The sequence below is a fragment of the Serratia sp. LTN-2 genome (genome assembly GCF_059740205.1).
In genome coordinates this window covers 1-40,573 of sequence record NZ_JCAXDO010000020.1, presented here as the reverse complement: position 1 = coordinate 40,573, position 40,573 = coordinate 1, and the positions used below count along the sequence as shown (strand labels likewise).

The following is a 40,573-nucleotide window of genomic DNA, read 5'->3' as shown; positions in this document are numbered from 1 at the left end:
GAACGTCGCTGAATAGTGGCTGTTCTGCGTGAATATACAAAGAATGGGAGAGGGATTTTTTTAATTCCAATACTGCTTATTGAGGATAGGTATCCTCTTGACTAGGAGTGTAGGTGGTCATGATGAAAACGGCCGATCTTTATATTAAATTGTTTTTTGGCGCCGGTGCTGGAGGCATCACATTCTTTTTACTGTTTCATTCATTCTTTAATGTGCGTACAGGTTATGCTTTGGGGATGTCACTGGGAATCGCGGTTGTCGCGTTTATCATTGGGATAAACTCCCGTCGACGCTAAGTAAGCACTTTGAAAGAGTCTCGATATAAAAGTAGCTGAATTTCGCATGCGAAACTTGGTGAGACAACCTTTACTGAGGGGTACAGATGATTGAGGCTATCATTGTAGTGTTTCTCTTTATAGTCATATGGTTTGGGACGATTTGCACCCGTTTGGCCTCAATTACTAAGCGCACCACGGGAAAAAGAGGAATGGAGCTGGTTGCTATCGCCTTTCGTCGGAGGTATCGAATTTTCCGCAATTAGTGATAGTGTCGAGAAAATCAGGTTTCGCATGCGAAACTTTTCTAAATGCATTTGGTAGTGGAATTTACAAGGAGGATGTACTAATGGAGAGATTACATTCAGCGGTGTTTTCTGTACTGCTATTGATTATGGCATGTTTGTTTTTTGGTCTGTATTGATACAGCGATGATAGTCTGCGCCCTTCCCTAATAACGATAGTATTTGCCGTCATCAGCCTCACCGGTGGCGTTCTAACCATGATCAGCTATGCGTTGTCTGCAAAGAAGAACTAGTTTCGCATGCGAAACTTCCGAAATGACGAGAAAATAGTGTTGGGGTTGCCGACCTCTTCAATTGCTTACTCGAACAATAGCTAACGCGCTGCGCTTGTTAACTGCGGCACGCCTGCGAAATGATTTCGCCAAGCCTATCCGCAGTATCCCCTCTTCCAAAAGTTTCGCATGCGAAATTTTACTTTTTTAAATATCTTTATTGATATTTGATTTGCTGTGAGCTATATTCTCTGTACTGATAGTGGAAAGCCACTATCGACTCTCTGGCGCAAAGCCATACTCAAAGGAGAATGTCATGCAACACAATGCACTCGTTGGTCGACTGATCACTCAGCCTGTCGTTGTAGTCAAAGACGACACACGGTTCTGCCGTTTCACCGTAGCTGAACTGAGAAAACGCAGTGGTAACCAAACCAAAATCGAATTCACCGCTTTTGATGCCGTAGCCTCGCATATTGCCGATAAGTGCCTGGTCGGCGATACCGTTTCCATCAATTTCACCATCACCAATGCTGTCTATGAGTCGGATGGTGTTAATCATCATGGCTATCGGTTTCAGGCGACGTTGGTTGAATTCGTTGCCGCCGGCAAACAGCGCAGTGAGCAAGAGAGTCAACGTAGTGGACAAGGTCGTTAACTTCCCGGTTTCGCATGCGAAACTGACCTAACTACCAGAGGTCGAGTTTATGTCGATTTATATGGAATTACGCTGCGAACTCCGAGGGGAGTTACCAATTAATGAGTCAAAATGTTGGTCAGAAGTTGACCGCAGCCTGTGGGCAATGGCATTAAACACCCATGAGTCCACAGAACAGACCACAACAGAACTTTTAAGCAAGGCCACCCATGCCGGTTGGCAAAGTATTAATGGTGATTGGATATGCCCTGGCTGCCAAGAAAATCTGGCATTAACAGAGCAGATGCAGGCAGTCGCCGAAAGGCATGACCAATAACAGTCTTAGTTTCGCATGCGAAACTTTTGAAGAGGATTTCTAAGATGACAGCGAAAGTAATCACGATTTGTTCACAAAAAGGTGGCATCGGTAAGACCTTTGCCACAACGGAAATAGCGGCAGAGCTGCAGCGTCGCAGCTATCGGACATGTGCAGTTGATGGGGATTGGATGAGCGCGCTGACGTCGCGCCAATTCCCTGATGGCCTGCCGCTGGAAATCGATGCCAATCCTTCCGGGCGAGTTCTTACGCCGGGAACCGCACACGTCAATCGCATCTATGGTGACGAACCCTTCGAGCCGCTGCGTTTGCATGATGGCCGTGGATTTATGGGGGCGACGGAAGAGCTGAACGATATCAACAACCGCAACTCCGATTGCATCTACGATTTCCGCGCCCGCTTCGCGGAACTGCGCGACCAATTTGACTATATCCTGATTGACTCGTCGCCAGTCTGGTCAAACTTGCTGATGGCCAATCACCTGGTCGCCGACTATCTGTTGATCCCAACGCTGCTGGAAAAAACATCCCGCCTCGGCGCCGAAAAACACCTGCAAACGTTGAAGAAAATCAAAGAACGCTATAACCCAGGCATCAAGCTACTGGGGATCGTGGTTACTCAGGCGACCGTGGCCAACTATAAAAAGGAGGTGCTGGGTGGTCGCTATGCGAGCGTTGATACCGAGAATCTCAAAATGTTGCTGGAGATCCTGGAAGAGAATGGTTTCGGGCCGGAGCATTTGCTGGAGATCATTCCCTATGTTCAAACCAAAGTCCGTGAAGCCATTGAGCTGAACTACACCATGAAAGAATACGCGCCGGACAGCCCATTGGTGGCTCGTTACGACGCGCTGGTTGACACTATCATTGCACGGACAGGGGGCTGATACGATGGCCAAAAATTTCAAAGCCCAAATGCGTGAAAAGCGCGAAAAGGCCGCGTCACCGCAAACGCAGGTTGAAACTCCCGCAGTCGAACGCGAACTTGCGTTACCGCGTAATGACCTGAACCAGAACGACCTGAAGGTCAACCGGGCTGAGCACGAGGACCCTGCAGGTCAGATAATTCGTGTTCCAATCGATGATGTCTACGCTCTTGAGCAAGTTCGCCCCGAAGAAGACTTTGAAGATGAAGTCATCGACGGGATGAAACAAACCTACGGCGATTTTGGCATTTTAATGCCGCCTCGTTGTTTCCCTCGTGATAAGCGTGGGTATCGAATCTGGATGGGTGAGACCCGTTGGCGTTCTGCAAAGGCAAAAGGGGATCTGTTCATCGACATCTATGTCGGTGCACCGCCTGAAAATGAGAAGAAGCGTATCTATGGGCAGCTGATCGAAAACCTTCACCAGTCTGGGCTAAAACCGTTAGCCACAGCAATACAGCTGCAGGCACTTCGCGATGTGCATGGTGAAACTCAGGAGTCGATGTCCCGTATTTTGGGTAAACCCAAAACGTTCATCAGTAAACACATGCGGTTGATTGATGCGCCTGCGCCGGTCATCGCTCTGCTGAAAGAAAAAGTGACCAAGGATGTCGACCTGGTCTATACGCTGTGCCAAATCAACGATATCAGTCCAGAGAGCGTTGATAAACTGGCCAAACTGGTTCGGGATGGGAAGCTGACGCGCCAGGGAGCGATTAAAGAGCTGAACGTCCTGAAGGGCAAGCCGCCAAAGAACCCGCCGCCTCCGGCGCCATCAACCAACTCAGGGACAGAAACTCAGGAAGAGAACCGTAACAAAGATGTATTGACGGAACAGCCGGGAACTTCGACGAATCAAACCGGCAACACTGCCGGCGAACAGCAGAATGCCGGCAACGAACAGACCCATAAGACGCAACCGTTACAGGGCGAGTCTAACGTCAACATCACTCGTGTCATGGTGAAGTTTGAGGGGGGGGAAGGCTATTTGCTGACTGACCGGATACCCGAGGAATATGGCCAGGTTTGGATAGCGCTGCCGTTAGGTGAACTGTGCATCGATGCCGCAGAAATATCTATCCTGGGGATCAAAGAGGTATAGATGAGTAAAGCGCTGTTTGCAGACTTGGCGGAGCAGTTTTTATCCGTCGCAGTCAAAACCTGGGTGATACGTTCCGAATTACCGGCCGCTGCTGCGGCCGATGTTTTGCTTACCACTGCAATCCAGCAGGGCTTCCTGGAAGACCGTGGACGCCCTTTATTGGGTAATACACTCAATGAGTGGGGGAAGAACAAGAAATACCCGCGATGGGCCATACAGAGCGCTATGGCTCTCCTTTGGGCTGATGGGTGGAAACCTGTCACCCATCCTGAATGGGCTGCCTATGCGGCTATACACGTTCAGTCTAAAAAGGGGGGATCGCTCACCCAACTCCTCGATGTGTTGCCGGGAGGGCTGGACATTGATGTGGCGGCAGGTTGGATCTGCGCGGCGACGGAAGACGCTGCCAGATATCATGAGAGGAAAAAGCTGCGATGACGTTTTCTGATATTGAGGCCGCACTGTCCAGAACCGGGCGGCGTGCTTACGCCGGCGTCATTTTAGCTTTCCTGCTTGATGCTCACGATCGTGGTGCTGGTCTGGTCGAGAAACACACTGTGGTGGAGAATGTCGGGATCACCGACACCAATGTTTCGGCGGTGGCGCGCCGCCTGGAGGAACAAGGAATAATCGAGATCCTCTACTGGGATACAAAATCCGAGAGTCCCACATGGTCCAGCTTGCGGAACGGTGCCTGGTCAGCCCCCGGTTATCGTCTGCTGCCAGCTGTACTGCAGTTGTATCGTCGTTGCTGAATGACAAGGTTTCGCGTGCGAAACTCACCTGAGGACACAGATACGTAAAGGAACCCGTATGAAACTGGTAACGAAGAAATCACCCAGAGGTCGACTGTTCGGTGAATTATCGCCGGAACAGGCGACGGCGGTTGGCAACGTTTGTGGCAAAGGACACGTTACTTCGCTGGTTGAAAAACAGTTGGCTGAAGAGGTGCTAAGAAGCATGCGTGATAATGATCTTTGGCTGTCTTGCGGTTGCCGCACGACTGCAGAAGATCGGCCACTTAACACCGTCTGTAACCGCGACGGCTCTTTGTTCCTGGTGAATTTCAGCGGAGAGCACAGCTCGAATTGTCCGCTGTATCGTTCAAAGCGGGGTGATGATGGCACAGGGCAGGGCGGCGGGCGCCGAACAGCCGGCGCCGTGCGCATTGATTTTCGCTCTTTCTTGCCGCGAGACGATAATGGGGCTCGTATCTCTGGGCCGACGAAGACAGACAGTCATGGCAAAGACAAAACAAGTCGGCGCCGTGTACCGGCATTGGCACGCCTGCTGCTGACCTTGATCGAGGCCGCTGGGCTTAATAGCATCGATCCGGTTTACCCTCAGCCAGGACGAACCAAAACACAGGCGCTCAATGCGGTGAAGGTGGTTACCGAGATGGAGCACTTTGCCCAAGGGCGTCCTCTAAGCGAGATTGTATTCTTCGACCCCTGGCTGAAACAAGAACGGCTCGATGCGCGCATGCGTGAACTTGAAAACAAGGGTAAAGCCTGGCCTGCAGGGAGAGCACGAACTTTCTACCAGATCCTGTTCTCTGAGCAGGTGACACAAGATGAGGTCGTTTTCAAAAGTAAGTTCGGTGAAACAATATTCCGGCCCGAAAAGCGAGTGAGCATCAACGGCGAGGTTGATGGTCATCGGGAAAAATACTGGGTGATCCTGATGTACCGGCGTAATGATGCTGGTACGGTCGTTTGCCGCGATGCTTATGCGCATGCGCTCTTTGATTACACCTGCCCGGTTCCGGTCGACAGTAACCTTGAACGTGAAACCATTAGCTCCATCATGACGGGGGGGAAGTGGCTGCAGAGTTCGGGCTATGAGTTATCCCTTAACAAACCGCTGTTTGATATCACTGTGGACCTTGATGGCGAGAAGCGGTTCGTCTTGCCCGACTTCCTTTTGACTGTCAAACACCCTGGGCGGGGGCGAACGTCGGAGCTTGTTATCGAGACGATGGGATATACTGATGATGACTATGTCGAGCGCAAAGCGAATCAGCATAAAGGGATGAGTACATTGGGTTTGTTGCTGAAAGATCCCCCTCATTGGCCAGAGCCTGCCGATAAGCATGATGCATTTGCGCGGTATTTGTATGGGCGAATTCAGCACCTTAAATAGAATTAAAAATAAGGATATTGAATGATGTATAAGTTATCGGCAAAATGCTTAATTTTGCATTGTTACGTCCATACCTGTGTTTAACTATCGGGCTGGTTTTTACTTGGTTAAGCGCTGGGCAGGCAATGGAGTATTTGTATTCCGGAAGACATTTAGCCCGTTTTCTGCTCAGCGTCTCTTTATTTGGAATGGGCGGTGTTTTCGTATTCTATTTTTTTATGCGACACTCTTTACTGATAGTGAAGGTCCATAACTTATTGTTAAGTAATGAAAGTGGTGTTGCGGGAGGTGAGTTGCTGGACCATCTAAAGGCGTTGGCAAAGCGAAATAACGTTGAGCAAGAATTTGAAGCTTATTTGTCGTCGCAGGAATACCCTCAAAAAGTTGAAATCTGCATGAATAAGATAAGGGAGCTTACCTTAAAAAAACGTAACGACCATTCACGTTCTTGATATGCACTAAAATGTTACATGTCTCTTTTTGGAGACATTGCAGATATTAACGAACGCTTTATGATGACGCGAACAACCTTACTCTGAGGCTTTCGTATGAATCATTACCCCGCTGAATATGCAGAAAATATCAATGCCCTGAAAAACGGGCAGAGCGTTATTCGAATCGAATCATGGATGCCCGACGAGGTTATAGGGAAACTCATCCGTCGAAAACTGGAGCAGGCCGAAGGCACTGATCTTACGGTGACGTATACGGTGATCACGGATGAAATGCAGCAGGCGGCCCACAATTTCTGACCACTCTCCTCTGATAAGGCTGTCGCTTCGCTTCGCTCTTTTCTTCGCCTGGCGGCGGCCAACTCCCGAACACCGTCATATCCCTATAGCGGGCCTGCAGCCCGATGACATCTTGCCATACCCCGTCCTGGGCGGGGCGACGGCGTGCCGTCTTCAAGCGGCTTTCGCGGCATATCCTTGCCGCGCGCGGCGGCGGTATTCCACGTCCGCTTGACCCGCGGCGGTGCCTGGCCGCGCTGACATCGGGCCGCAGGGAACGGGTGCCGCACCGGCACCCTCCTGCCGTCCCTTGTCAGACGAGGAACGCTTATATCCCGCTATGTGTTGGGTGACTCCGTACAAGTCATGTCTTCTTTCCCTGCCGGCAGTATCGACTTTATTCTGACCGATCCTCCATACCTGGTTGGTTTTACCGATCGCTCCGGGCGCTCGATCGCCAACGATACGAACCCTAACTGGGTGCTGCCGGCGAGCCGGGAAATGTTTCGGGTGCTCAAATCCAATAGCCTGATGGTGAGCTTCTATGGTTGGAACCGCATCGATGCCTTTGTCGGCGCCTGGAAGGCCGCTGGCTTCCGTATCGTTGGCCACCTGGTGTTTACCAAGCAATATGCCTCGAAATCCGCGTTTGTCGGCTATCAACACGAGAGCGCCTATATCCTGGCGAAAGGTCGGCCGGCATTGCCGGCACAACCTCTCGCTGATGTGCAGAGTTGGCAATATACCGGCAACCGCCACCACCCGACCGAGAAACCCGTTTCCAGCCTGCAACCGCTGATCGAGTCCTTTACTCAGCCTGGTGCCATTGTTCTCGATCCGTTCGCCGGTTCCGGTTCGAGCTGCGTCGCTGCCGCCTTGTCCGGGCGCCGCTATATCGGCATCGAGCTGTTGCCAGACTACCACGCTACGGGCTGTCGCCGCCTGGCTGCGCTGCGCCGCCGGCGCGCGGCATAAGGGGGGGATACCGATGAACTATCAGGGCCATGAGAAATTACGCGCCGACGTCGCGGCGCTGTCAAACGACATGTGGGAGCTGCATTTGCGGCTGAGGGAACTGGTCAGCACGCATTTCTGGAACAGCGATGTTTTAGCCGATCGCCTGGCCGGCCACATTTTGCGTGATGCGCACGATCGCTACCTTGAGGTCTGCAAAGCGGTCAACGAACTGGATCACCATTTCAGGGAATAGCGGAAAGCAACACCGGGCGGGCTATGGAGCCTGCCCGGAGCGCCAGGCGGTTGTCGTCGGCCGCCGCAGCGTATCGAACGCCGCCCGACCGTGATACCGCCGCGCGGCAATTGCCGGCGTCGCCGGCGCCGCAAAGGGCGCAGGCTGGGCCTGCCCACACCTCTCTAAATCCACTTCCTCTGCAGCTGCTGCGTAGTGACGGCCTGTGCCGTCCCCAAACGCTAGTCCGGCTCGGTTGTGTTCAAGCGCCGCGGTGCTCGCCGTCGGCACCCGTTCGCACCCGTTACGGGCATTCAGCCACGCAACGGGCTTGCGCTGCGGCTTTGACGGCGCCCTTGACCACTGCCCTCAAGGCCGGCCTTTCGAATGGGTACGGCACCGGCCGGTGTCGCTAACCCTGAAACTGTGGAGGTAGTCCCATGCAACATGCTCATTCCGTCGATCTGCAGGTGTGTGAAGCCGATCGTCTGTCATTCCTGCCGTACCTGTTCGATGCAGATTTCCTGCAGGCTGAAATGCAGGTTTACGCCACCGCCGATCGCTACTTGTCGGGTTACAACGGCGGGTTCTGGCATTTCATCCGCCTGCCGAATGGCGGCGGGTATATGGCACCTGATATTGATCAAGTGAAGTTGAGCAATGCCGATAACTGGTTCGAAAAAACCATCAGTGGCGATGCCGCCGGCATAATTTTGACGTCGCTGGTCATTAACCGCCGCTGCTGGCTCCATCACGATCGCGGCAATGCCGGCATGGTGCAAATGTATATCCAGCGGGAAGAGCAGTTGAAAGCCTACATCGATACGCACCCGGAACGGGCTGATATCTGGCGCGCCCTGGACTGACTGAAGGCAGCGGGGCTGTTTGCCCCGCTTTGAACAACAACACAGAACCCCGAGGTTGCCCATGAAACTGGATGAAGAAACCCAAAAACGTCTGCGCCGATACCAGGCGATCATCAATGAAGACCGTCTGCAATATGGATTATCCCCGCTGACGTTGCCGCAAGTGGTCGCCGCCGTTTTTGAATATCTGGCAGATCAGCCGTGCATCTTCTTGCGCGGGGTATTTATTCGACAGTAATGCTGGATTTGCCGTGTAGCCTTACATCTGTGGGCTACCTGGCACCGCGGGAAAAACCCTGTCACCTGCGGTGACTGGCAGAAGAGAGCGGCGGCGATGCCGCCGTCTCCAGCTGCCAACGATGACTGCATACTCATGCTGCAGTAGTGAGGTATCTACCGAGGTAAGAAAGAATGATGAAGGGTATCCATTATAAAAAGGAACACTTCTTCCGGTTTTAAAAGGAATAACTGCTTGTTTATAAGAACAGGGTTTGGAAAGTAGTGGTTGGCCACCCTTGTATTGCCATACCACATCACATTACCGGGATATTTGGGCAAGGTTGGGAGAGAGAAAAAACACGAGGGCTTGGGGCAATGGCCGGTCGAATGACCGTCCAGCAGACCTACTCAACCAAGACGCCCGTATGCGGGCGTCAGGTTTCGCCGAACCCGCAAGCGGTTTCGGCCTGTCGGTTAGGGTCTCCCCGCCAACGGCAACACCCGCGCTTGCTGCCGGCGTCGCCGGCGCCGCTTTCACTGCTCGTCGTTTGGACGACGAGCGCTAAGGTCGCCCCAGCGTTCGCGGCCGCGCCCGCTGTGTCGGGTTGATCCGTGTTCAACCTTCCAGGGTGCTTTAGCCGCAGTAAGTCTTCCCGCCGCAACTGATAACAGCACAACGCCTCGCTTAAACACCAAGGGGTGTATGAACTCCGCCAAAAACTTTTTCCTCCCTTCGGTCAAAAAAACTTTTTGTCTCCGCCCCTTGGTGCCGCTCTTCGCCGTGCTGAATCAGTTTATTGCGACGGCGAATACTCACAGCGGCATCAGTTATCACCCCACGGAGGATTTCAACATGGCTCAACAAAACGTCAAAGGCGCGACATCGAAGCCTACAGCAGCATCAGCACTTAAAAACGGCGGTCGTTCTGACCAGCAGGTGTATGAGCTGTTTCTCGCTGTGCAGCGCGCCTGCGGTGGCCGTTCAACCGGCACGAGTGAGCCGCCGTCCGTACCGGCTGATGCCGAGTATCTGGTCATCGATCAGGGGGAGTTTGACTCTCTGGCCGTTTGGCTGGTCGAGGGGGTTCCGGTCGCCGCCAGCGATGAAATGAACCTGACGCACTGGGTGATCAGCGCAGGGCAGTAAAAAGCAGGGTTGCCCCTGCTCCTAACCGCCGGTCTGGACGCCAATCTGACCGGTTTGACAGTAATAACTATTGGAGAGAAATCACATGTCTGACATCGATACTAAAGCACCTGCAAAACCAAAATCAACTGCCAAGAAAAGCCCGGCCAAGGCTGCATCAGCCAAAACCGCAGCGGCGAAGTTTGTTGAAGCTGCGCTGGACAAAGCCGAGCGTAAAAATCTCATGCTCAAAGAGATTACCTTTACGGATCAGAATGCGCGTATCACTCCCCGCACTCAGGACGAGATCGAGGAGATGGCAACCAGTATCGAGGCCACCGGCCTGTTACAGAACCTCGTCGTGCACCGCATGGCGGATGGTCGATACGGTGCGGCTGCCGGTGAGACCCGCCGCCTTGGTATGGATTTGTTGATGGTGCAAGGGCGTTCAGCTGCTGGCGTACCGGTAACGCCGGAGTTTATCGTCCCCGTTTTAGTCGTCGATGAACAGGACGCCTATGCGATTTCTGTTGCGGAGAACGTGCGCCGCACCAATCTGCAACCTGCCGATCAGCTCGAAAATATGCGTAAGCTGGCTGAGAACGGAACCCCGGCCGAACAGATCGCTGCCATCCTCGGCTTCAGCACCCTGCATGTTAAAAAATGCCTTAAGTTGACAACCGTAGCCCCTGCGCTGCTGGAGCTGCTGAAAACGAATCAAATCAATTTTGACCAGCTGGCGGCGCTGGGCGCAACGGATGATCACCAACGTCAGCTTCAGGCATGGGAAAAGAGCAGCTATTACGAAAACCTCCGGAAACCGAAGGCGTTACGCGAAGCTGTGCTGAACGATGAAGTATCGGCGGCAGACAGCCATATCGTTGAATTTGTCGGACTGGAAGCCTATCAGGCTGCAGGGGGGGAAACTCGAGAAGATCTGTTTGCTGAAAGCGTCATCCTGACAAATCCGCTGATGCTGGAGACGTTGGCTATGGCCAAGCTGCAGGCTGCGGCCGATGAAGTGGCGAAAAATGAAGGGTGGGCATGGGCGGTTGGCCGCAGTCGTGAAGTGCGGCGTTATAGCGGGGACGAAAAGACCTTCGAGATCCTTTTTGCTCAGGCGAAATTGAGCGACGAATTGCAGACAGAAATGGATCAACTGCTCACCGAGCAAGAACTGCTGGATGACATGTTTGATACTGCTGGACTCGATGCAGACGAAGAATGGGAACATGCGCCGCGCGTTGAGCAGATTGAGGCGCGCATCAACGAGATCAACGACGCCGCCGAGATCAATAAGTGGTCGCCGGAAGTTCGTGCGACGGCGGGCGTAGTCGCTTACCTGAAAGATGGCCAGATCCAAATACAACGTGGTTTGATGAAAGTAGAAGACATCAAGCAACAAGAAAAAGCCAACCGCGAAGAAATCAAGAAGAACACCCCGCCGTCAGAAAAAGGGCTTTCCCAAGTTTTGGTGACCAGTTTATCCGCCGAACGCACATTAGCCGTGTCAGCGGCACTGGCGCAGAACACCAACGTCGCGATTGCACTCCATACGTTCACGCTGGCGCGGCGGGTGTTCGACGCGGGATATTTCTATGTGTTGCACACCTCTGTAGAAAGCATGCGCAGCGGCTGCTTATCCCAGTCAGAAGAGGCTGGTAGCGCGAGTGGCATCGCCAACCTGAAACTGAACGAGATGCATGAGAGCTGGCTGAACCAATTCCCGGAAAATTGGAGCGAAAGCTTTGAGTGGCTGCTGGCGTGGCCACAGGGTGACGTTCTCGGGTTATTGGCATACTGCGTTTCCCACGGCCTCGATGGCCGAGACAGTTATCTCAAGGATAAGCGGGTTGGCACCAAGCTGGATTCGGTAGAAAAAGCCCTCGATTTCCAGATCGGGGAATGGTGGAAACCGACGTGTGACAACTATTTTTCGCGGATCGGCAAAGACCAAATCGTGGACGCTCTCAATAGCGCCGGTGAAAGCGGGAAGGCCAAAGATGCCGAGGGCATGAAACGTAAAGATGCCGCTGAGTTCGCTGCTGCGGTGCTGAGCGAAACAGGTTGGTTGCCGAGCTGCATGGCACCGCAGCCGCAGGCCGAATCGGAAAACCCGGCTGATGCCACTGCCAGTGCCGCGAACGCCAACGATACTGACGCTGACGACAGCGCTGCCGCCTAACTGACAAGGAGCTGCCGCCCTCGGGCGGCAGAACAGACGGATGAAAAATGCATTCAAACTGGAAAAACTTGAGGCGATGAGCGCCGACGAACTGGAACAGTACCGCGATCGGGGCAGGGAGTATCGGGTGATGCTCAACTGCGCGGTGCTGAGCCAGCTGGCGGTGCCGGAAGGCTGGCATGTTGTGGCAGAAGAGGGCTGCGAGTTCTGCGGGTGCGTGCCGGTGGTGTGCCGGATAAGCCCGGCTGGGGATGAGGCGACGGCGCTCTACTTGTGCAGCGCGGGAGCGGATGTGCCGAACTGGTCAATGACGCTGCCGTTTGACGGCGGTCAGTCGCTTGCGTGGCTGTATCTGGATGAGCGTTACACCCCGGTCACGATAAACCGGGTGCTGCACACCGTGGCCGGCTATTACCGGCTGGGGTTCTGGCGGCCGGAAAAGTTGGCGGTCGCGCTGCGGATGGGAGGGCATTGCCTGTGATCCCAAATCATCTCGCTCTGGTGCCGTGGCACCCGTATCGGCAGGCCGTCTGGCAGGCCATAGCTCAGGTCGAAGCCCGGCGTGAAGCGGGCAGACGGTTGCCCGTCTACCCATATGCCACGGCGTTTTTCCGCCAGTTAACCGGACGGCCCACACTTTCAGCCAAGGATCTTCGCATGATTGATGTAACCTACCGGCCCGGCGATCGCCGCCGTGCCACGCGCAAAGAAGACTATATGGACGCGCTCGACACCCTTATCGCCAGCCGGGGAGAGCACTGTTATTCCCCGTTGCCTGGCGACACTCGCGACACGCTGTTTCCGGAAGTGAACCGTCGCCGCCGTCAGCGGTTCGAGCATCGGTTGACGATGAAACACACCCGGCAGGCGCGCATCGATGACAACATCCGACAGCATAAACGGCGTCGTTACCAGGTGCGGAAAGCTCAGGCGGAGATAGAACTTGCGTTCATCACTCCGGGGGAACTTAATCGCTGGGTACGTCGCGCTAAGCAGCAGGGAATAGCGGATTGTGACTTGTTCGGGTTGGTACAGGCGTGGACGAGCCGATTCCCATGCCTTGCCGAACTGGATTGCTACCTCTGGTCAGCGAGGCCATTCTGGGAAAATTGTCTACAGGTCAGTCTGATCAACGGTGATCTATCTGCTGCTGACAAGGCTGATAATGATGCCCGAATTCCCAATCGCCTGATGTGCCGCAAACTGACTGCCCAGGGGCCGGTATTTTAACGGGCCAAAAAAGAAAGCAAAATAATAACAAGGCGCCTGACGGCGCCTTTTTCTTTTCTACTTATTGGCTTGGCCCCTTTTGGCACGCTATGAAGCGTATCCACTCGGTGCTTTGTGCATTCATTAGAGTCGGGAATTCGCTGCGTGTTTACGCTGCGGGGGAGCATCGGGTCTTTTCCTGGTTGGATTCGGCGTTTCCCTCGATTTGAATACTGTGCCAACAGCTGCAAAAAACAACACGCCAGCTGGCGCTTCCTTCGGTGGCAGGCCGCAAGCGTCCAGCCATCAAGCCCTACTCGACTAATCGCCCGCCGGCGGGCGCCAAGTCTCGCCGAACCCCTTCGGGTTTCGGGCCGGCCGGCTAGGGTCTGAAAGCCAGGGTCAACAACCTGCGCTTGCAGCCGGCTATGCCGGCGCCACTTTCACTGTTCGCCGCTGTGCCGGCGATCGCTAAGGGCGCCCCGGCGTTTCGCCGGGTCGGGTATGTTCCTGCTCATCTCACCGTTGGTTATCTCTCATCGGCCTCACGCGGCCGCTTTTGTAGCACCGTCGCCCGGTTGCCCGCAAGGGAGGATAAATCGCCGCAAGCGGCGCCCTTGCTGTCCCCCGTTCGCCGTCGCTACTTCCGCTTTTTCGCCGCGCAAGGTTCCGACGAGAGATAGATAACCCACCCAGCAAGGAGAACAGCATGAACACACAGAACGTCAACATCAACGTCAACACCGCCACGAAGGAACACTCTGGGAGATATGAAACGGCGGGATTGTGCGAACCAGAGACCCCGGAGCCGTGGGAAAAGCCCGGCGTGCAATATCCCGCAGCTGTTCGAGCGTTGGAAATGGAATTTATTTACTTAGACGATCTGAATGACCTGTATGCGCAAAGCAGCACGTCACCCGACGAGCTGGAGCAGGCTCTCTATGTGATTTTCGGCCGAATGACAGAGCTTGTCCAAAGCTGCGGTGCTGATTATAAGCAGCCTGACAAGCCGAGGGTTTCATACGAGATGGCCAAATACTGGATCAGGGGGCAACGGGTAGCGCAGCAATGCTTCGGGGAAATCGGTCAGCGCGCCTGGGAGCATGCACGTTACAGACTGGCGTTCGAGTTGGCGGTGGAGTATTCGTACAACTGACCTGCTGGGCGATATTTTATCAAAAAGACCTGTTAACAGGTCTTTTTGATGGTATAATAAGACCTGTTAAGCGGTCTTATTTAGTCGAGGATACCATGCCAAATATCATTCTGAGTGACACAAGTGCGAGCATCAGTGAGCTGAAGAAAAACCCAATGGAAACCGTTGGCGCCGGTGCCGGTTTTCCGGTGGCCATCCTGAACCGCAATCAGCCTGCATTTTATTGCGTGCCGGCGGCGCTCTATGAGCAAATGCTCGATGCCCTCGATGATCAGGAGCTGGTGAGATTGGTCAATGAGCGCCGTAGCGAAGCGCTGGTTGATATCGATCTGGATCAGTTCGCATGACGTATACGGTCAAATTTCGTGAATCCGCTCTGAAAGAGTGGGGAAAACTGGACAAGGCGCTGCAGCAGCAGTTCGCTAAAAAGCTGAAAAAATGCTGTGAGAACCCGCATATACCCTCGGCAAAACTACGGGGGATGCCGGGGTGTTACAAAATCAAGCTGCGCGCCTCGGGTTTTCGTCTGGTTTATGAGGTGATCGACGATTGCCTGATTATCGCGGTGGTTGCCGTCGGCAAACGTGAGCGCGGCGATGTGTACCAGCTGGCCAGCGAACGTCTGAAATGAAACAGGGCGCAGGCCGAAGGCTTGCGCCAAATATCAAAATCATTGGAATATAAAGGATTTATTGGAATGATAGTCGCAAAACCGATCTCGAGCAAAGAACCAGACCTGTTGGTAGGAAATGAACAAAAAACACTCATAATCAAGGATTTATCCGGTGCTGTACTGGCAAGTTTCAAGCCTGATGGCGCTGGCTGGACGCATGACCAATTACTGGCCATTGATATCCACAGCATGGCGCCAGAGGGATGGGATGCCTACCTGGCTGACGATTGGATCGGCAGTTCAGAAATATAAATTTTCAGCAAGCCGATATACCCAGCGTTTAGCGACGCTGCATCTTAAATTGGGCTCAGTCAAAGGAAGGAAAAAGGTAATGAGAACTATCAGACCGGAGATTTTTGAGAAGCTTCAAGACAAGCCAACCGCGGCGAAATACCTGCAGCCCGGCAAATGTGGTTTTCATACTGCGACAGGTTCCCGCCGATTGTTCATCGGGGAGACAACTCGCCAGTACTGGACGCGCGAAAAGTATGAAAGCCCCGAGGTCGGGAACACGGAAGCCTATGTAAACTACAGACTCGACCAGGCATCCGGGGATCTTGCTCCGGAGGAAAGAGAGGTTCCCGTTTGCCTGAAGGGGGAGGAAGGGGATGAGCATACGGCGGTGCTTTGCTATATGACGTTGCCGGTGAAGAAGGAGGGGGTTACTACTGAGGAATTCCTGGCGGAAGTCGAAGACAAGCTGACACTGACGCTGGCCGTTCAGTATGTCTATGATTGCCTGGAGGCTGAACGGCGAGAGCGCGCTACCGGCGGGTCTGATGAGATTATCATCAATGACTTCTGATTGGGAGGTAAAGAGTGGGGAAAAATGTATTTACTATTAAACATGAATACTCAAATATCGACTTCTCCGCACTGACTGATTCAGAGTTGACGGAGTTGATAAAGCGCGCAATGACTGAATTTCAAAACAGACTGAATAATCCTGTATTTGAAAATAGAAGAGAAGAAAGGAAGGTTGTTTATTCACCTTCGGCGCGACAATTGACATTTATAGAAAAGTGTCTTTCAGGTGGATATGTTCACGCATCAATGAAAGACGAGTATAAAGCATTAGCTAAAGAGTTTTCGGAATGGTTCACGAGTAAGGGATACCCTACAGATTTACGGGGTTCTGATTTTGAGCGCTGGAAACGCTATTACCAAAAGTGAGTATGTAATCTTTACACTGCCGAACAGGCAGCTTAGAAACTCTGGATTAATAACGAAAATTTACTGCCGTACAGGCAGATGCATCAAAAATAGCCTACGGGAAGAGGTCGCGTGGTGAGCAAAACCCACCGGCCGCCGTATACGCCGCAATTAACATGCTTCTTTTTCTTCAAGAAAAACAACTTGTTGTTGAGTAGTTTTCCAGGAATGAACCTTTCATACATAGCCGATGATCTGTCGATCGCCGGTGTCTATCAAAAACACCTTTTTAAACTTCCTATGAGCTTCCTTCGGTGGCCGGACGCAAGCGTCCAGCCATCGAGCCCTACTCGACTAGTCGCCCGCGCGCGGTCGCCAAGTCTCGCCGAACCCGCGTAGCGGTTTCGGGCCTGCCGGCTAAGGTCTGAAAGCCAACATCAACAACACCAAGATCAAAAACATGCGCTTGCTGCCGGCGATGCCGGCGCCGCTTTAACTGTTCGTCGCCTGGCGACGAACGCTGAGGACGCCCCGGCTTATCGCCGTGTCGGGTGTGTTCCTGCTCATCTCACCGGTGGTTATCTCTCATCGGCCCTTACGCGGCCGCTTTTGTAGCACCGTCGCCCGCGTGCCCGCAAGGGTGAAATGCACGCCGCAAGCGGCGCCCTTGCGTTCCCCCGTTCGCCGTCGCTACGTCAGCTTTTTGCCGCGCAAGGTTCCGACGAGAGATAGATAACCCACCCAGGAAGGAGAACAGCATGAACACACAGAACGTCAACATCAACGTCAACACCGCCACGAAGGAACACTCTGGGAGATATGGGGAAAACCCCAGTGCGCTCCGTACTGACGGTTTTGTCCGCAATCTGAACTCCTCAAATGCCTTTGATGTGATCCGCGCAGATATCGTGCTGGCCAGGATGGAGAAGCAGGCCGGGCAGTCATGTGGACTGCATTACGAAATCTTTGAGTCACGGTTGTTAGAAATGGCGATGAATTATCTGTGTGAATTGCCATTGAAAGACCGGCCGGTCTTTATGGGCGCGGCATCAAAGCGGGGTTTTATGCTGACGGAGGCAGAGGCAGACCGCGCCTACGATGCGTTCTTTTCCCTGAAAGATGAACTGTCGGCAGATTACTGATTTTCGTCGGGCTGCGCTTTCGTAGCCCGGAATATCACAAGAGGGAAATTGAGTATGAAAACTAACAATATCAATACTGTAGTAAAAGAATCGCCTGATGATTGGGATGTAAAAGCCTGCCTGTTCGTTACTCAAGAGATCGGCCGCTTTTCTGTCAAATTCTCGGCGCCTTGCATCGGGGGCACGGTGAACCTGAGTTGCAGCCACATCACCAACGCCTGCAATCCCTTTGATGCGGTAATGCGATTTGCGCGCGAAACCAGCGCGAAGGGCTGCACGGTGTACGCCGTGGAACAGGTCGAGCCTGTGCGCCCTGTTTGCCTGAGCACAACCGGGTATCGCTTTATGCAAAAAGGTTTCATCTGGCTGTGTCTTGATACCGGCGTGATCGTTGAAGTGTCAGAGGATGGCCGGATGCGGCGCGGGGATGATGGTTGCACGTTGCCGTACTACGGCACGTTAACCCGCATTTAACCGGTGGAAAACCACCATAACAGAGGAGAAAAAACGATGTATCAAACCGAAATCAGCACTGAAAACCGCATGGCGTGGGATGCAAGTACCGAGGCCGCTTATTGGCAGCTGAGGGAGCAAGAAGCACGTACAGAAGTCGTGGAGATCACCCTGACGGAGTTTATGGACGCGATCGCGGTGTTGTACCCGAAAGACTGGGAGGGAGATGCACATAGCGAAACTTTCAAGCTGGCCGAAATGTACTGCGGGGACGTTACCTACATCTTCGCCAAAGTCGGCGATCGCTATTTTAAGTTCCGTGACGTGGTGACGTTATCGCACAGCGCCATTTTGGCGCGGATCAATAAGGAGGTGCTCAGCCGGGAAACGAAGACCAAGAAATGAAAAAAGCAGCGTTTCCGCTGCTCTCTCATGCCGGTTTACCCCTGAGAAAGCTAGACCGGCGTTCTATCAAACTACATGGAGTATCGACCATGAAATCGAAAGACTCAAGCATCATGACAGTAACCGACGAGTATGTAAAGCGCCTGCAGGCCGAGTGCGAGCATGTGAAGCGCCAGCGGCGGATCGCGCGCGGCGATATAGCCGCCGCCGACGTCGATCCGGATCTGCGGTCGTTCGGGCGTCATATCGTCGGGTGTGTCCGTAAGGGTAAATCGGTGCGGGTGCCGTCGATGCGGGGCAGTGAATGGGGGCACGTTCTGCGTGCGCTGGAGTTAACGCGGGCGATGGCCTGATAACGCGAGCCGCTCCGTTTTCGGGGCGGCTATTCACTGACCCGGAGGTAATTATAGTGTCGCAACTCTCTTTTGATGACCTGTTTTCCGTACCCGTCGATGCGTTATGCCCGGCGGAAAAGAACGCCAGGGCTGATGCGGTACAACAACCAAAACCTGCCGTACTCGTACCGACCCGGAACCGGATAATCACCGGTGACGATCCGCGGAAGGCGTTTTTGAGTACGTTTCGTGAAACGGCGCGTAATCACCATCGGTACGAGGTTTTCAGCGATTTCGTGAAGTTGGCGGCCTGTGCTTTGGAGAATGCCTGTTTAAAGTCGCCGGATATCGAGGCGGAGTATATGGCCACAATACAGCGCTATGAGAAGGCTGACGCGCAGCGCATGGCGCAGCTGCTTTCGTGGCTGGTCATCGGGCTGGAGCAGAATATGGGGGATTTTCTCGGCTCACTGTTTATGGAGCTGGAGCTGGGTAGCGGCCACATCGGCCAGTTTTTCACGCCGTTCCATCTTTCTGAGCTGATGGCGGGACTGGTGGCCGGTGATCGGCTGGCGGCGCTGGAAAATGAGCCGTATATCACGCTGTCCGAACCGACCTGCGGCGCGGGCGGGATGGTGATCGCGTTTGCCAAAGTGATGTTGGCGCGCGGGTATAACCCACAAACGCAGCTGCGCGCCGACTGTGTAGACATCGATCCGGTGGCGGCGCGGATGTGTTACATCCAGCTGTCGCTGTTGGGTATCCCGGCGCGCGTGGTGATCGGCAACAGCCTGACACTGAAGTATCAGCGCGAGATGTATACGCCGTTTTGGTATCGCGTGACGTCCACACGCTGGCCAATGTATCGATAACAACTGAGGCGGGCAGGGAGATCCTGCCCGATAACGCATGATAGAAAAGGCGTTACTGGGAAAATTTACCGATGGTGCGGGAATCGCTAGGCGCTGTACAACTCGACGATTGAAGGATGCGGTGAACTATTACGCGTGAGCCTGGCAGAAAAGGGGCGGCGGTACAAAATGCAGAATAAGAACAGAGGACGGCGCCTGCGGCGCCGTTCATATTCCTCATTCCCGTTCTGAGTGTGCCCACTTGTTATGTCGCCATGTCCTTATTTGTCGTCCTGCCACTTTTACTTCCCAGCACCTGGTGTAAAAACCCATTCTACAAGAACTGGCGCTTCCTTCGGTGGCCGGTCGCAAGCGCCCAGCCATCGAGCCCTACTCGACTAGTCGCCCGCGCGCGGTCGCCAAGTCTCGCCGAACCCGCGTAGCGGTTTCGGGCCTGCCGGCTAAGGTCTGAAAGCCAACATCAAGAGCAACCCCTACGCTTGCAGCCGGCAATGCCGGCGCCGCTTTTCACTGTTCATCGCCTGGCGACGAACGATGAGGACGCCCCGGCTTTCTGCCGTGTCGGGTGCGTTACTGCTCATCTTACCGGTGGTTATCTCTCATCGGCCTTTACGCGGCCGCTTTTGTAGCACCGTCGCCCGGTTGCCCGCAAGGGTGAAGTGCACGCCGCAAGCGGCGCCCTTGCGTTCCCCCGTTCGCTGTCGCTACGTCAGCTTTTTTGCCGCGCAAGGTTCCGACGAGAGATAGATAACCCACCCTGGAAGGAGAACAGCATGAACACACGAAACGTCAACGTCCAAACCGCCACGAAGGAACACTCTGGGAGATATGGGGAAAAGATCATCGCTGATTTGGATTCGTTGCTGCAGAAAACAAGCCGGGCGCTGTTTAAGTTTCAGAAGAATGCGAACAGAAATGCACTCGGCATTCAAACAGCTGCGTTGAGCCAGGAACTTGAAAAATTGGTGAAGGGAATGCCGTCCATCCCAGAAATTCAGGAAAGAGTGAATAAGGTGGTCGGACTGCTGCACGTTATGGAAGATTTTTCAGCCCAGTTATAACAGCGGTCAAATTATTAACGGCTAAGGCAGGCTAACCCAGCCTTTTACGGGCTTTGTCTAGCGGTATCACTGCCTGGAAGATATTCAAAATATAGATACACGAAACGTCAACGTCACCACGAAAACATGAGGTTTTAAAGCCCGTATAAAACGGACGGCTCAATGAAATTTCAATGGTGAATTGCGTTTTAGAAAACCTAATCAAGTTGCTATTTGGAGAGATAAAATGAAAACGGATAATAACAAAGTCATTGTAATTGGACAGGTGGTGAGCACAAATCTTTATGGGTTAGGTAAGGGCGTAGTGTACGCGATCAGTGGTGAGCAATCGTCTTTCGGGCAAGGTAAAGAGCTAGGCGGCGTTATCTATCGTACCGCAAGTAATGCAAAATTTGATATTGCATTTTTCAATGGTGAGGTTAGCAACAATCTACCGGAAAGCATTTTACGAGGGGTGCAATGGACTGTTCATGATGAGGTCGCGACACTCGAAGCAGTAAAGATGGCTTGCGAATATTCAAAATTGGTTGCAGATAAGAAGGTTGAGGATGAGCGTAAAGCAAAAGAACACTTTGCCCTGGAAAAGGAAAGAATAAAAAACCTGCCGGAATATCAATCCCTGCAAAGCGAAAACCTGGGAGGAAAGGGGGTAGCAATCAACATAAGAAGAGAGCTTAAAGCCGCATACCCAAAAACGAAATTTTCAGTTCGTACCCGTGATTATGATTGTGTAAACATAAGCTGGACAGATGGGCCTACAGAGAACCAAGTTAAACAGATAACCAATAAATATAAGAATGGCTCTTTTGATGCAATGCAAGACATGTATGAATACAGCAGCTCACCATTTAATGATGTATTCGGCGGCGCAAAGTATCTTTTCACCGAGCGAACCATGTCGGATCTGTTGATAGCAAAAGCATTAGAAGTTGCTTTAGAAAAATATGGAAGTGAATTTATCACAGATGAATGCACTGTTACTTCATACAGAGAGGGTCGTTTGAATAGCTTTAGAGGTGACTTTTTCGAGCGTGGGCTTTCTTATGAAATAAATTTGATCGCGAAAGAAATTACGCTATAACATTCACCCCCGGTCAGTTGATTGGCCGGGGTGATTGGCGATTCATGATTGTGAGCATGGTTCATCCCGCGCGCTTATAATGCTTGCCACCATCGAGGATGGCAAGCATTATTCTCCCCGCCCGCCCAGCGGGAAATAAATTTCCCGCTCCCGCTGCCCCAAAGGGGCGCCCAGATTAGCACCAAAAAACGATAACGTTTTTTGGTGGCTTCCGTTATCTTTGTGAGCTGCTTACCCACATCTACACAATCGAGGTTATTTCACCTTGATCCGGTGAAATAACCGCTCCCGTTCGTTTCCCATTATTTTGATGGGAAACATCACTGGCTTACTCTCATGTGCATATGTGGATAAACTACGGGTTCTGAACGAGGAGAGGTTGCTGCTTGTTGGCTTTTATCGCCCGGTAGGTTTTCTCGATTTTACTCGCATACTTGTAACGTCGTTGCGCCTGCTTTGGAGAGTCTTTGAACCCTGCATTATAAGCACCCACTGCCTGCCAGGTCGCTCCCCACTTCTTAAATGCAATCGCGAGATAATAAGCACCAGTGTAGATGTTCATGCACGGATCTTGCTTCAGGTGCCGTTCTGAAACACCTATCAATGAGAGTGAGTTAAAGTGCTGTGAGTCAATTTGCATTAACCCCACGCCGTAGCCTGTTGTAGGGTTTGGGCCGATAGCCACGGGATTAAAACGTGACTCGTTCCATGAAATAGCACGTAGCAGGTCCGGGTCGATACGATAATCCCGGCCTGCCATGTCAAAACAATCAGCCATAGCGGCCGTTGAACTGAATAGCATTAACGCTGCGATGATGTTTTTCATGGTATCCTTAAAATCTCTAGCCCTGGTGAAAATCTAGCCTTTTCGGGATCTCGAGTCAACAAATTCGCGCTCTTTGGGGTAACTGCATCACACCCCACGCAAAATTGTATTTTGCAGAATTATCTAATTAAAACAGGTAGTTGTGAGTTCTAAGTTATTGTTATATTTTTACATAGTGAGAAATTAGAGTTGTAAAGGACTCTAACTAGAGTCGTTATTCGAGTTTGTACACAACTCTATATAGAGTTATCACTAAATTTCATATAGATAAACAGACTCGACCCTAGAGGCGAGTTGTGCTTTTTTGCTTTTATAGCTATCATTAGACTCGCAATTAGAGTCGGATTTGATTCGTGCATGCCAACTCAAAATACATACAGATTATCTGTCAGCTAATAATGTCATGGAGTAAAAATTATATGGCAAGAATTCAAGCATATGTCAGCAAGGAGGCGGTTGAAAAGATTCACGCAATTGTTGAACAGCGCCGTCAAGAAGGGGCTGCTGAAACTGAAGTAAGTACATCTAGTGTTATTTCCATGCTTCTTGAACTCGGTCTCAGAGTCTATGAGGCACAGATGGAAAGAAAAGATGACCCTTTTAATCAGACGGAGTTTAACAAAACTCTTTTGGAAAACGTATTGAAAACTCAACTTGCAATGGCAAAGGTTCTTGGTGCAAGTACTCTAGCTCCACATGTTGCAGATAAACCAAAACTCAATAACTACCAGCAAATCATTTCAGAAATAAACGAATCTGTTAATGACAGGTTAGAGCGATTTTTTATTAGTGTTGATTCAGATAGTGCTAACGAATGAACTATCATCAATAACTTAATTACCTCATGCCTCCTTTGGGAGTGAGGTAATTATGCTTGCTGATTTCTATTTGTTTAGACAGTCAATTATTTCAATTGCTAGTCGTTTGGCATCTTCAACTTTTTTAGCTAATTTCTTTTCTTCTATTACTGAACTGTAGAATTTATTTTTGGAGGGATTTGTTCTGTTTCTATGCATTTCAAGAAGATCTGACGCTAAATCATCATCTATCGTATAGAAGTAATACTCTGGGTAATCCAATAAGTTGGCTATTTTTACTACTAAGCTGAAAGGTGGTTCTGTTCTGCCGACTTCGTAACTTGACAGTCTTGAGCTTGAATTGGCCCCTTGTATACCTACAAGTTCAGCTAACTGCTCCTGTGTATAACCATTTGATATTCTGGCATCTTTTAGTCTTTTTGGTATCATGATCCCCTCCTTTATTATGATTTTACATAGTGTTAGGAGGTGAAAAATCCACATAATCAAGAACTGTTGATAATGTGTAGTTCATGCTGTGCTATGTTTATTTCATCATCTGATGTCTTTCATGTATCATCTTTTGACTAACCATCACTATTATTTGATCATGAGTATGCCATGAATAATACCGAGATAATAAAAAAGAATATAAATTACCTTCTTTCTTCGAGAAAGGAAACACAAGTTTCTTTGAGTGATGGTGCCGGTGTTAATCGAACTACTATATATAAGATCCTTGAAGGTAGGGTAGAGCGCGTTCAAGAAAATACTCTTCGAAAAGTAGCCGGATTCTTTGGTGTTTCATTTAAAGAAATTCAATCTGTTGATTTACAAGAAAAGGAGTTATCTAATAAGTTAGTAACCATCGATGGTAACATGAACCCGTTGGCGGTTCCGATTATTAAAGATACAACTATACTCTCTGCAGTAAATGCAAAAATTGGACGGTTAGTTATGTCGTCACCTATAACTTATTTCTTCGGTGAAGGTCCTAATGTAGTTGGAATACTTCTAACAAAAGAGATAAAAGGATACTATAATAAAGGTGATGTGATCATCGTTCGCCGTGAGGCTATCATTCATGAGGCAAATGTTCTTGTGGTTACTTCAAGCAAAAGTTTGAAGGTGATTGATGGTAGTTCGGCTCATTTAGTTGCTGAGGATGTTGTTGGTACAATAATCGAGGAAAGGTATGGAAGCGAATATAAAATATAAGCTAATTGGATTTGATATCCTCAATGGAAAAGCTAACGTTATGGTGTTGAATACTGGGCGGGTTATGTCAATGCCATACGAAAGACTACTATCTTCAGAGGTGATTGATGATTTTAACGCTAGAGAAGTGTCGGCGGTTTGTCGAAAAATATATAGCTCTGGTGAAAGTGTTAAAACTGAATATGAGTTTAAAGATAGAAATGAAAAGCAGTGGTTAACTTATGTTGCTTTTTGTCTGGTTATTAGTGTTTGTTATATATTTAGTAATATAGCTGCAGTCAAACCAGTTCACATACAATACTTTGATCTTATCATTACGCCTGGTACTTTTGTTTACCCGTTTACATTCTTAGTAGTAGATCTTCTGAATGAATTTTATGGATTTAGGTTGGCAAGAAAAGCCATATATATGTGTGTTGTTGCTAATGCAGCAATATTAGGGTTGCTTTATGTTTCTCTGAAGTTACCTGTTATACCTGAATGGATATTCAATGGCCCATATAATAGCCTTATTAATCAAATACAATCAACATTTCTTGCATCAACTATAGCATTTCTTACCTCCGAGCTGGCTAATTCATATGTGCTTTGTAAAATCAAAGAACTGACTAATTCTCGCTACTTATATATAAGGATTCTGTCCAGTATATTTGTGGCCTCTGTTATAGATAGTGTTGTCTTTTGTTTCATAGCTTTCAGTGGTTTGATGACAAACGAACAAATAATAGGAATTATCGCAGTTCAAGTAATAATTAAGTTAGCGTATGCAATTGTTAATGTTTTTCCTGCGTATGGAGCAAGGTATCTATTTAATAAATACCTCACTCAAGAATAATATTTAATTAGTCATAAGGCCTGTTTTTTTTGCAGGCTTTTTTTTATTTCTTCTTTATTTTGTACGTATTCATTAAATCCCCTCAATCGTAGAAAACATGCGTCGCATTGCCCACACCCAAAACTTTTAACTCCATTGTAACAAGTTAAAGTTTCATCTCTGATGAGTTCCAAACATCCCATATTGTCTGCTAATGCCCATGTCTCAGCTTTGTTTAATGACATTAGTGGCGTTACAAACTTGATATCTCTTCCTATTCCTAAACTTACTGCGTGGTTTAACGCTTTCACAAAAACATCACGGCAGTCCGGGTATCCTGAAAAATCAGTCTCACAAACACCTGTTATTACGTCTTTCGCATTTACTTGAAATGCATAGATGGCGGCAAGGGTAAGGAATACGATGTTTCTGCCAGGAACAAACGTTGATGGTATTCCATCCGAATCAGCATTTTTGTGTTCGGGCACTTCAATCTCATTTCTAGTCAAACTACTTATTGCTAACTCATTGATTACATTAACATCTATAATTTTATGTGAGCTTACGTTTAGCTTCTTTGCAAGTTGCTCCGCTATTTTAATTTCTTCACTGTGGCGCTGGCCGTAGTCGAAGGTTAAACAGTGCACGGAGTCATACTCAGCGAGAGCCTTCACTAAGCACGTAGTTGAATCTTGACCTCCACTGAATACAACTACTGCTGTTTTTCCTGACATATAAACTCCTTATTATTCAATTTGATGAAATTAAAAAGCATCATATGGTGCGTTTTGTGTTGCTTTGTTGTTGGATGTATTCTACAGTTTCATTGTTTTAGTTCAATCAGTCAAACCATTGGTAGCTGTAGATGGTCATCTCGTAGAGCAGATTCATCACACTCACACCGCGAGATTAAGTTTTAATTTAATGATTTTTATTGTTTTTTTTGTGATTTGACTTCAAGTGGTTACATCAAAAACAGCTTATTTTTTATCAAAATATCTTTAATTTTCATAATGTAAGGGGGTGCTGCTAACTGTTCAAATAATCTCATTTCATACTAAGCCAAGGATGTTTCTCTATTGCATCCAAAGATTTACTTCATTCAAGGATAATTTAAATGAATGCTTCATTAAGCGCTCAGGGGCCTTCTGTTGCCCAACGTCAGGGATTTTCACTTCGTAAGCTGTTTTCTCGGCAACGCGTAGTGAATTTCCTCAAGGTGATCCTGCCGTTTGCCGTACTGGCTTCGTTCTTCCCGGAAGTGGCTCTCGCCGGTGGCGGTAAGGACATGCTGCAATCCGGCGATGCCGATGTGAAGGCAACGGCAGGCTCCGGCTCCACCATGGTCAAATGGATCGTCCTGGTCGAGGTGCTGGTTGGTGCCGTGATGTATATGGCCACCAAGAACCTTAAATACCTCTCCGGCTTCATCGTGGTCTCTGTTCTGATCGCGGTGGGGATGAAAGTCGCCGGGTATTAATCGGGGGCGGTATGTCGGGAAACGATCTGAACAAATACCGTTTCCCGAAAACACTGAGAACACAAGACCGCTGGTTTGGGTTTTGTCTTGATGAATTAATCCCCGTGGCTATTACTGGCGGCTGGTTTATCTGGCAGCAGAAATATATCACGGGGATTATTTTGGCGGCGCTGGTGTTCTGGGCCATTCACAAAGCCAAAAAGGGGAAGGGCAGTAGCTGGCTGCGTGACCTTGCATATTGGTATTTACCGACCTCGCTCGGCAAAGGCGTCTACAAGGTGGTCCCTGAATCGTGTTTTCGGAAATGGATAAAATAGGCAGGCGATAATGGAACACTCAGCACGTCTCAACTCAAACCGTATTATTGCCATTGGCTTTATTGTCATGGCGCTGTTGATTGCTGCGCTGACGGTGGCCGTCATTATCATGGCTATCAACAACTATCGCCTGCAGAACGAAAAACAGGTGGTGGCAGTCCCCATGTTGTTCAAGGCGCCGTTCGGCGTCTCACAAAACAGCGCTGATGCATCGTATCTCGAGCAAATGGCGCTCTCCTTTGTCGCGTTACGTCTCAATGTGACCCCTGAGACGGTCAACGCCTCACATTCCACCCTGCTCATGAAGGTAAAGCCGGCGGCGCAAAATGCCCTCAAGATTGTCCTGGCCGAGGAGGCCAACCGCATTATAGCCAGCAACGTCAATGCAGCTTTCTTCCAGACCAGCGTGAAAGTCTATCCCGCCCAGGGGCGTGTTGATATTCGCGGTGAGCTGCGTACCTGGATCGGTGACAGCGCCCCGGAAAAAGCCCTCAAGCACTACTCCCTTTATATCGATCGCAGCGAGGGTGTGACCTGGCTGGCCAAGTTCGTCGAGGTAAACGATGAAAACTAAACGTCGCTATGCGCTGATGGTTGTCGCTCTGACGGCCTGCTTCGGCGCCCAGGCCGGCACGGTGGATGCGCCGGTCACTATCCCACTGCAGAACGGCAGTCAGGCGCATGTTTCACTTAGCAACAGCGAACCCAACCTGTTCAACGTCCCCGGCGATCGCGTGACGTTCGTCAGCGGCGTGGATGAAAGCCTGGTGAATTATGAGCCGGCGGCCAACGGGGGGCTGGTGCTGAGTACGCTCAATAAAAAACCGTTCAGTTTTGTTATCGAAACCGAGCGGGGTATGAACTATTCCATTCGCGCCGTACCGCGTGCCGGTGTCGGCCGCACGTTCTCACTGGTGGGGGAGAGCCAGGGCGTTTCTGTTGCTGCCAAAGGCTGGGAAGAGGGGCAGCCCTACGAGTCCATGCTGGTCTCGCTCAACAAGTCATTGATGGAGGGCCGGTTGCCGGCCGGCTATGGGCAGATGCCGGTCACGCGGGAAGCGCTGGCCGCACCTTACGGTTTGCGGGCGCAGGCGCAGCAGGTCTGGGCAGGGCATCACCTGAAGGTGGTTCGCTTTGAGGTCAGCAATCCCGGCAGTGCCAGCCAGTGGGTCAACGAACACGACTTCTGGCAACGGGGTGTGCGGGCGGTGATGTTCGATACGCCTACCCGGCAGATTATCGGCGGCGGTCGCATGAGCGTGTGGATCACCTTGTCCGAGGGAGGCCGCTGATGGCGAACATCAATGTGCTGGTCAAGCGCAAGCAATATCTCTGGCTGGGCGCGGTCGCGCTGGCGGTCGCCGCGGCTATCGGCGGCGGTTACTACTTCTCGCAGGATGCGGAGCTGGAGACACAGCAACTTGCCGAACCGGCTCCCGACCTGACCGGGGTGGTCGACAATACCTTTGACGATCGCGTGCAGCAGCATGCCATCACCCAGACGCAGGCCGCACAGGCCGAGATCAACAAGCAATTTTCCGCCCTGCGTCAGGAAATCGACCTGCTGAACAAATCGCGTCTGGAAGATCAGAAGCGCATGCAGGTGCTGGAAGACGAAAACAACAAGCTTAAACAGTTTGGCGGACCGGGGGCGCAAACAACACCAGGGAACCCGGCCCCCGGTTCCGCCGCCTCCTTACCACCGCTGGTTAACGGCGTGACGCCCGAAGGCGAACCGATGCCAACACAGTTCCCGCCGGCAGCGGGCGGCGCGGTTCCGCCGCCGACGGCATTCTATCCGGGCAAAGGCGTCACACCGCCACCGAACGTTGAGTACAAGCCTATCCCGGTGCCCGGCCGTCTCTATCGCAAGTCACTGGTGCCGCCGGAGACCGGCCCCAGGAAAAAGAAATACCCCTACATTCCGACCGGCAGCTTCGCCAAATCCATCCTGATTGAGGGGGCGGATGCCAACGCCTCGGTGACCGGTAACACGGCCACGGTGCCGATGCAGGTACGGGTGACCGGCCGGATCGAGATGCCGAACAGCAAGACCTATGACGCGACCGGCTGTTTTATCAGCATGGAAGCCTACGGCGACGTCTCCAGCGAACGCGCCATCGTGCGCACCCGCAAAATCAGCTGCATTCGCGGTGACGACATTATCGATCAGGACATCGACGGCCACGTTTCCTTTATGGGCAAGAACGGCGTCAAGGGCGAGGTGGTGATGCGCAACGGCAAGATCCTCGGCTTTGCCTGGGGTGCCGGGTTCCTTGACGGTTTGGGCGAGGGTGCCGGCCGGGCGGCGCAGCCGACCGTTGGTCTTGGGGCAACGGCCAGCATGGGCGCCGGCGATATTGCCAAATCGGCCATCGGCGGGGGGGCCAGCAAAGCCGCTTCAACGCTCAGCGACTATTACATCAAGCGGGCTGAGCAGTATCACCCGGTGATTCCGATCGGCGCCGGCAATGAGGTCACTGTGGTGTTCCAGGAGGGCTTCCAGATGAAAACCATCGAGGAAGTGGCGGCGGAAAAAGAGAGCCGCCAGCAGGGGCAGACCGAAGGGAGCGACCAGCCCAAATCCGGGCAAAGCCTGAACGGGTTCAACACCGATCAGATGCTGAACCACCTTGGCAAGCTTGATCCGGCTCAGTTCGGTCTCGGCACATCAACAACAGGAGAGCGGTGAAAACATGAATAACAACGACAAACCCAATATCTGGTATTTCGATGACTTTCCTATTATAGGCGGCGCTTCCGCCGAGGTAGGGAACATGATCGTCTATGGCCGAACCGGCGCGGGTAAGACCACCTTGTTGCAAGGCGTCATTGGCCGTTACACCGACGGCAACAGCGAACAGGGTCACAACGGGGAGCCTGTCGAATGAATATCAATCTGCTGGGCATCAAAATCAGTCCCGCCAGTGGGGCGCTGTTTCGCTCGGAATGGCGTGAGCATAGGGCTGCCGTGTTGTTGTTTATTGGTGAGGTTTTCTGTACCTGGGTCTTGATCCTGGGGGGCGTGGTGTTGTCGCTTGCCGGCGTCGTCCTAATGGAGCCGGCAGCGCAGTCCCCTGATCAGGTGGTGGCGTTATCGCTGGGAATGCCGTACTCGGTATTCAGTTTTCGACTCGCCATTTCAGTTCTGATGTTGGCGGTGCCGGCGACGGCTCTTCGCATTCTTCATCACTTCTACTGTGCAGCAGAGCTGGAGTATCGCTGCATTACGGATTATCTCGATGCGCGCAGGCCGGAGGTGCGTCGCCACCTGGAAAAATCTCAGCGCCGACGAGAGGTAACCCAACAGCGCGATTTCGGTTCCGAGGCGGTGCGTGACGGTGTCTCCGTCATGTCGCCTGACGCTTCTGATAATGAGGACAACAAATCATGAAATCACTGCTTTTACTCCCCGCCCTGGGGGGCGTGCTGCTGCTGGCCGGTTGTGCCGGCGTCAGCAGCGAGTTCGGCTGTAACGCCACCACCTCTGACAGCTGCATGACGATGGAGCAGGCCAACGAGAAAGCCAAGTCGCTGGAAGAGGGCATCGAAGCAAAGCCGGCTGCGGCCGCATTGCCTCGCCTGGCTGACGGCGACTTTGCGGCAGTGGGACGGGATACCGGCCCCGTCCCTGTATCAGGCGGCAGCACTTCCCGTTTGTTGCCTCGTCAGGGGGCCGCATCCCCGGCGCGGGCGGTTCCGGCGTACCCGGCGATTGCGGCGCCGGCTGCCATCGTGACAACCGTCAGTACCTGCACGTTGCCGCGCTGTGCCGGCGTCGGCAGCACCCGACCGGCACGTCAGGCTGAACAGACCGCACAGCTGTGGATTGCACCCTGGATTGACAGTCAGGACGTCTATCACCAGCCGGGCAAGGTGCTGTTCGTGGTTAAACCCGCCGTCTGGGGCCAGCCCCAGTCCGTGTACTGACAGGGAGCCGTAAATGAATTTGCTCGACAAGGTCACCCATACCGCCAACAGCCTGCTGTCGGCGCTGAAAATGCCGGATGAAGCTTCTGCCGCCAACAAGGTGTTGGGTGACATGAACTTTCCTCAGCTGAGCAGCGTGCTGCCCTATCGCGACTACGACGAAGAGAGCGGGCTGTTCATCAACGCCGGCTCCATCGGCTTTGTGCTGGAAGCGCTGCCGCTGGCCGGCGCCAACGAGCAGGTGGTTCTGACGCTCGAAAGCCTACTGCGCACCAAGTTGCCGCGCGGGATCGCGTTGTCCGTTCACCTGATGGCCAGCAAGCGCGTCGGCGATCTGGTGGAATCCGGTCTGCGTGACTTCTCCTGGTCGGGCAAGGACGCGGACAAATTCAACGCCATCACGCGGGCCTTCTACCTGATGGCGGCAGAGGGTCGCTTTTCCCTGCCGCCGGGCGTTGATATGCCGCTGACGCTGCGTAACTATCGCGTATTCATCTCCTACTGCGTCAAGAGCAAGCGCCGTAACAAGGCGCTCATCACCGAGCTGGAGAACCTGGTCAAGGTGCTGCGTGCGTCGCTGATGGGGGCGAAAATTCCGACAGAGTCGCTTAATGACGAAGACTTTATCAACGTTGTGGGCGAAATCATCAACCACGATCCGAGCCAGCTGTACAACAAACGTCGCAAACTCGACCCGCTCAAAGACCTGAACTTCCAGTGCATCGACAACGGGTTTGGTATGGACGTCTATCCCGACTGCGTCAAAATCAACCTGCGTGATGCCGGCAGCAAGAAAGGCAGCGTGGCGCGGGTGATGAATTTCCAGCTCGAGCAGAACCCGGAGATGGCCTTTCTGTGGAACACCGCCGACAACTACGGCAACCTGCTGTATCCCGAGCTGTCGATCGCCACGCCGTTCATTATTACGCTGACGCTGGTCGTTGAAGAGCAGACCAAAACCTCTTTCGAGGCGAACCGCAAGTACATCGATCTGGAGAAAAAATCCCGCACCTCCTACGCCAAATTCTTCCCTGGTACGTTGGAGGAGATGAAGGAGTGGGGCGATCTGCGCCAGAGTCTGGCGTCCAACCAGACGGCGATCGTTTCCTTCTTCTATAACGTGACGGTGTTTTGCGAAGACAATGACAGCGTGGCGCTGCGCTGCGAGCAGGACGTCATCAACAGCTACCGCAAGAACGGTTTTGACCTGATATCCCCGCGCTTCAAGCAGCACTGGAATTTCCTGGCCTGCCTGCCATTTATGGCCGAGCACGGCGTCTTCCAGGATTTGGCGATGCATGGCGCGGTGCACCGCGCCAAGACCCTGAATGTGGTCAACCTAATGCCGATCGTCGCCGACAACCGTCTGGCGCCGTCCGGTCTGCTGGCGCCCACCTACCGCAACCAGCTGGCGTTTATCGACATCTACTCCGAGGTGATGCGCAACACCAACTACAACATGGCGGTATGTGGGACCTCCGGTGCTGGTAAAACCGGTCTCATTCAGCCGATGCTGCGCAGCGTGCTGGATACCGGTGGCGCCGCCTGGGTGTTCGATATGGGCGATGGTTACAAGAGCCTGTGCGAAAACATGGGCGGGGTTTACATCGACGCCCAGACGCTGAAGTTCAACCCGTTCGCCAACGTGAAAGACATCAACCTGTCGGCGACGCAGATCGCCAACCTGATTTCGGTGATGGCCAGCCCCGACGGCAACCTGGACGAAGTTCATGAGAGCCTGCTGGAGATGGCGGTCAAGGCCGCATGGTTGAGCAAGCAAAAGAATGCCCGCATCGATGATGTGCGTGACTTTCTGCGCGACGCAATGGATGAGGAGGTCTATCGCGATTCGCCGACCATCCGCAACCGCCTGCATGAAATGACCATCCTGCTGGATAAATACTGCTCCGACGGCACCTATGGTGAGTTCTTCAACTCCGACGAACCGTCGCTGCGCGATGACGTCAACATGGTGGTACTGGAGATGGGCGGCCTGAAAAACCGCCCTGATCTGCTGGTTGCGGTGATGTTCTCGCTGATGATCTACATCGAGGGGCGGATGTACCAGACATCGCGTCAGAGCAAGAAGCTGTGCGTTATCGACGAGGGCTGGAAGCTGCTCAACTTCAAGAACGCCAAGGCGGGCGAGTTTATCGAAGAGGGTTACCGTACCGCGCGCCGTCACCGCGGGGCGTACATCACCATTACCCAGAACATCAAGGACTTTGATTCGGACACCGCCAGCTCGGCCGCGAAAGCCGCCTGGGGCAACTCCTCCTACAAGATTATCCTGATGCAGGACGCCTCCGAGTTCAAAACCTATCTGCAGAAAAACCCGGACAACTTCACCCAGCTGCAGCAGGACATGATCGGGAAGTTCGAGTCGGCCAAAGACCAGTGGTTTAGCTCCTTCATGCTGATGGTCTCCGGCAAGGTCAGCTGGCACCGCCTGTTTGTCGATCCGCTGAGCCGCGCCATGTACTCCTCCCAGGGCCAGGACTTCGAGTTCATGCAGGCCCGGCGTGAACAGGGGGTATCGGTGCATGACGCCGTGTATGAGCTGGCGCACCGCAACTTTGGCGAGGAGATGGCGCGCATCGAGCGCTGGGTGGAAGAAAACTACACGGGGAGGGCGGCCGCATGACACTGCCTGCCATTATCACGACGCCAAATACTCCGGCACAGAAACGTGCCATTGCGCTGTGGGGGGCGGTCTGCGTGCTGATTGCCGTTCTGCTCAGCGTGGGGGCCACGCTGTGGCTGCTGCAGCGTCAGCCGGCGATCGTCACCTTCGACATGAAACAGACCATGGAGGCGTTCTACGAGAGCGCCGCCAAACAATCCCTGCCGCTGGAGCGCAGCAAGCTGCTGGCCGAACGGTTTACCGGCGCGCTGCAAACCAGCATCGCGCAATACCAGCAGCGCAACAACGTGATCATCCTGGTCTCGCCGGCGGTGGTGGGAGGGGCAAAGGACGTCACTCGCGAGCTGCAGCGGGATATTGCTGCCCGAATGCAGCGGGGCAATACCGTCAGCGTTGATAAGGAGTCGCAACCATGAAAGCAGATACCGCCTTTTTAGTGGGCATTACGCTGTGTGCAGTCGCCATTGCCGGTGGGTATCGGGTGATGATGATTCAGAACAAACCGTCTGAATCTGTGGCGGTTTCTCAGACTCAGCAAAAGGATAGCAGCCCCACCGTCCCTGTGACGTTTACCCCGGCGCAGCAGGAGGCCATCGGCCCGCTTGCCCGTGATTACCTGCTGGCGCACCCGGACATCCTGCTGCAGATGAGCGAGAAACTGGAAGCGCAGCAGCAGACCGCGGCCAATCGCACGGTACAAACTGCGTTGACCATGCAGCCTGAGCTGCAGGCGGCGTTATTGCACGATCCGGCGACGCCGGTTGTGCATCCTGACGGCGGCGTGACCGTGGTGCAGTTCTTCGACTATCAGTGCATCTGGTGCGCGCGTATGGCGCCGGTGGTGGCCGGCTTTGTGCGGGACAATCCCGATGTGCGCTTTGTGTTCAAGGAGTTCCCCATTTTTGGCAGCCGCTGGCCGATGTCGGTGCAGGCGGCACGCACCGGCCTGACGCTGTGGCAGCTCAAGGGCGGCGATGCCTATCTGGCCTACCATAATGCAGTCTTTGCCTCCGGTGAGAACGAAGGGCGGTTGTCGCAACCCACGCTTAATGCGTCACTCCTGGCGGCCGGCGCCGCGCCGATGACCGTACTGCCCGAGACGGAGAAAACGCTGCTGGCCACACGCGAGCTGGCCCAGCAGCTGAACATCAGCGGCACCCCCGCCTTTATCGTTATGCCGACCCGCGATGCGCGGGCGGATCAGGTGACGCCGCTGTACGGCGCCGTGGATGTGAAGGCGTTGCAGTCTGCGGTCGCACAGGCAAAAGCAGGAGGCCACTGATGCGCGTTGTCTGCCTGGTGTTCTCCTTATCACTGCTATCGAACATGGCGGTGGCCAAAGACTTTGGCACCTGGGGCGACCTGTACCCGGTGGCCGAGCCTGACATGCTGCAGACCATTCACGAACGTCTGACCGCGCTGCAGCGCAGCGGCCGTTGGGATGAGGAAATGACGGCGTTCAAAGAGCGCACCGTGAAGCACAGCCAGCGGCCTGAGCCGGTCGCCGGCATCGGAAAAACCGAGCGCTATGCCGAACGCTTCTTCGACCCGAGCGTGCAGCTCTCTTCTGACCTGAAAGACGACAAGGGGCGCGTGTTTGCTCGCAAGGGCGACGTTATCAACCCGCTGGCCACCGTGCCGTTCGCGCAGACGCTGTATTTCATCGACGGCGACGATCCGCAGCAGGTTGCCTGGATGAAGGCGCAGCAGCCGGAGACCCTGATGGTGAAGGTCATTCTGGTCAACGGCGACATTCCCAAGACATCTGCCGCGCTCGACAGCCGTATCTACTTCGATCAGGGCGGGGCGCTGTCGCGCCGGTTCGGGCTGACGACGGTGCCGGTGCGCATCACGGCGGCGCCGAGCGGCCTGCGGCTGCGTATCGAATCCATTCCTGCCGCCGGCAGCGCGAACTGAAGGGGATAAGCATGTTTGTGACACGTAAACGTTTTATTGCGACCGAGAATCAGCTGAAGAGCTGTCGGCAACTACTGGCCAACAGCCACATGAAACTTCAGGCGATACAAGCGGCTGAGTGCAGCGGTAGCGGGATTTACAAACGCATTCTGGAATGCCGCGAGATGGCCGAGCGGGTACGAGGTTTGATGATTTCCGGGGACTGCCGTGACGGACATATGCTGCTCGACCATCTGGCGTATATGGATAGCTGGCTCAGGCTCCTGGCATCGACGTTGCCGCAGGATGCTCATTCACGTCACCTGATCAAGGCCGTGATGGAGGGGGATCTGCAGGATGTTTACCGGGGAACACACTGGGCGGCCCATGGCCAGGAGCGTCGCGCATGAGCCGGTGCTGGCTCTCGACGTTGCTGGTTGTGGTCGGCCTGTTTTCGGCACCGTCTCAGGCGGCGGATGCGGCCTGTCAGGGGCGATTTGTTAACCCGATCACCGATATCTGCTGGCGCTGCATCTTCCCGCTCTCGATTGGCAGCATTCCGGTCGGGAAAGGGGATTTGCCGGATACCAGCAATCCGGGCAGCCCTATCCAGTTCTGCCCCATGCCGCCGCCGATTTTTCAGCGTATCGGGATGGCAATGGGGTACTGGGAGCCGATGGCCATGACTGACGTGACCCGTTCGCCGGGCTGTATGGTCAACCTGGGGGGCTTTAGCATCAACCTCGGCAAGATTGGCACCGGCACCGGCGGCAGCAGTGGCAAGGGGGACGTGACCACCGCGTTCTATCACGTCCATTGGTACAAGTACCCGTTGACCTACTGGCTGAACATCATCACCTCCGCGGGCTGTCTGCAGGGTGGGGACATGGATATCGCCTACCTGTCGGAAATCGATCCGACCTGGGTCGACAGCAGCCTGACCACCATTCTCAACCCGGAAGCGGTGGTCTTTGCCAACCCGCTGGCGCAGGGCGCCTGCGCGGCCGACGCGATTGCCAGCGGCTTTCATCTGCCGATCGACGCATTGTTCTGGTGTGCCGGCAGTCAGGGCTCGATGTACCCGTTCAACGGCTGGGTGGCCAAGGAAATCAGCCCGCTGCAGTCGTCGGTGCTGGTCTCGGAAAAGATGGCGTTCAAGTTGCACCGTCAGGGGCAAATCATGGAGTCCATCGGCAAAGACCGGGCGGTCTGCTTCGAGTACCCGTCGCCGATCATGCCGAAAGAGCGCTGGCGTTATCAGATGGTGAACATGTACCCGGACAGCGCCCGCTGTCACCCGATGGGGCGCAGCGTGATGCGCTGGGAAGTGGGCCACAACTCGCCGGCCAGCAAGAAGAACTTCGGCTACGTCATGTGGCGCAAGCGCAACTGCGTCTTTTTATAAGGAGAAGGTCATGACGACATACAGCAAGGCGACAGGGTTGCTGACAGTGCTCCTGACGGCGGCAACCGTACCGATGATCGCTGTCGGGAAAAAGGCGGCAGATCCTGTTGCTACCGCACAGCAGCAGGCGGCCGTCCAGGTGGACAGCAACCGGGCATGGCTGCGCGAGCAGGAAAAGCGCTCGGCTGACCTGCACCAAAACACCCCGGTGCCGGAGTTCCTGCGCAATCAGCCCCCGCGTTCGCTGGCCCAGGACGACCAGTCCTTTATTGACCAGCTGGCGGCGAAGCAGCGTCAGGACGCCGCCGAACAACCGGCCGAGGGGGCGCTGTACTTCGTGTCCTTCGCTATTCCCGAAGAGGGCATGCGCCGCATGCTGCAAGAGGCGCGTCGATTCGGCATTCCTGCCACGTTGCGCGGCATGGTGAATGGCGACATGCGCGAAACGGTGCAGCGGGTGCAAAAACTGGTGGAAGCCGGCGGCATCGACGGCGTGCAAATCGACCCGCAGCCCTACAGCCAGTTCGGCATCACCGCCGTGCCGGCGCTGGTCGTGCGCTGCGCGGCCGGCTTCGATGTGGTGAGCGGCAATCTGCTGATGGCGCAGGCGCTGAAGAAGGTCGCCAAAGACGGCGATTGTGCCGCCACGGCTCAGGCGCTGCTGGACAAGGAGAGCGGAAAATGACCCACCTGGTGAAGTCTCTGCCCGGACTGCTGGCAACACATGCCCTGGTGCTGGGGACGTTTATCTTCGCCACCGGCGATTGCCGGGCGGAAGGTGATGACGTGTTCCAGACCGGCAGCGAGTTTGCCAAACAGATTGCCGGTCAGGGCACGGGGACGCTGCAGAACACCAACCCGGCCAACGTGCTGCCGAACTACACCGATAACCCGAAAGAAAAAGGCTATTACGGCGGCGTCACAGCCGGGGATGCCAACACCCTCAAGACCGACGGCGGCACGGCCTGGGGCCAGACCGAGGTCGGGCAGGCGGTGACCGATTCGGTGCTCAAGAACCCCAAGGAGCCGATTTCTCATGATGCGCCCTTTATCCAGGCCGGCAAGGAGATTGAAGGCAAGGCCGAGAGCATCGTCGGCAAGACCGGCCCGGACTGCAAGGCCGAGCAGGTGACGCGCAGTGAGTTCACCCGTCATGTGTGCGAGCGCGATACGGCGGTGATGCGTACCTGCGAACGCGCCACCGACATCGGTGGCCACTATGAGACCCGCTATGAAGACCGTAACGCACACATCGATAAATCGATGATCCGTTGGTGGAAAGAGGGCAACCGCATTCACGGCACCTTTACCGCGCCGTTTACCGGCAAGCTGAATACGGGATCGATATACCTCGAGCTGCAGGACGAACTGCACAGTTATGGCGTGCCGCTGGCCTTTTCACTGCTGGTGAATGAGGTGCGCTATGGCCGTCAGGACTGGGGCAGCCGGCCGCTGAACGTCGGTAACGTCACGCTCACGCAGGGGCAGCAGGTCGATATTTTCCTCACCATGGACCCCGGTGGCCACCTGGATACCTTTCTGGATGCGATGGTCAGGCAGCTGAGCGGCGGCGGGGGCGGCTCGCCGATGGTGTTCTACGTGAAGTTCGACGGCAGTTCGTCGGTGCAGGTCTGGGTGCCGACCACGTCGACGCCGGCCGACTGTCCACTGGCGCAGGAGGCCGGGGCGGTGAAGGTCAATACCGTCTGCAGTGAGCCGGGCGGCGAACGCACGGTGACGGTCAACGGCCAGACCTACCCGGTGTGGGCCAGCTGCTGGCGCTTTACCGACACCTATCGGATGCAGGAGGCCGGCCAGGGCAGCTGCGAAGCCTATGCCAACAATCCGGCCTGCACTATTGCCACGCACGGCTGTGCCTTCTCCGATGAGTATGGCCAGTGCCTGCACGAGAACGTGACCTACTCCTGCGAAACCCGCACCACCGGGAATGTGATGTTGTGCGGTGGCCAGATGTACTGCCTGGACGGGGAGTGCGACAAGGCGCAGAAGGGCACTCAGGGTAACGACTTTGCGCACGCCGTTTCCGAGCTGGCCGCGGTGGCGGCCGCTGGCAAGGACGTGGCGGCGCTGAACGGCATCGATGTGCGCGCCTTCACCGGTAAGGGACAGTCCTGCCGCAAGGCGTTTGCCGGTTTCAGCGACTGTTGCAAGGACTCCGGGTGGGGTAACAGCGTCGGGCTGGCGCACTGCGACAGCGAAGAGAAGGCGCTGGGCAAGGCGAAAGAGAACAAATTGACCGTCAGCGTCGGCGAATACTGCAGCAAGAAAGTGCTGGGTGTCTGCCTGCAGAAGAAGCGCAGCTACTGCCAGTTCGACAGCAAGCTGGCGCAGATTGTTCAGCAGCAGGGGCGTGCGTGGCAGCTGGGTATCGGCTTTGGCGACGCAAAATCCCCCGACTGCCGGGGCATTACCGTAGACGAGCTGCAGCGCATCAACTTCGACCAGCTGGACTTTGCCAATTTCTATGAAGACCTGATGAAAAACCAGAAGGTGCCCGAAGACGCGGCACTGCTGGAGAAGGTTAAGCAGCAAATTGCGGAGCGCATGAAGGAGGCGGCCAAGTGAAAACGCGCGGGACTTCAAATGTCAATTTGGCGGCACGCGGGTTGGCCAACCGCAGGGCGGCAGCGCTGTTGGGCCTGAGCCTGCTGGGCGCGGCGTTCACCGCGCAGGCCGGCGGCTGGCAGTGGTATGAGCGGGAGGCCAACCCCGCTGACGAGGACATGCCACTGCAGGCAGCAGCCCCGGCCGCACCGGCTGGCGCACTGGAAAAGCTGCAGCTGCTGCAGCAGTCGCTCAAGGAGAAGCTGGCGGACGCCATCCTGTACCCGAGTACCGAGAACTTCGTGAAGTTCTTCCAGATGCAGAACTACTTTACCCAGCAGGCGGGGCTGTTTGAGCGCTCTGCGCAGCGCGCGTTCCTGGCGCACCCGGAGCTGGATTACAACCTGAAGCACAGCCACTACAACGGCACGGTGAAAAGCCAGCTGGCCGCCGACTTTGCCGCGCAGCGCGAAGCCATCGGCAAAATGGCGCAGCAGTACGGGCTGATGCTGTTCTATCGCGGCGCGGAGCCGATCGACGGTCAGCTGGTGAGCGTGGTGAAGGGCTTTCGGGACAGCTACGGGTTGTCGGTGGTGCCGGTGACTATCGACGGGGTGGTAAACCCTGCGATGCCGGAGACTCGGCGCGATGCGGGACAATCACAGCGGCTGGGCATCAGCCACTTCCCGGCGCTGGTGCTGGTTGACCCGCGCAGCGGTGCGGTCAAGCCGCTGGCCTATGGCTTTATCAGCCAGGACGATCTGGCCAAACAGTTCCTGAACGTCTTTACCGACTTCAAACCCAATTATTAACGGAGAATGAGATGAACGCATCCCAACTATTTGAGAGCGGCGAAGGGTTCGGCAGGTGAGGTGTGGATCCTCGCAGAC

Annotated in this window: 54 protein-coding genes; 51 read left to right on the top strand and 3 right to left on the bottom strand. The window is 53.8% G+C overall.

The window, feature by feature from the left end:
• Positions 1-119 precede the first annotated feature (119 nt).
• The 31 genes from AC6BYQ_RS24425 (at position 120) to AC6BYQ_RS24275 (ending at position 21,791) form a co-directional block, all read left to right on the top strand.
• Positions 120-296: a hypothetical protein gene (locus tag AC6BYQ_RS24425; protein ID WP_171455218.1), complete on the top strand. Its 177-nt coding sequence runs from the start codon at positions 120-122 to the stop codon at positions 294-296.
• Between the two features lie 812 nt (positions 297-1,108).
• The gene (locus tag AC6BYQ_RS24420; RefSeq protein WP_309149105.1) at positions 1,109-1,450 is read left to right on the top strand and encodes a hypothetical protein; all 342 of its coding nucleotides are present in this window, start codon (positions 1,109-1,111) and stop codon (positions 1,448-1,450) included.
• A gap of 49 nt (positions 1,451-1,499) precedes the next feature.
• Entirely contained in the window at positions 1,500-1,766 is a 267-nt protein-coding gene (locus tag AC6BYQ_RS24415; RefSeq protein WP_125460849.1) for a hypothetical protein, read from the top strand.
• A gap of 44 nt (positions 1,767-1,810) precedes the next feature.
• On the top strand, positions 1,811-2,653 hold the full coding sequence (locus AC6BYQ_RS24410) for a ParA family protein (RefSeq protein WP_261452387.1): 843 nt from the start codon (positions 1,811-1,813) through the stop codon (positions 2,651-2,653).
• Positions 2,654-2,657: 4 nt separating this feature from the next.
• Positions 2,658-3,794 (top strand): ParB/RepB/Spo0J family partition protein, encoded by a 1,137-nt coding sequence (locus tag AC6BYQ_RS24405; RefSeq protein ID WP_261452388.1) that lies wholly within the window; start codon positions 2,658-2,660, stop codon positions 3,792-3,794.
• The gene (locus AC6BYQ_RS24400; protein ID WP_261452389.1) at positions 3,795-4,232 is read left to right on the top strand and encodes a hypothetical protein; all 438 of its coding nucleotides are present in this window, start codon (positions 3,795-3,797) and stop codon (positions 4,230-4,232) included.
• Positions 4,229-4,549, top strand: a complete 321-nt coding sequence (locus AC6BYQ_RS24395; protein ID WP_171455213.1) for a hypothetical protein — start codon at positions 4,229-4,231, stop codon at positions 4,547-4,549. Before AC6BYQ_RS24400 ends, AC6BYQ_RS24395 begins: the two co-directional genes overlap by 4 nt.
• 58 nt (positions 4,550-4,607) lie before the next feature.
• Positions 4,608-5,936, top strand: coding sequence for a DUF8535 domain-containing protein (locus AC6BYQ_RS24390; protein WP_261452390.1), 1,329 nt, complete (start codon positions 4,608-4,610; stop codon positions 5,934-5,936).
• 44 nt (positions 5,937-5,980) lie between these two features.
• Complete coding sequence (locus AC6BYQ_RS24385; RefSeq protein WP_261452391.1) at positions 5,981-6,388, top strand: hypothetical protein; 408 nt, start codon at positions 5,981-5,983, stop codon at positions 6,386-6,388.
• Between the two features lie 96 nt (positions 6,389-6,484).
• Complete coding sequence (locus AC6BYQ_RS24380; protein WP_171455210.1) at positions 6,485-6,688, top strand: hypothetical protein; 204 nt, start codon at positions 6,485-6,487, stop codon at positions 6,686-6,688.
• 309 nt (positions 6,689-6,997) lie between these two features.
• A complete protein-coding gene (locus tag AC6BYQ_RS24375; protein ID WP_261452433.1) occupies positions 6,998-7,642 on the top strand; it encodes a DNA methyltransferase in 645 nt (214 codons plus the stop codon).
• Positions 7,643-7,655: 13 nt separating this feature from the next.
• Positions 7,656-7,877 carry a YubE family protein gene (locus AC6BYQ_RS24370; RefSeq protein WP_060452167.1) on the top strand — a complete coding sequence of 74 codons (222 nt, stop codon included), beginning with the start codon at positions 7,656-7,658 and terminating at the stop codon, positions 7,875-7,877.
• Between the two features lie 419 nt (positions 7,878-8,296).
• Positions 8,297-8,722, top strand: coding sequence for an antirestriction protein (locus AC6BYQ_RS24365; protein ID WP_261452392.1), 426 nt, complete (start codon positions 8,297-8,299; stop codon positions 8,720-8,722).
• Positions 8,723-8,783: 61 nt separating this feature from the next.
• Positions 8,784-8,960, top strand: a complete 177-nt coding sequence (locus AC6BYQ_RS24360; protein ID WP_158526716.1) for a hypothetical protein — start codon at positions 8,784-8,786, stop codon at positions 8,958-8,960.
• Between the two features lie 684 nt (positions 8,961-9,644).
• Positions 9,645-10,088, top strand: coding sequence for a hypothetical protein (locus AC6BYQ_RS24355; RefSeq protein ID WP_232036952.1), 444 nt, complete (start codon positions 9,645-9,647; stop codon positions 10,086-10,088).
• Between the two features lie 85 nt (positions 10,089-10,173).
• Positions 10,174-12,252, top strand: a complete 2,079-nt coding sequence (locus AC6BYQ_RS24350; RefSeq protein ID WP_309149104.1) for a ParB/RepB/Spo0J family partition protein — start codon at positions 10,174-10,176, stop codon at positions 12,250-12,252.
• A 40-nt stretch (positions 12,253-12,292) separates the two neighbouring features.
• A complete protein-coding gene (gene psiB, locus AC6BYQ_RS24345; protein WP_097103178.1) occupies positions 12,293-12,733 on the top strand; it encodes a conjugation system SOS inhibitor PsiB in 441 nt (146 codons plus the stop codon).
• Entirely contained in the window at positions 12,730-13,482 is a 753-nt protein-coding gene (locus tag AC6BYQ_RS24340) for a plasmid SOS inhibition protein A (protein WP_176519339.1), read from the top strand. The genes psiB and AC6BYQ_RS24340 overlap by 4 nt, the downstream gene beginning before the upstream one ends.
• A gap of 688 nt (positions 13,483-14,170) precedes the next feature.
• A complete protein-coding gene (locus AC6BYQ_RS24335) occupies positions 14,171-14,617 on the top strand; it encodes a hypothetical protein (RefSeq protein ID WP_038883484.1) in 447 nt (148 codons plus the stop codon).
• A gap of 95 nt (positions 14,618-14,712) precedes the next feature.
• Positions 14,713-14,964 (top strand): type II toxin-antitoxin system Phd/YefM family antitoxin, encoded by a 252-nt coding sequence (locus AC6BYQ_RS24330; protein ID WP_142816513.1) that lies wholly within the window; start codon positions 14,713-14,715, stop codon positions 14,962-14,964.
• Positions 14,961-15,248: a type II toxin-antitoxin system RelE family toxin gene (locus AC6BYQ_RS24325; protein WP_004929861.1), complete on the top strand. Its 288-nt coding sequence runs from the start codon at positions 14,961-14,963 to the stop codon at positions 15,246-15,248. The genes AC6BYQ_RS24330 and AC6BYQ_RS24325 overlap by 4 nt, the downstream gene beginning before the upstream one ends.
• A gap of 66 nt (positions 15,249-15,314) precedes the next feature.
• Positions 15,315-15,542 (top strand): hypothetical protein, encoded by a 228-nt coding sequence (locus AC6BYQ_RS24320; protein WP_309149103.1) that lies wholly within the window; start codon positions 15,315-15,317, stop codon positions 15,540-15,542.
• A 79-nt stretch (positions 15,543-15,621) separates the two neighbouring features.
• Positions 15,622-16,095 carry a hypothetical protein gene (locus AC6BYQ_RS24315; protein WP_309149102.1) on the top strand — a complete coding sequence of 158 codons (474 nt, stop codon included), beginning with the start codon at positions 15,622-15,624 and terminating at the stop codon, positions 16,093-16,095.
• Between the two features lie 14 nt (positions 16,096-16,109).
• Positions 16,110-16,463, top strand: a complete 354-nt coding sequence (locus AC6BYQ_RS24310; protein WP_144302053.1) for a hypothetical protein — start codon at positions 16,110-16,112, stop codon at positions 16,461-16,463.
• Between the two features lie 737 nt (positions 16,464-17,200).
• Positions 17,201-17,584 (top strand): hypothetical protein, encoded by a 384-nt coding sequence (locus tag AC6BYQ_RS24305; RefSeq protein WP_261451804.1) that lies wholly within the window; start codon positions 17,201-17,203, stop codon positions 17,582-17,584.
• Between the two features lie 54 nt (positions 17,585-17,638).
• A complete protein-coding gene (locus tag AC6BYQ_RS24300; protein ID WP_038883496.1) occupies positions 17,639-18,058 on the top strand; it encodes a hypothetical protein in 420 nt (139 codons plus the stop codon).
• A gap of 36 nt (positions 18,059-18,094) precedes the next feature.
• Positions 18,095-18,442, top strand: a complete 348-nt coding sequence (locus tag AC6BYQ_RS24295) for a hypothetical protein (RefSeq protein ID WP_309149101.1) — start codon at positions 18,095-18,097, stop codon at positions 18,440-18,442.
• A 113-nt stretch (positions 18,443-18,555) separates the two neighbouring features.
• Entirely contained in the window at positions 18,556-18,795 is a 240-nt protein-coding gene (locus AC6BYQ_RS24290) for a hypothetical protein (RefSeq protein ID WP_309149100.1), read from the top strand.
• 344 nt (positions 18,796-19,139) lie between these two features.
• The gene (locus tag AC6BYQ_RS24285; RefSeq protein WP_233074306.1) at positions 19,140-19,649 is read left to right on the top strand and encodes an N-6 DNA methylase; all 510 of its coding nucleotides are present in this window, start codon (positions 19,140-19,142) and stop codon (positions 19,647-19,649) included.
• A gap of 773 nt (positions 19,650-20,422) precedes the next feature.
• The gene (locus AC6BYQ_RS24280) at positions 20,423-20,710 is read left to right on the top strand and encodes a hypothetical protein (RefSeq protein WP_038883504.1); all 288 of its coding nucleotides are present in this window, start codon (positions 20,423-20,425) and stop codon (positions 20,708-20,710) included.
• Between the two features lie 226 nt (positions 20,711-20,936).
• The gene (locus AC6BYQ_RS24275) at positions 20,937-21,791 is read left to right on the top strand and encodes an LPD29 domain-containing protein (RefSeq protein ID WP_309149099.1); all 855 of its coding nucleotides are present in this window, start codon (positions 20,937-20,939) and stop codon (positions 21,789-21,791) included.
• A 355-nt stretch (positions 21,792-22,146) separates the two neighbouring features.
• Here AC6BYQ_RS24275 and AC6BYQ_RS24270 read toward each other — a convergent pair whose 3' ends face one another.
• A complete protein-coding gene (locus AC6BYQ_RS24270; RefSeq protein WP_125460869.1) occupies positions 22,147-22,617 on the bottom strand; it encodes a transglycosylase SLT domain-containing protein in 471 nt (156 codons plus the stop codon).
• A gap of 419 nt (positions 22,618-23,036) precedes the next feature.
• Here AC6BYQ_RS24270 and traM point away from each other — a divergent pair, with 419 nt between their 5' ends.
• On the top strand, positions 23,037-23,435 hold the full coding sequence (gene traM / locus AC6BYQ_RS24265; RefSeq protein WP_198637284.1) for a conjugal transfer relaxosome DNA-binding protein TraM: 399 nt from the start codon (positions 23,037-23,039) through the stop codon (positions 23,433-23,435).
• 66 nt (positions 23,436-23,501) lie between these two features.
• Here the strand turns inward: traM and AC6BYQ_RS24260 are convergent, their stop codons facing one another.
• Positions 23,502-23,864, bottom strand: a complete 363-nt coding sequence (locus AC6BYQ_RS24260) for a helix-turn-helix domain-containing protein (RefSeq protein WP_142106045.1) — start codon at positions 23,862-23,864, stop codon at positions 23,502-23,504.
• 171 nt (positions 23,865-24,035) lie between these two features.
• Here AC6BYQ_RS24260 and AC6BYQ_RS24255 point away from each other — a divergent pair, with 171 nt between their 5' ends.
• Entirely contained in the window at positions 24,036-24,632 is a 597-nt protein-coding gene (locus AC6BYQ_RS24255; protein ID WP_042785942.1) for a helix-turn-helix domain-containing protein, read from the top strand.
• Positions 24,610-25,467 (top strand): queuosine precursor transporter, encoded by an 858-nt coding sequence (locus AC6BYQ_RS24250; RefSeq protein ID WP_126502345.1) that lies wholly within the window; start codon positions 24,610-24,612, stop codon positions 25,465-25,467. Before AC6BYQ_RS24255 ends, AC6BYQ_RS24250 begins: the two co-directional genes overlap by 23 nt.
• A gap of 11 nt (positions 25,468-25,478) precedes the next feature.
• Here AC6BYQ_RS24250 and queC read toward each other — a convergent pair whose 3' ends face one another.
• Positions 25,479-26,180, bottom strand: coding sequence for a 7-cyano-7-deazaguanine synthase QueC (gene queC, locus AC6BYQ_RS24245; RefSeq protein WP_309149098.1), 702 nt, complete (start codon positions 26,178-26,180; stop codon positions 25,479-25,481).
• A gap of 383 nt (positions 26,181-26,563) precedes the next feature.
• On the opposite strand from queC, the gene traA reads away from it, so the two are divergent.
• From traA to traF, 17 genes are read left to right on the top strand one after another with little or no spacing between them, the layout of a single operon-like run.
• Positions 26,564-26,926: a type IV conjugative transfer system pilin TraA gene (gene traA / locus AC6BYQ_RS24240; protein ID WP_261451817.1), complete on the top strand. Its 363-nt coding sequence runs from the start codon at positions 26,564-26,566 to the stop codon at positions 26,924-26,926.
• Positions 26,927-26,937: 11 nt separating this feature from the next.
• A complete protein-coding gene (gene traL / locus AC6BYQ_RS24235; protein ID WP_042785939.1) occupies positions 26,938-27,243 on the top strand; it encodes a type IV conjugative transfer system protein TraL in 306 nt (101 codons plus the stop codon).
• 10 nt (positions 27,244-27,253) lie between these two features.
• Positions 27,254-27,817 carry a type IV conjugative transfer system protein TraE gene (traE, locus tag AC6BYQ_RS24230; RefSeq protein ID WP_172691691.1) on the top strand — a complete coding sequence of 188 codons (564 nt, stop codon included), beginning with the start codon at positions 27,254-27,256 and terminating at the stop codon, positions 27,815-27,817.
• On the top strand, positions 27,807-28,535 hold the full coding sequence (gene traK / locus AC6BYQ_RS24225) for a type-F conjugative transfer system secretin TraK (protein ID WP_172691692.1): 729 nt from the start codon (positions 27,807-27,809) through the stop codon (positions 28,533-28,535). Before traE ends, traK begins: the two co-directional genes overlap by 11 nt.
• Positions 28,535-29,935 (top strand): F-type conjugal transfer pilus assembly protein TraB, encoded by a 1,401-nt coding sequence (traB, locus tag AC6BYQ_RS24220; RefSeq protein WP_172691693.1) that lies wholly within the window; start codon positions 28,535-28,537, stop codon positions 29,933-29,935. The genes traK and traB overlap by 1 nt, the downstream gene beginning before the upstream one ends.
• Before the next feature lie 4 nt (positions 29,936-29,939).
• The gene (locus AC6BYQ_RS24215) at positions 29,940-30,134 is read left to right on the top strand and encodes a P-loop NTPase family protein (protein WP_261451835.1); all 195 of its coding nucleotides are present in this window, start codon (positions 29,940-29,942) and stop codon (positions 30,132-30,134) included.
• Positions 30,131-30,637: a hypothetical protein gene (locus AC6BYQ_RS24210; protein WP_261451838.1), complete on the top strand. Its 507-nt coding sequence runs from the start codon at positions 30,131-30,133 to the stop codon at positions 30,635-30,637. Before AC6BYQ_RS24215 ends, AC6BYQ_RS24210 begins: the two co-directional genes overlap by 4 nt.
• Positions 30,634-31,173 (top strand): type IV conjugative transfer system lipoprotein TraV, encoded by a 540-nt coding sequence (gene traV, locus AC6BYQ_RS24205; RefSeq protein WP_261451846.1) that lies wholly within the window; start codon positions 30,634-30,636, stop codon positions 31,171-31,173. The genes AC6BYQ_RS24210 and traV overlap by 4 nt, the downstream gene beginning before the upstream one ends.
• A 13-nt stretch (positions 31,174-31,186) precedes the next feature.
• On the top strand, positions 31,187-33,817 hold the full coding sequence (traC, locus tag AC6BYQ_RS24200; protein WP_261451855.1) for a type IV secretion system protein TraC: 2,631 nt from the start codon (positions 31,187-31,189) through the stop codon (positions 33,815-33,817).
• Positions 33,814-34,233: a type-F conjugative transfer system protein TrbI gene (gene trbI / locus AC6BYQ_RS24195; RefSeq protein WP_261451858.1), complete on the top strand. Its 420-nt coding sequence runs from the start codon at positions 33,814-33,816 to the stop codon at positions 34,231-34,233. Before traC ends, trbI begins: the two co-directional genes overlap by 4 nt.
• Positions 34,230-35,099, top strand: a complete 870-nt coding sequence (locus AC6BYQ_RS24190) for a DsbA family protein (protein WP_261451859.1) — start codon at positions 34,230-34,232, stop codon at positions 35,097-35,099. Before trbI ends, AC6BYQ_RS24190 begins: the two co-directional genes overlap by 4 nt.
• The gene (gene traW / locus AC6BYQ_RS24185) at positions 35,096-35,734 is read left to right on the top strand and encodes a type-F conjugative transfer system protein TraW (RefSeq protein WP_261452435.1); all 639 of its coding nucleotides are present in this window, start codon (positions 35,096-35,098) and stop codon (positions 35,732-35,734) included. Before AC6BYQ_RS24190 ends, traW begins: the two co-directional genes overlap by 4 nt.
• 11 nt (positions 35,735-35,745) lie before the next feature.
• Positions 35,746-36,123: a hypothetical protein gene (locus AC6BYQ_RS24180; RefSeq protein WP_261451862.1), complete on the top strand. Its 378-nt coding sequence runs from the start codon at positions 35,746-35,748 to the stop codon at positions 36,121-36,123.
• A complete protein-coding gene (gene traU / locus AC6BYQ_RS24175; protein ID WP_208061607.1) occupies positions 36,120-37,118 on the top strand; it encodes a conjugal transfer pilus assembly protein TraU in 999 nt (332 codons plus the stop codon). The genes AC6BYQ_RS24180 and traU overlap by 4 nt, the downstream gene beginning before the upstream one ends.
• Before the next feature lie 10 nt (positions 37,119-37,128).
• A complete protein-coding gene (gene trbC / locus AC6BYQ_RS24170) occupies positions 37,129-37,803 on the top strand; it encodes a type-F conjugative transfer system pilin assembly protein TrbC (RefSeq protein ID WP_261451901.1) in 675 nt (224 codons plus the stop codon).
• On the top strand, positions 37,800-39,704 hold the full coding sequence (gene traN / locus AC6BYQ_RS24165; protein WP_309149097.1) for a type-F conjugative transfer system mating-pair stabilization protein TraN: 1,905 nt from the start codon (positions 37,800-37,802) through the stop codon (positions 39,702-39,704). Before trbC ends, traN begins: the two co-directional genes overlap by 4 nt.
• A gap of 41 nt (positions 39,705-39,745) precedes the next feature.
• Positions 39,746-40,495 (top strand): type-F conjugative transfer system pilin assembly protein TraF, encoded by a 750-nt coding sequence (gene traF / locus AC6BYQ_RS24160; RefSeq protein WP_373465638.1) that lies wholly within the window; start codon positions 39,746-39,748, stop codon positions 40,493-40,495.
• The last annotated feature ends 78 nt before the right edge of the window (positions 40,496-40,573 follow it).

What these genes read in the sequence shown, in the direction of transcription:
- AC6BYQ_RS24305 (WP_261451804.1), top strand. Translation starts at nt 17,201, where the DNA reads ATGAACACACAGAACGTCAACATCAACGTCAACACCGCCACGAAGGAA.
- AC6BYQ_RS24315 (WP_309149102.1), top strand. Translation starts at nt 15,622, where the DNA reads ATGAGAACTATCAGACCGGAGATTTTTGAGAAGCTTCAAGACAAGCCA.
- traA (WP_261451817.1), top strand. Translation starts at nt 26,564, where the DNA reads ATGAATGCTTCATTAAGCGCTCAGGGGCCTTCTGTTGCCCAACGTCAG.
- AC6BYQ_RS24390 (WP_261452390.1), top strand. Translation starts at nt 4,608, where the DNA reads ATGAAACTGGTAACGAAGAAATCACCCAGAGGTCGACTGTTCGGTGAA.
- AC6BYQ_RS24355 (WP_232036952.1), top strand. Translation starts at nt 9,645, where the DNA reads ATGAACTCCGCCAAAAACTTTTTCCTCCCTTCGGTCAAAAAAACTTTT.
- AC6BYQ_RS24425 (WP_171455218.1), top strand. Translation starts at nt 120, where the DNA reads ATGATGAAAACGGCCGATCTTTATATTAAATTGTTTTTTGGCGCCGGT.
- AC6BYQ_RS24290 (WP_309149100.1), top strand. Translation starts at nt 18,556, where the DNA reads ATGACAGTAACCGACGAGTATGTAAAGCGCCTGCAGGCCGAGTGCGAG.
- AC6BYQ_RS24330 (WP_142816513.1), top strand. Translation starts at nt 14,713, where the DNA reads ATGCCAAATATCATTCTGAGTGACACAAGTGCGAGCATCAGTGAGCTG.
- traM (WP_198637284.1), top strand. Translation starts at nt 23,037, where the DNA reads ATGGCAAGAATTCAAGCATATGTCAGCAAGGAGGCGGTTGAAAAGATT.
- AC6BYQ_RS24180 (WP_261451862.1), top strand. Translation starts at nt 35,746, where the DNA reads ATGTTTGTGACACGTAAACGTTTTATTGCGACCGAGAATCAGCTGAAG.
- AC6BYQ_RS24370 (WP_060452167.1), top strand. Translation starts at nt 7,656, where the DNA reads ATGAACTATCAGGGCCATGAGAAATTACGCGCCGACGTCGCGGCGCTG.
- traK (WP_172691692.1), top strand. Translation starts at nt 27,807, where the DNA reads ATGAAAACTAAACGTCGCTATGCGCTGATGGTTGTCGCTCTGACGGCC.
- AC6BYQ_RS24255 (WP_042785942.1), top strand. Translation starts at nt 24,036, where the DNA reads ATGAATAATACCGAGATAATAAAAAAGAATATAAATTACCTTCTTTCT.
- AC6BYQ_RS24385 (WP_261452391.1), top strand. Translation starts at nt 5,981, where the DNA reads ATGCTTAATTTTGCATTGTTACGTCCATACCTGTGTTTAACTATCGGG.
- AC6BYQ_RS24350 (WP_309149104.1), top strand. Translation starts at nt 10,174, where the DNA reads ATGTCTGACATCGATACTAAAGCACCTGCAAAACCAAAATCAACTGCC.
- AC6BYQ_RS24300 (WP_038883496.1), top strand. Translation starts at nt 17,639, where the DNA reads ATGAAAACTAACAATATCAATACTGTAGTAAAAGAATCGCCTGATGAT.
- AC6BYQ_RS24360 (WP_158526716.1), top strand. Translation starts at nt 8,784, where the DNA reads ATGAAACTGGATGAAGAAACCCAAAAACGTCTGCGCCGATACCAGGCG.
- AC6BYQ_RS24250 (WP_126502345.1), top strand. Translation starts at nt 24,610, where the DNA reads ATGGAAGCGAATATAAAATATAAGCTAATTGGATTTGATATCCTCAAT.
- psiB (WP_097103178.1), top strand. Translation starts at nt 12,293, where the DNA reads ATGAAAAATGCATTCAAACTGGAAAAACTTGAGGCGATGAGCGCCGAC.
- AC6BYQ_RS24365 (WP_261452392.1), top strand. Translation starts at nt 8,297, where the DNA reads ATGCAACATGCTCATTCCGTCGATCTGCAGGTGTGTGAAGCCGATCGT.
- AC6BYQ_RS24215 (WP_261451835.1), top strand. Translation starts at nt 29,940, where the DNA reads ATGAATAACAACGACAAACCCAATATCTGGTATTTCGATGACTTTCCT.
- trbI (WP_261451858.1), top strand. Translation starts at nt 33,814, where the DNA reads ATGACACTGCCTGCCATTATCACGACGCCAAATACTCCGGCACAGAAA.
- AC6BYQ_RS24190 (WP_261451859.1), top strand. Translation starts at nt 34,230, where the DNA reads ATGAAAGCAGATACCGCCTTTTTAGTGGGCATTACGCTGTGTGCAGTC.
- AC6BYQ_RS24295 (WP_309149101.1), top strand. Translation starts at nt 18,095, where the DNA reads ATGTATCAAACCGAAATCAGCACTGAAAACCGCATGGCGTGGGATGCA.
- traU (WP_208061607.1), top strand. Translation starts at nt 36,120, where the DNA reads ATGAGCCGGTGCTGGCTCTCGACGTTGCTGGTTGTGGTCGGCCTGTTT.
- AC6BYQ_RS24405 (WP_261452388.1), top strand. Translation starts at nt 2,658, where the DNA reads ATGGCCAAAAATTTCAAAGCCCAAATGCGTGAAAAGCGCGAAAAGGCC.
- traN (WP_309149097.1), top strand. Translation starts at nt 37,800, where the DNA reads ATGACCCACCTGGTGAAGTCTCTGCCCGGACTGCTGGCAACACATGCC.
- AC6BYQ_RS24270 (WP_125460869.1), bottom strand. Translation starts at nt 22,617, where the DNA reads ATGAAAAACATCATCGCAGCGTTAATGCTATTCAGTTCAACGGCCGCT.
- AC6BYQ_RS24325 (WP_004929861.1), top strand. Translation starts at nt 14,961, where the DNA reads ATGACGTATACGGTCAAATTTCGTGAATCCGCTCTGAAAGAGTGGGGA.
- AC6BYQ_RS24320 (WP_309149103.1), top strand. Translation starts at nt 15,315, where the DNA reads ATGATAGTCGCAAAACCGATCTCGAGCAAAGAACCAGACCTGTTGGTA.
- AC6BYQ_RS24335 (WP_038883484.1), top strand. Translation starts at nt 14,171, where the DNA reads ATGAACACACAGAACGTCAACATCAACGTCAACACCGCCACGAAGGAA.
- traC (WP_261451855.1), top strand. Translation starts at nt 31,187, where the DNA reads ATGAATTTGCTCGACAAGGTCACCCATACCGCCAACAGCCTGCTGTCG.
- traV (WP_261451846.1), top strand. Translation starts at nt 30,634, where the DNA reads ATGAAATCACTGCTTTTACTCCCCGCCCTGGGGGGCGTGCTGCTGCTG.
- trbC (WP_261451901.1), top strand. Translation starts at nt 37,129, where the DNA reads ATGACGACATACAGCAAGGCGACAGGGTTGCTGACAGTGCTCCTGACG.
- AC6BYQ_RS24395 (WP_171455213.1), top strand. Translation starts at nt 4,229, where the DNA reads ATGACGTTTTCTGATATTGAGGCCGCACTGTCCAGAACCGGGCGGCGT.
- traB (WP_172691693.1), top strand. Translation starts at nt 28,535, where the DNA reads ATGGCGAACATCAATGTGCTGGTCAAGCGCAAGCAATATCTCTGGCTG.
- AC6BYQ_RS24380 (WP_171455210.1), top strand. Translation starts at nt 6,485, where the DNA reads ATGAATCATTACCCCGCTGAATATGCAGAAAATATCAATGCCCTGAAA.
- AC6BYQ_RS24285 (WP_233074306.1), top strand. Translation starts at nt 19,140, where the DNA reads ATGGCCACAATACAGCGCTATGAGAAGGCTGACGCGCAGCGCATGGCG.
- AC6BYQ_RS24210 (WP_261451838.1), top strand. Translation starts at nt 30,131, where the DNA reads ATGAATATCAATCTGCTGGGCATCAAAATCAGTCCCGCCAGTGGGGCG.
- queC (WP_309149098.1), bottom strand. Translation starts at nt 26,180, where the DNA reads ATGTCAGGAAAAACAGCAGTAGTTGTATTCAGTGGAGGTCAAGATTCA.
- AC6BYQ_RS24420 (WP_309149105.1), top strand. Translation starts at nt 1,109, where the DNA reads ATGCAACACAATGCACTCGTTGGTCGACTGATCACTCAGCCTGTCGTT.
- traL (WP_042785939.1), top strand. Translation starts at nt 26,938, where the DNA reads ATGTCGGGAAACGATCTGAACAAATACCGTTTCCCGAAAACACTGAGA.
- AC6BYQ_RS24410 (WP_261452387.1), top strand. Translation starts at nt 1,811, where the DNA reads ATGACAGCGAAAGTAATCACGATTTGTTCACAAAAAGGTGGCATCGGT.
- traE (WP_172691691.1), top strand. Translation starts at nt 27,254, where the DNA reads ATGGAACACTCAGCACGTCTCAACTCAAACCGTATTATTGCCATTGGC.
- AC6BYQ_RS24260 (WP_142106045.1), bottom strand. Translation starts at nt 23,864, where the DNA reads ATGATACCAAAAAGACTAAAAGATGCCAGAATATCAAATGGTTATACA.
- AC6BYQ_RS24280 (WP_038883504.1), top strand. Translation starts at nt 20,423, where the DNA reads ATGAACACACGAAACGTCAACGTCCAAACCGCCACGAAGGAACACTCT.
- AC6BYQ_RS24275 (WP_309149099.1), top strand. Translation starts at nt 20,937, where the DNA reads ATGAAAACGGATAATAACAAAGTCATTGTAATTGGACAGGTGGTGAGC.
- AC6BYQ_RS24400 (WP_261452389.1), top strand. Translation starts at nt 3,795, where the DNA reads ATGAGTAAAGCGCTGTTTGCAGACTTGGCGGAGCAGTTTTTATCCGTC.
- AC6BYQ_RS24415 (WP_125460849.1), top strand. Translation starts at nt 1,500, where the DNA reads ATGTCGATTTATATGGAATTACGCTGCGAACTCCGAGGGGAGTTACCA.